The sequence below is a fragment of the Nocardia jiangxiensis NBRC 101359 genome, from assembly GCF_000308615.1.
In the GTDB taxonomy this organism is placed as follows: domain Bacteria; phylum Actinomycetota; class Actinomycetes; order Mycobacteriales; family Mycobacteriaceae; genus Nocardia; species Nocardia jiangxiensis.
The window spans coordinates 56,506-114,176 of record NZ_BAGB01000169.1; the positions used below are offsets into that span (position 1 = coordinate 56,506).

The 57,671-nt window shown below is 65.3% G+C and carries 45 protein-coding genes (2 of these 45 only partly in view); 22 read left to right on the forward strand and 23 right to left on the reverse strand.

The window, feature by feature from the left end; genetic code table 11:
* On the reverse strand, positions 1-383 hold the 5' portion of the coding sequence (locus tag ON40_RS42550) for an NAD(P)-dependent alcohol dehydrogenase (protein WP_051194473.1). Its footprint begins 760 nt before the window's first position; the window shows 383 of its 1,143 coding nt (coding positions 1-383); its start codon is at positions 381-383; the stop codon falls past the left edge of the window.
* Between the two features lie 430 nt (positions 384-813).
* Here ON40_RS42550 and ON40_RS42555 point away from each other — a divergent pair, with 430 nt between their 5' ends.
* From ON40_RS42555 to ON40_RS42575, 5 genes are all read left to right on the forward strand, one after another.
* Entirely contained in the window at positions 814-1,806 is a 993-nt protein-coding gene (locus ON40_RS42555; protein WP_040831420.1) for a DUF7064 domain-containing protein, read from the forward strand.
* 1 nt (position 1,807) lies between these two features.
* Entirely contained in the window at positions 1,808-3,052 is a 1,245-nt protein-coding gene (locus ON40_RS42560; protein ID WP_245568241.1) for a phosphotransferase family protein, read from the forward strand.
* Positions 3,049-3,591: a hypothetical protein gene (locus ON40_RS42565; RefSeq protein ID WP_040831422.1), complete on the forward strand. Its 543-nt coding sequence runs from the start codon at positions 3,049-3,051 to the stop codon at positions 3,589-3,591. Before ON40_RS42560 ends, ON40_RS42565 begins: the two co-directional genes overlap by 4 nt.
* Before the next feature lie 142 nt (positions 3,592-3,733).
* Complete coding sequence (locus ON40_RS42570; protein ID WP_040831423.1) at positions 3,734-4,771, forward strand: response regulator transcription factor; 1,038 nt, start codon at positions 3,734-3,736, stop codon at positions 4,769-4,771.
* A gap of 239 nt (positions 4,772-5,010) precedes the next feature.
* The gene (locus ON40_RS42575) at positions 5,011-5,814 is read left to right on the forward strand and encodes a response regulator transcription factor (protein ID WP_040831424.1); all 804 of its coding nucleotides are present in this window, start codon (positions 5,011-5,013) and stop codon (positions 5,812-5,814) included.
* Positions 5,815-5,854: 40 nt separating this feature from the next.
* Here the strand turns inward: ON40_RS42575 and ON40_RS42580 are convergent, their stop codons facing one another.
* The 5 genes from ON40_RS42580 to ON40_RS42600 form a co-directional block, all read right to left on the reverse strand.
* Positions 5,855-7,486 carry an AMP-binding protein gene (locus ON40_RS42580; RefSeq protein ID WP_040831425.1) on the reverse strand — a complete coding sequence of 544 codons (1,632 nt, stop codon included), beginning with the start codon at positions 7,484-7,486 and terminating at the stop codon, positions 5,855-5,857.
* 159 nt (positions 7,487-7,645) lie between these two features.
* Positions 7,646-8,446 carry an SDR family NAD(P)-dependent oxidoreductase gene (locus ON40_RS42585; protein WP_040831426.1) on the reverse strand — a complete coding sequence of 267 codons (801 nt, stop codon included), beginning with the start codon at positions 8,444-8,446 and terminating at the stop codon, positions 7,646-7,648.
* A complete protein-coding gene (locus tag ON40_RS42590; protein ID WP_040831427.1) occupies positions 8,443-9,393 on the reverse strand; it encodes an acyl-CoA dehydratase activase in 951 nt (316 codons plus the stop codon). The genes ON40_RS42585 and ON40_RS42590 overlap by 4 nt, the downstream gene beginning before the upstream one ends.
* Before the next feature lie 28 nt (positions 9,394-9,421).
* Positions 9,422-10,762 carry a 2-hydroxyacyl-CoA dehydratase subunit D gene (locus ON40_RS42595; RefSeq protein ID WP_040831428.1) on the reverse strand — a complete coding sequence of 447 codons (1,341 nt, stop codon included), beginning with the start codon at positions 10,760-10,762 and terminating at the stop codon, positions 9,422-9,424.
* Between the two features lie 26 nt (positions 10,763-10,788).
* A complete protein-coding gene (locus ON40_RS42600; protein ID WP_040831429.1) occupies positions 10,789-11,961 on the reverse strand; it encodes a 2-hydroxyacyl-CoA dehydratase subunit D in 1,173 nt (390 codons plus the stop codon).
* Between the two features lie 137 nt (positions 11,962-12,098).
* Between ON40_RS42600 and ON40_RS42605 the strand changes: the two genes are divergently transcribed.
* The 4 genes from ON40_RS42605 (at position 12,099) to ON40_RS42620 (ending at position 16,334) form a co-directional block, all read left to right on the forward strand.
* Positions 12,099-13,202 carry a CaiB/BaiF CoA transferase family protein gene (locus tag ON40_RS42605; RefSeq protein ID WP_040831431.1) on the forward strand — a complete coding sequence of 368 codons (1,104 nt, stop codon included), beginning with the start codon at positions 12,099-12,101 and terminating at the stop codon, positions 13,200-13,202.
* Between the two features lie 104 nt (positions 13,203-13,306).
* Positions 13,307-14,149 carry a PaaX family transcriptional regulator gene (locus tag ON40_RS42610; protein WP_040831432.1) on the forward strand — a complete coding sequence of 281 codons (843 nt, stop codon included), beginning with the start codon at positions 13,307-13,309 and terminating at the stop codon, positions 14,147-14,149.
* Between the two features lie 110 nt (positions 14,150-14,259).
* Positions 14,260-15,408, forward strand: coding sequence for a helix-turn-helix transcriptional regulator (locus tag ON40_RS42615; RefSeq protein ID WP_245568242.1), 1,149 nt, complete (start codon positions 14,260-14,262; stop codon positions 15,406-15,408).
* Positions 15,405-16,334: a helix-turn-helix transcriptional regulator gene (locus tag ON40_RS42620; protein ID WP_051194459.1), complete on the forward strand. Its 930-nt coding sequence runs from the start codon at positions 15,405-15,407 to the stop codon at positions 16,332-16,334. The genes ON40_RS42615 and ON40_RS42620 overlap by 4 nt, the downstream gene beginning before the upstream one ends.
* On the opposite strand, the gene ON40_RS42625 is transcribed toward ON40_RS42620, so the two are convergent.
* Positions 16,300-16,623: a 2Fe-2S iron-sulfur cluster-binding protein gene (locus tag ON40_RS42625; RefSeq protein ID WP_040831502.1), complete on the reverse strand. Its 324-nt coding sequence runs from the start codon at positions 16,621-16,623 to the stop codon at positions 16,300-16,302. The genes ON40_RS42620 and ON40_RS42625 overlap by 35 nt on opposite strands.
* Before the next feature lie 227 nt (positions 16,624-16,850).
* Between ON40_RS42625 and ON40_RS42630 the strand changes: the two genes are divergently transcribed.
* From ON40_RS42630 to ON40_RS42660, 7 genes are all read left to right on the forward strand, one after another.
* On the forward strand, positions 16,851-18,173 hold the full coding sequence (locus tag ON40_RS42630; protein WP_040831435.1) for a cytochrome P450: 1,323 nt from the start codon (positions 16,851-16,853) through the stop codon (positions 18,171-18,173).
* 14 nt (positions 18,174-18,187) lie between these two features.
* A complete protein-coding gene (locus ON40_RS42635; RefSeq protein ID WP_373282073.1) occupies positions 18,188-19,432 on the forward strand; it encodes an NAD(P)/FAD-dependent oxidoreductase in 1,245 nt (414 codons plus the stop codon).
* Positions 19,433-19,465: 33 nt separating this feature from the next.
* Entirely contained in the window at positions 19,466-20,569 is a 1,104-nt protein-coding gene (locus tag ON40_RS42640; RefSeq protein WP_040831436.1) for an NAD(P)-dependent alcohol dehydrogenase, read from the forward strand.
* Between the two features lie 25 nt (positions 20,570-20,594).
* Positions 20,595-22,034, forward strand: coding sequence for an aldehyde dehydrogenase (locus ON40_RS42645; protein WP_040831438.1), 1,440 nt, complete (start codon positions 20,595-20,597; stop codon positions 22,032-22,034).
* Positions 22,035-22,185: 151 nt separating this feature from the next.
* The gene (locus tag ON40_RS42650; protein WP_157186789.1) at positions 22,186-22,434 is read left to right on the forward strand and encodes a hypothetical protein; all 249 of its coding nucleotides are present in this window, start codon (positions 22,186-22,188) and stop codon (positions 22,432-22,434) included.
* Between the two features lie 70 nt (positions 22,435-22,504).
* A complete protein-coding gene (locus ON40_RS42655; protein WP_040831440.1) occupies positions 22,505-22,735 on the forward strand; it encodes a prolyl oligopeptidase family serine peptidase in 231 nt (76 codons plus the stop codon).
* A gap of 131 nt (positions 22,736-22,866) precedes the next feature.
* On the forward strand, positions 22,867-26,334 hold the full coding sequence (locus ON40_RS42660; protein ID WP_051194476.1) for a serine/threonine-protein kinase: 3,468 nt from the start codon (positions 22,867-22,869) through the stop codon (positions 26,332-26,334).
* Between the two features lie 212 nt (positions 26,335-26,546).
* Here the strand turns inward: ON40_RS42660 and ON40_RS42665 are convergent, their stop codons facing one another.
* The 7 genes from ON40_RS42665 to ON40_RS42695 form a co-directional block, all read right to left on the reverse strand.
* Complete coding sequence (locus tag ON40_RS42665) at positions 26,547-28,439, reverse strand: AMP-binding protein (RefSeq protein WP_040831441.1); 1,893 nt, start codon at positions 28,437-28,439, stop codon at positions 26,547-26,549.
* Positions 28,440-28,566: 127 nt separating this feature from the next.
* Positions 28,567-29,388 (reverse strand): SDR family NAD(P)-dependent oxidoreductase, encoded by an 822-nt coding sequence (locus ON40_RS42670; protein ID WP_040831442.1) that lies wholly within the window; start codon positions 29,386-29,388, stop codon positions 28,567-28,569.
* 33 nt (positions 29,389-29,421) lie between these two features.
* On the reverse strand, positions 29,422-30,585 hold the full coding sequence (locus ON40_RS42675; RefSeq protein WP_040831443.1) for an acyl-CoA dehydrogenase family protein: 1,164 nt from the start codon (positions 30,583-30,585) through the stop codon (positions 29,422-29,424).
* 245 nt (positions 30,586-30,830) lie between these two features.
* Positions 30,831-31,694 carry an acyl-CoA dehydratase activase gene (locus ON40_RS42680; protein WP_051194460.1) on the reverse strand — a complete coding sequence of 288 codons (864 nt, stop codon included), beginning with the start codon at positions 31,692-31,694 and terminating at the stop codon, positions 30,831-30,833.
* 26 nt (positions 31,695-31,720) lie between these two features.
* Positions 31,721-33,097, reverse strand: a complete 1,377-nt coding sequence (locus ON40_RS42685; protein ID WP_040831444.1) for a 2-hydroxyacyl-CoA dehydratase subunit D — start codon at positions 33,095-33,097, stop codon at positions 31,721-31,723.
* Between the two features lie 46 nt (positions 33,098-33,143).
* A complete protein-coding gene (locus ON40_RS42690) occupies positions 33,144-34,313 on the reverse strand; it encodes a 2-hydroxyacyl-CoA dehydratase subunit D (protein ID WP_040831445.1) in 1,170 nt (389 codons plus the stop codon).
* Positions 34,314-34,558: 245 nt separating this feature from the next.
* Entirely contained in the window at positions 34,559-35,389 is an 831-nt protein-coding gene (locus ON40_RS42695; protein ID WP_040831446.1) for a PaaX family transcriptional regulator, read from the reverse strand.
* A gap of 750 nt (positions 35,390-36,139) precedes the next feature.
* Here ON40_RS42695 and ON40_RS42700 point away from each other — a divergent pair.
* Positions 36,140-37,483, forward strand: coding sequence for an MFS transporter (locus ON40_RS42700; protein ID WP_040831448.1), 1,344 nt, complete (start codon positions 36,140-36,142; stop codon positions 37,481-37,483).
* A 286-nt stretch (positions 37,484-37,769) separates the two neighbouring features.
* Here the strand turns inward: ON40_RS42700 and ON40_RS52865 are convergent, their stop codons facing one another.
* Together ON40_RS52865 and ON40_RS42710 are read right to left on the reverse strand one after the other, a co-directional pair.
* Entirely contained in the window at positions 37,770-38,381 is a 612-nt protein-coding gene (locus tag ON40_RS52865; protein WP_169542010.1) for a GDSL-type esterase/lipase family protein, read from the reverse strand.
* A gap of 336 nt (positions 38,382-38,717) precedes the next feature.
* A complete protein-coding gene (locus ON40_RS42710) occupies positions 38,718-39,773 on the reverse strand; it encodes a class I SAM-dependent methyltransferase (RefSeq protein ID WP_040831451.1) in 1,056 nt (351 codons plus the stop codon).
* A 382-nt stretch (positions 39,774-40,155) separates the two neighbouring features.
* Here ON40_RS42710 and ON40_RS42715 point away from each other — a divergent pair, with 382 nt between their 5' ends.
* Complete coding sequence (locus ON40_RS42715; protein WP_040831453.1) at positions 40,156-43,461, forward strand: protein kinase domain-containing protein; 3,306 nt, start codon at positions 40,156-40,158, stop codon at positions 43,459-43,461.
* Positions 43,462-43,836: 375 nt separating this feature from the next.
* Here the strand turns inward: ON40_RS42715 and ON40_RS42720 are convergent, their stop codons facing one another.
* Complete coding sequence (locus ON40_RS42720) at positions 43,837-44,055, reverse strand: hypothetical protein (RefSeq protein ID WP_157186791.1); 219 nt, start codon at positions 44,053-44,055, stop codon at positions 43,837-43,839.
* Between the two features lie 145 nt (positions 44,056-44,200).
* On the opposite strand from ON40_RS42720, the gene ON40_RS52870 reads away from it, so the two are divergent.
* Positions 44,201-49,387 carry a midas domain-containing protein gene (locus tag ON40_RS52870; protein ID WP_040831456.1) on the forward strand — a complete coding sequence of 1,729 codons (5,187 nt, stop codon included), beginning with the start codon at positions 44,201-44,203 and terminating at the stop codon, positions 49,385-49,387.
* 487 nt (positions 49,388-49,874) lie between these two features.
* Here the strand turns inward: ON40_RS52870 and ON40_RS42730 are convergent, their stop codons facing one another.
* The 3 genes from ON40_RS42730 to ON40_RS42740 form a co-directional block, all read right to left on the reverse strand.
* Positions 49,875-50,636, reverse strand: coding sequence for an SDR family NAD(P)-dependent oxidoreductase (locus tag ON40_RS42730; protein WP_040831458.1), 762 nt, complete (start codon positions 50,634-50,636; stop codon positions 49,875-49,877).
* A gap of 65 nt (positions 50,637-50,701) precedes the next feature.
* The gene (locus ON40_RS42735) at positions 50,702-51,529 is read right to left on the reverse strand and encodes an SDR family oxidoreductase (protein WP_040831460.1); all 828 of its coding nucleotides are present in this window, start codon (positions 51,527-51,529) and stop codon (positions 50,702-50,704) included.
* Positions 51,530-51,597: 68 nt separating this feature from the next.
* Positions 51,598-52,641 carry a phosphotransferase family protein gene (locus ON40_RS42740; protein ID WP_051194478.1) on the reverse strand — a complete coding sequence of 348 codons (1,044 nt, stop codon included), beginning with the start codon at positions 52,639-52,641 and terminating at the stop codon, positions 51,598-51,600.
* 118 nt (positions 52,642-52,759) lie between these two features.
* Here ON40_RS42740 and ON40_RS42745 point away from each other — a divergent pair, with 118 nt between their 5' ends.
* Positions 52,760-53,608: a TetR-type transcription factor C-terminal domain-containing protein gene (locus ON40_RS42745; RefSeq protein WP_245568243.1), complete on the forward strand. Its 849-nt coding sequence runs from the start codon at positions 52,760-52,762 to the stop codon at positions 53,606-53,608.
* 67 nt (positions 53,609-53,675) lie between these two features.
* Positions 53,676-54,893: an acyl-CoA dehydrogenase family protein gene (locus ON40_RS42750; protein WP_040831508.1), complete on the forward strand. Its 1,218-nt coding sequence runs from the start codon at positions 53,676-53,678 to the stop codon at positions 54,891-54,893.
* A gap of 6 nt (positions 54,894-54,899) precedes the next feature.
* Here the strand turns inward: ON40_RS42750 and ON40_RS52875 are convergent, their stop codons facing one another.
* Positions 54,900-55,118 carry a hypothetical protein gene (locus ON40_RS52875; RefSeq protein ID WP_040831463.1) on the reverse strand — a complete coding sequence of 73 codons (219 nt, stop codon included), beginning with the start codon at positions 55,116-55,118 and terminating at the stop codon, positions 54,900-54,902.
* 134 nt (positions 55,119-55,252) lie between these two features.
* On the opposite strand from ON40_RS52875, the gene ON40_RS42760 reads away from it, so the two are divergent.
* A complete protein-coding gene (locus ON40_RS42760) occupies positions 55,253-55,756 on the forward strand; it encodes an Rv3169 family protein (protein WP_051194461.1) in 504 nt (167 codons plus the stop codon).
* A gap of 72 nt (positions 55,757-55,828) precedes the next feature.
* Here the strand turns inward: ON40_RS42760 and ON40_RS42765 are convergent, their stop codons facing one another.
* Complete coding sequence (locus tag ON40_RS42765) at positions 55,829-57,397, reverse strand: fatty acyl-CoA synthetase (protein WP_040831510.1); 1,569 nt, start codon at positions 57,395-57,397, stop codon at positions 55,829-55,831.
* Between the two features lie 16 nt (positions 57,398-57,413).
* Positions 57,414-57,671: the 3' portion of a flavin reductase family protein gene (locus ON40_RS42770; RefSeq protein ID WP_040831464.1), read on the reverse strand. Its footprint extends 243 nt past the window's final position; only the last 258 of its 501 coding nucleotides appear in the window; its start codon lies off the right edge, out of view — the gene reads right to left on this strand; the stop codon is at positions 57,414-57,416.

The following is a 57,671-nucleotide window of genomic DNA, read 5'->3' on the forward strand; positions in this document are numbered from 1 at the left end:
TGGGTGATCGTGCTGGTTCCGTCCGGACGCAACCCACTGCCGTAGTTGCGCGCGCCGAACTCCACGCAGTAGGCGGGTTGCCCGTCGGCACATTGATCGCAGTGCCCACAGGACGCGAAGGACAGCGCGACATGATCACCGGGCGCGACCGAGGTCACCTCCGCCCCGGTCGCGACGACGATTCCGCTGCCCTCGTGCCCGAGGACCATCGGATAACTCAACCCGAAGAATCCGTCCCGGGCGGCGATATCGGTGTGGCACAGACCGATTCCTTTGATCTCCACGAGTACTTCGTGCGCCCCGGGAGTCGCGAGCGACACTCGTTCGAGACTGAAAGCGCCGCCCGGTTCGGCGACCACCGCAGCAGTTACGGATTTTGACATGACGGAAACCCTTTCGTCGGTGCGGTAACCCGACCCGATCTGCGACTCCGGCGACGCACGCCGTGCCGAGAACCGGTGGCGCGTCATGGCCGAATATGAAAAGTTCACGAATCCGCGCACCGAAAGTACGGGTATGCGGAGTGAGAAGTGCCAGCCCACGAGGCGGCACCGACCTCAAACTAGTGACAGGTGACACATTCGTCAAGCTTCCGAATCCGCGCCCGAACAGGCCGTCCCGACAATCACCTCTGATCGAATCGGCCTATTTCACAGAAGATTTCGCTGCAGCCACCATCCGATGGGGTGAAGTCGGGGGGATTTCCGAGGGATATGGCCGTCACAGGCTGTTCACGGCCACCGTCCCCTCCCAAGATGTGCACGAGTGGCGTGTGCCACATGCCGAACTCACGATCTTCAGGAGCCGAAACCGATGATCAATGCCCACGATCTCGACTTCCACAGCCGCGACGCCGACGACTGGACTTGGACGGAAACAACCGCGCTCATCTTCAGCGTCCCGGAGGCCGGCATCCTCGGAAACGCATACGTGCTGGCCCGCCCGAATCTCGGGGTCGCACTTTCGTCGATCTGCCTGGTTCAGGGGTTCTGCCCGAACGTGGAGGATATCGATTTCATGGACTGTCAGGTTCACCTGCCGTGCCCGGAGTCCTTCACCGACTACACACTCCCGAACGGACTGACCGTCAAGACGTCGAATGCACCCCGCGACTATCACCTCCGCTATGAGCACGCGCTCGGCAATTGCTCGTTCGACCTGAAGTTCGACGCGATTCACCACCCGTTCGATATGCACGACCCGGCGGAGAACGCATTGCTCTCGGGAGCGGACTCCGAAGCCACCCTCGACGAGAAGGGGGACGGCTGGGCAACAGGGCATTTCGAGACGAAGGGGCATATCACCGGCGAACTCGAATTGCGCGGCAAGCGCTATCGGGTCGACTGCTACGAGGGAATGGATCACAGCTGGGGGCCCAGGCGCGACCTGGGTACGTGGGCGGTGTCCTGGATTTCGGTGAACTTCGGCCCGGAACTGGCCATGCACCTGGCCGTCGACATGGAAGTCGTGGGCGGGCAGGTGCGCTACGGCGACCTCCGATTCGGGTTCGTCACCGAGAACGGGGAAACGCGCAGCCTCGTCTGGGCCGAGGTCGAGGCGGCTCGCGTGCAGATGCTCACTGTCACCAATCGGATCAAGGTCCGCGACGACCGCGGCCAGGAATGGGAGTTCTTCGGCAGCGCTGTCGCCGCACACCCGTGGCAGGCGTTCAATCCGCGCGATGTCGCATATCAGAGCTTGCACCGGTACGAGCACGACGGGCGAATCGGATACGGGGAAATGGCCGACATATTCGGCCTCGACTACCTCGCCGAGCGCACGTCGAAGCACGGCCGGAGGCGCTGAAGTGACTGCTGCAGAACGGATTTCATTTCCGAGCTACGACACCGATTTCGATATGCGTGACAACCCGCCACGCGAGTTCATCGATGAGATGCGCCGCCGCTATCGAGTCGACAGCGAGATCGATCGAATGCTGGTGCGCAAACTCGAACGCCGGGCGAGCCCCCCGTTTCAGCGCATCGAGCTCGACGAGTTCGCCGCCCGTCTGGACGGGCTGCTCCGAGCACGGATCGATGGCGAATACGAAATCTCCGGCGCTCGGTGGATGTCGGGCGGGGCATCCAAAATGCAAGTGCGATTCGATCTTCGGTGGACCGACCCCGACCGCGGACCGGTCACGGATCGCTTGGTCGCACGCATGGATCCGTCGGAGTCGCTCAATGCGACGAGCCGCCGCCAAGAGGCCGAGATCCTCGAAGCCGTCCGTGACACCCTGCCGGTACCGCGCGTGCTGTGGCTGGACGAAGCCGCAACCTGGTTCCCGGAGCCGACCCTCGTGTACTCGTTCGCACCGGGCACGACCAAACCCACCGCCACCGACACCGGAGCCGTGAGCGGGCTCGGCACGATGTTCGGCCCCGACTTACGGCGGTCGCTGGGAACTCAGTTCGTCGATCATCTCGCGGCACTGCACACGACCGATATCTCCGGACTCCGGCTCGACAGCTTCGACCGGCCCAGTCCCGACACCACTGAAGCCGCCGAGTGGAAGCTCAATCAGTACGCGCGTGTCTGGGAGGAGGATCGGGGCGAGGATCATCTGCTCATCGAAGTGACCGCCAACTGGCTCAGGCGCAACCTTCCGACGACGGACCGGATCGGCATCGTCCACGGTGACTTTCGAAGCGGGAATTTCCTGTTCGACGAGAAAACCCACGAGATCACCGCGTGGCTCGACTGGGAATATTGCCACCTCGGCGATCGCCATCGCGATCTCGCCTGGGCCACCGACTCGACCTTCGGCCACGTCGACCCGAGGTCCGGCGAATACCTGGTCTGCGGCTTGTTCACCGAAGCCGAATTCCTGGATCGTTACCAGGAGGCTTCGGGGTTGTCTGTCGATCCGCAACGGCTCACCTACTACAAGATAGCGAACACTTACCAGCTGATCATTGCCACGCTGGCAACCGCCTACCGGGTGGCCAGGTTGGGCAAGACGCACCAGGATGTGCTGCTGTCCTGGGTCAAGGGGATGGTCCCCACATTGTCCGGACAGCTGGTGACCCTGCTGGAGGAAAAAGACCGATGACCGATCATTCCGAAAACTCGTTGGGCGCAGTGGTCAAATCCTTACGCGATATCGTCGGCCCCGCGGTCGACCCGGTCGACCCACTAGCACAGGAGCAGCTCGCGCTGTCGATCGGATATCTCGAATTCTTGCGTGACCGGCTCGCACACGTGCACACGCGTGCACGCTTCGAACTCGACCACCATCGACGCATCGCCCGATCGGTACTCGAAATCGTCAGCGATGCCGAGATCGCCAACGGGCTGCGCAGCTCCGTGCGAGCGGGCGAACAAGCCGCCCGCGACGCCGACGGGGAAACCCACGCCATCGAGCGGGCCACGGCCGCGATCGCCGCCGACCTGCGCACGGTCCTACGGGCAGATCTCCAGCCGCCGGTACAGGAGGAAGTCGAACGGGCGGTCATGGCAGCCATGCCCGAGCGGGTCGAGTTCGAACGATCCTGGTACCTGCCGATGGGATTCGATCCGGCCCCGGACTCGGCACAGCCGCTCGTGGAGTTCATAGCTGCTTACGAGAGCCTCCCCCCGGCGACCGACTGAGCTGGTCAGCGGTTCGCTGCAGTCCCGCGAAACCCTTGCTCGTATGGTCTGACCATTATATTCTCGGTTTAGATTTACAGCGCCTCGACGTGTGCCGATAGGCACGAGAAGCTTCGACAGGGGTGCACGGCGGGAAGGGGCAATGGTGCCGAAGCGAACCGCACACCGGCCGGATCGGATCCACACAGGTAAAACCGCGACCGGCCAGATACTCGCGCGCCTGTCCGAGGACGTGACCCGCGCCCTGGACGAGGGGCTACTCGATCCCGGTGAGATCGCCGACCTCGGTCCGAGGCTGAACCAGATGTTCGCGCCTTACCGATGCGAGCCGGATACCCGAGCAGGCCATTTCGACGACGTGGTTTCCCGTATGTGCGAACTGGTGCGGACACCGAGCCACGTCACCTCGTCGGTGACGCTTGTCGAACCGGAATTCGCTCGTGCCTGCGCCGCCCTCGGCTTTCGCCGGGCGCTTTTATCCACTGTCGACCACGGAACCTGGCAGCCCGAGTACCTCTACGTCGACGCCACGCTCAGCGACCACACCAGGCTGCGGCAATACCTGTCGAATATGATCGACCTGAGCTCCGCTCCGCTCGAAGCCGACGTAATACGCAGGCGGACACAGCATCTGGTCGTCTCACCGCATACCCACCAACTGACCTACAAACCGCTGATGCAGATCTCGGCATCGCACGGATTCGCGGTTGCTCCACTCGTTTCCGGATCCCAGGTCATCGGAATGATCCACGGCGATCAATTCGACCAGGTCACCACCGGTCAGGATCTGGAGCGAGTGGTTTTCCTGTCGGAAATGGTCGGCGTCGTGGCCGAACGCCTCGAACGCCAGAAGCGGTTGACCACACTACGAGACCGCGTGGCAAATATCGTCCGGTATTCGGAAGAGTTCATCTCCGGCCGCGTTCGCATGGATCCGTTCGTCACACGAACCGATAAGCCCGTCGCAGATCGGTACAACCTGCTCACGCCGCGCCAGCATGTCGTACTCAGCGATCTCGCGGCGGGACTGTCGAACGCGGAGATCGCCCGCGAACTGGGCGTCTCCGAAGCCACCGTCAAGTCGCACGTCAAACAGATCTTCCACAAACTCGGCGTACACAGCAGGGCGGAGGCCACGGCACGGCACCAGGCCGACCGGAATATCCATGGGCAGCGATGAACCCGCCACCACCTCGGCCTGGTAGCCACATCCGGGACTTGCGACAGCTTTTCGACGTTGCGCAGGTCGAACTGAGCACATCACGATACGACGATGCGGGCGTTCTGGCCGCGCGGTCGCGGATCGGACACATCGCTGATCGACTACACCCCGCGATCGCGACCGTTCTGGCGCAAGTATGCTCCCTGCCTGCGGAGCAGGGCCCGACAGTGGCAGCGCTTCTCGTCCGCTCAGCACGAATGCATCAGGCACTGGTTGCGAAGCTGGCCGACATCGATTCGGTGCTGTACAGGTCGCTGTCGCTGGTGGCGCGAGAATTCAAGCGCGCGAGGCGATTCGCCGACGGCGTGGACTTCGCGTGCAGTCAACTCGGAGAGGTCACGGCGGGGCCGGTGCTGTTCTCGAGCGTCGGCGACGACCACTGGCGAATCGTCGCCACCGCCGGCACTGCGGCCTCTGTGCCGAATCAGGCGATAGCTCTGGCTGTGGACTCAGCCGAGTACCGTGCGTTGGAATTCGGACAACCGGTGTCCGAAACGAAAACCCCGCACCCCATCGTGCGGAATCTGCTCGGCGCCGCGGACTACGTCGTGATACCGGTCGGGACGTCGACAGCGGCGGCCGGGCTCATCCACTGCATCGTCGCCGATCCGGTGCCCCACACCGCCGACGCCTACCTGTCCCTGCTGGCGAGCATTGTCGGCACGGCATGGGTCACCGACGGCGACGAGCGGGCGCTACATGCGATCACTACCCTTGTTCACGACGAGTTCTGTTCCAGCACAATACTTTCCGAAGGAGAAAACGCTCCACTTTCGACGAGGGCTCATCTGACCCGTCGCGAGGACGAGGTCCTGCAACTGGTGCTGAGGGGCCACTCGAACCGCGATATCGCCGAGAAACTGTTCATCTCGGTGGAAACCGTCAAATCACATCTCAAGAGTCTGCTCCGCAAGTACGGTGCCGCCAATCGCTCGGAACTCATCGCACTCGTTCCAGCTGCTTCCACCGAGACTCGACCACCGCAGCGAGCGGTTCGGTGACGTCCCGCCGACATCTCATCGACGGGACGCACGCACCGGATCAGCTCGAGGCCACCTCCGAGGAACGCACGGGAGTCAGTACTCCGGAGGCGATCTCGTCCTGCACCCGGAACTTCTGAATCTTGCCCGACGGCGTCATCGGCAACTCGGCGGTGAAGTACCACAGTGACGGCGCCTTGTGCGCGGCGATTCGCTCGCGGCACCAAGCCTTCAACACGTCGGCTTCGGGCGGGTTGCCCGGATCGTGGGCGCGGATCACGGCGCCGATCTGTTCGCCCCACTTCTCATCGGGCACACCGACCACGACCGCCTCCGCGATCTCCGGATGTTGAAAGAGCAATTCCTCGATCTCGCGCGGATAGATGTTCAGACCGCCGCGGATGATCATGTCCTTGAGCCGGCCGGTGATCCGCAGGAACCCCCGCTCGTCCATCACCGCCAGATCGCCCATGTGCAGCCAGCCATCGGCGTCGATCGTCGAGGCGGTAGCTTCCGGCATATCCGAGTAGCCGAGCATGTTCTGATAACCGCGGCAACATATTTCGCCCTGCTCGCCGATCGGGACGATCTCTCCGGTCAGCAGATCGATGATCTTCACCTCTAGTTCGGGCAATGGCTGTCCGACCGTGCACGCCTGGTCCACGGGGTCGTCGGAGATCCTCGTCTGACTTATCACGCCGTGCATCTCGCTCTGCCCGAACAGAATTGTGAATCGGCAACCGAGGCGTTCGATGACCCGCTCGACCAGCGCCTGCGGCACCGCCGACGCGCCCGACATGATGGTGTACACGCTGGACAGGTCACGAGCGCGGAAATCGGGATGTTCCAGCAGGGCGATGAGCATCGTCGGCACCATCAGCGAGTGGGTGCCCCGGTAGGTCTCGAGCATCTCGAGCATCTGCGCGGCATCGAATGCCGGTAACACCACGAAGGTTCCATGTGCCGCGAACGTACCCAGTTCAGTGACCCCGCCGCCGCCGATGTGATACATCGGCATCGCGTTGACGCACACCACCGGACCGGAGCGCCCGGCGCGTTCGAATACGAAGGTCGCCTCGTTGACGATGCCCTTGTGATGCAGAACCGCCCCCTTGGGGAATCCGGTTGTCCCGGAGGTGTATTGGATCTGCACCGGATCCCTCGGCGATACCTCCGGCAGCGGCGTCGCGGCGTCTGCCGCATCCCGGAATGTCTGCCATTCACGAGTGGGCACCGCCTTGCGCAGGTCCGGCAGATTTCCGACGATCTCACCGAGTACGTCCTCGAGGCTCACGCCGCGATAACTTTCACGAAAGAACAATCCCGCCGCACGGGACTGGCGCAGGATGTACTCCAATTCGTGCGCCCGGTATGCGGGATTGATCCCGACCACCACCATTCCCGCCATTGCGATCGCCTGCTGCAGGATCACCCAGTCCGCACTGTTGGGAGCCCAGATCGCGATGCGATCACCGGGCGCGAAATGTGCGAGCAAGGCACGGGCGACGCCTTCGACGTCAGCCAGCAGTTCGCGATAGGTCCATTCGGACCGATCAGCCGGATCGGGAGTGCCGTCGACAAGAGCCACCTGGTCGGGCACCGCTGCGGCGGCCTGCCGCAACAGTTCTCCGAGAGTGATGTCACGAACTCCCGAGGTCTGCGAGGCCGGCCATAAGGATTGGGTAAGGGTCATCGTGCGAGCGCCTTTTGCTGTGCGGGTTCGAATGCTGCTGTGAATTCATGTGCCGCCGATCACGGCCCGGCGCTGACAAATATGACGCCGATCACACTCAATGTACTACAGAATTGGATCTATCATCTACGAAACTGTCGAATGTTTCGGCCGGGTCGGCTAACCGGACGAAATGCCTCCGTTGGGACTCACCGCCTGTCCGGTGATCCGGCGAGCCTGCGGACTGCACAGGAACAGGATGAGATCAGCGACGTCCGACGGTTCCGCGACACCGAGTGATGCTGCGCGAGCTGCCTTTTCGAAGAGTTTCGCGCCGAACGGATCGGCCATCACCCGGTCGTACGCTCCGGTGTCCCGGATCAGCGAGGGCGTCACGGCATTGACCCGGATACCGTCACGCTTGGCCTCCATCGCCAAGGCCCTGCTGAACATGACGATCGCCGCCATCGCCCCGCCGATCACGCTCTCCCCCGGAGTCGGGTATTTGGCCGCATCGGAGGCGACGTTGACGATCACGCCGCCGCGCTGCGTCCGCATATCCGGCAGGACGGCCCGGCACATGTTGATCGGGCCGAGCGCCTGCTGCGTCAGGATCGCCGGAACGTCCTCGGGGGCGATCTCGTGGAACAGCCGCGGCGTGAACGCACTCACGGTGCTGTTGACCAGGATGTCCGCCGGTCCCAATCCGGCGCGCAGTTCCCCCGCCACCCGTCCCGCTTCGCCGGGGTCGTTGACGTCACCGGCGACGTACAGGCACCACACCCCAAGCGCCAGCGATCGGATGTCCTCCGCCGCCCGCTGCCCCCGTTCCGGATCACGGCCCACCAGACCGATCCGCTGTGTTCCGGCCGCCACGAATCGGTGCGCGACCTCCAGTCCGACCCCGTTCGTACCGCCCACGATGTACACCGTCGATTCCGCCGGAGCCGGAACCCGGATCTCATCGGTCTCGCTGATCATGGTGCGCTCCTTCGCAATTCGATCGGCACCGGACCGGCATCGGCGGGCTGCGCGAGCACACCGTCGCAGTCGAGGCAGTGCGGCGTGACGGCTGCCGCCGTCGCGGCCACCTGCTCACCGGCCGCGGCATCGCGCTCGGAGCGTGCGGCGGCCGTGCCGAGATACTCGTCGCGGGCGAGCAGGCCCGCACCGTAGGCACCGGCGATCTGTGGCTGCTCGAGCAGTTCGACCGGATGCCGCAACGCCTGCGACACGTAGTGCAGCGCGGCGGGATTCTTCGCGACCCCGCCGGTCATCACGGCCGGAAAAACCCTGCCCACCTGCGCGACCAGCCCCAGGGTGCGCGCGGCGACCGCCCGATGCACCGATGCCGCCACATCGGCCTTCGAACGTCCCTGAGCCAGCAGCGAAATGACTTCGGTCTCGGCGAAGGTCGCGCACATACTGCTCACCTCGAGGGTGTCCGAGCCCGCGAGCGCGAGCTCACCCACCTCCTCGATCTCGGCCTCCAGCGCCCGAGCAAGTACGTCGAAGAACCGGCCGGTACCACTGGCGCACCGATCGTTCATCGCGAACCGATCCACCAGGCCCTCGTCGTCGACGATGATCGCCTTGCTGTCCTGACCGCCGATATCGATCACCAGACGCACCCCGGGGCGCAGTGCCGCCGCACCCCTGGCGTGACAGGTGATCTCGGTGTAGCTGCGATCCGCCCCGGGCACCAGTTTCCGCCCGTAGCCGGTGCTCACGGTCCAGCGAATCTCGTCACGTGACACCGCGGCGGCGCGCAGCGCGCCGTCGATCGCACGCGCAACCGCGGCCGGGCTCACCGCGCCCATCTGCACGACATCCGCCCCGCGCAATTCGCCGTCGCGATCGACCACGGCGGCCTTCGCCGTGGTCGATCCGAGGTCCACGCCCAGGACGAACCAGTTGTCCGCGTTCACGACGACGCCCTCTTCGTATCGGCCACGGTTACACCCGCGACTTCATCCGCTGGACATCGATCGCTTCCAGCATCGCCTCGAGCCGGCTGTCGAACAGCTCGTCGTTGTAGAACGACGCGTCCGCGACATCCCCTTCGAAGAAGAACGACTTCACGCCACGCTCGCGTTCGGCGGTCCGAGCGAGCATGGCCTGCGGATTGGTCATGGCCCGGCAGGTGCGCGTGGAGTGGAAGGCGATGCCATCGATCGCGTATTCGTCCAGACGCCGCAGCAGCAATTCCTCCAGATTCTTCAACCCGTGATTGAGCGGGCACAGCAGATAGTGCTGCGCCATTCCCAGCAGCGGATTGTCGGTATCGATGAGTTGCGGTTCCTGCCAAAAGGATTCGTGGGTGTAGCGACCCGCGACGACGGCCACGTCGTACTCGGCGAACTTCCGGGTGAGGAAGCCGAGCTTGTTCCAGTTCATGATGCCGTCGAAGTACACCCGGTAACGCTCGTCCGCCAGCGCGCTGACCCCGTCGGCGACGCGCTGTTCGATCTCGGACTTCACACCGGCGAAATAGTCGACCAGGTCCTGATTTCCGGGCAGGAAGTTGATCGGCGCGATACTCGCCACCCAGTCCCAGTAGGTCGCCGGAGTAGGCGCCTGCGTGCACAGCGCCATCGCCTCGAGGCGCAGTTCCGAGGCTCGCTTGATGTAGAACATGCTCTCGCTCAGCGCATCCCAGTCGAAGGGCCGCCCGGTCTGCTGCTCGAGGAATTCGATCAGTTCACGTAGTTGCCCTTCGACGTACTGCCCGACCTCGGTCCACTCCTGCCCGCGCATATACCCGGCATCGGGCTTGTTACCCCACAACATCGGGATCGAGACGTTGAACAGCGGAAGTTTGCGGTCGAACACCCGGTACGTCATCGCGTCCCACTGCTGACCGGTGCTGCAGCCGGCGTAGCCGTTGACGAAGAAGTCCGGCGCCGGCAATTTCGCGGCGAGTTCCTGCTGGTCGACCATCCCGACGACTCCGGTCGCCTGTTCGTTGACGGTCTGGTGGGTCAGCACCGCGCACCCCAGATGGGTGCGCGCGTACGAGCACAGCTCGCCGATATATCCGTATTCGGCCCCGGCCGCTTGCGCCGGACCTTCCAGATGCTGGGCCGCCAGGCGGGCGGCGAACGCCTCCCCGTGGCACCATTCCAGCCCCGCGGCCTGGAACAGCGGGTTCAGCGCCGCGCCGTTGTACCACACGACATGTTTGCCCCGCTCTTTCGCGGTGAAAATGTTTTCCCAGTAGTCGGCCACCATTCGGCCCCCGGCCCGGGTGCTGGACAGCCGATTCGCCTTTTCGGTACTCGCTTGCTGGATCGCCATGGTGAACTCCTTCGTACGTGGTGAGATCAGGAACGGGCCGCGGCCGGTTGGCGACGGATGCGTTCGATGAACGTCTCCATGCGCGTACGCACCGTCTCGATCGGATTGCCTTCGTGCTCGGTTTCGAGCAGAAGTGCCGGAATGCCGCGCGCCTCGAGCGCCTTGCGCAGTTCGGGGTAGTAGAGCATGTGCGGCTCACAGAATTTCGCCATGAGCACGACGACCCCGTCGGCGCGGCTGGCCTCGATCGAATCGATCAGGTAGGTGTCCCAGTCGATACGGGTGGTGACCCGAGTAGGACAGGGTGCGTTCCGATTGCGGTCCAGGTACCACTCCGATAAGGCCGCGAGTGGATCGCCGGACTCGGGGACGTCGGTGGAGATGTAGCGGTATCCGGTGTACAGGTCGTCGTCGACGACCATCGCGCCGCTCTCCTCGATCAGATTCAGCAGTTCTGGGCGCGGACCGTGACAGAAGTGGCCCGACAGGTGTACGCGCACCAGATCCGCGCGCGGTTCCGCGGTCGCGTCGAGCCCGGCCAGCAGTGCGCGAAGCAGCGTCGTGTGCTCCTGGATGTCCATGACCATGCTGGACTTGATCAACGTCTGCATATCGGTGGCGGTGATCCAGGCACGGCCGGAGCGGCGCAGGTCGTACAACTCACGCAGCAACCGCCGGTTCTCGTTGAACAGACCGATGCTGCGCGCCAATCGTTCGGGCGTCAGCGTCACTCCCAGGACGGTCTCGACCTCACGTTTCGCATCCTCGATCCGGCCGGCGACCCGAGGCTGGGTCCAGGCGTCGTCCATCGCGCTGGTGAACTGCGCGAAGTGCATCGGCTTGTCCGGACGCGCCCAGCGGATCACGTCGACCGCGCCGAGCAACTGCACACAGTGGTCCGCGACGACGAAGGCGTCGAAGATATCGAGCCGACCGCGCGCCGCCTGGTCGGCCACGCTGCGCGTATAGCCGCAGTAGAACTCGGCCAGCAGACTCCGACCCTCGGTGATCGGGGTCGGATCGTCCTGCACGACAACCGGCAGCCCGCCGGCGGCATGCACGATCTCTGCGGGGAAGTTCATCGGGAACAAGGCGATGGCCTTGCCTCGGCTCCTGTCCTTCCACTCCCGCACGCACGTCATCGGATCGTCGGCCGCCAGTCGAAACACCGACATGGCCGCCGGTTCCAGTTCGCTCATATCACGCCTCTCGGGCTGCTCGGATCGTCGCTCGGCAGGTTCTCGAAACACCGCCGCGACACACAACGTAGTGATACGTTATTGGACAGATAGTAGCCTATACTGTCAAACGTTGAAACCGGTTCGAGAGGGTTCGGATGGAAAAGGCGCTGGAAGGGCTTCGCGTCGTCGAACTGGCGGGCATCGGCCCGTCACCGCACGCCGCAATGCTGCTGGCCGACCTGGGCGCCGACGTGGTGCGCGTCGAACGACCGGGCGGTGTCACGGAATTGGTTCCGCCGGATAAGGATTCGGTGCTGCGCAACCGGCGTTCGGTCAACGCCGACCTCAAGGACCCGGCCGGACTCGCACAGGCGCTGGCGCTGATCGACCGGGCCGACGTCGTGCTCGAGAGCTACCGCCCTGGTGTGGCCGAGCGTCTCGGCATCGGCCCGAACGTGTGTACCGCACGCAATCCACGACTGATCTACGCTCGCATCACCGGCTGGGGACAGTCCGGTCCGCTGGCCGCCTACGCCGGTCACGACATCAATTACCTCGCCTTGAGCGGAGCCCTGAACGCCATCGGGCGCGAAGGCGACAAACCGCTCGCACCTCTCAATCTGGTCGCCGATCTCGGCGGTGGTTCCATGCCAGCCGTGCTGGGCATCCTCGCCGCCCTGCACTCACGGACCCGAACCGGCGCCGGGCAGGTGCTCGACATCGCGATGATCGACGGTGTGAGCACGCTGATGGCCATGTACTGGACGTTGACCGAGAACGGCCAGTGGTCCACTCGCGGCACCAATGTGCTCGACGGCGGGGCCCCCTTCTATGACACCTACGAGTGCGCGGACAGCGGCTACGTCGCGGTCGGCGCCATCGAGCCGGGGTTCTACGCTCAACTGCTCGAGGGGCTCGGACTCGATCGATCCGAACTTTCCGAGCAGTACGACAGGACCGGGTGGGCGCGGATGCGCGACCGTTTCGCGGAAATCTTCCGCACCCGAACCCGCGCGGAGTGGGTCGCCGTCTACGAGACGCTGGATGCCTGTGTGACACCGGTACTTTCGCTCGCCGAGGTCCCCGAGCATCCACACATCCGCGTACGCGACACGGTGATCGAGGCATTCGGCCAACGCCAGCCCGCGGCAACACCACGTTTCTCCGACGCACCGGCGGCCACATATACCGCACCGCGGGTTCCAGGCGCCGATTCGCGATCCGTTTTCCACGACTGGGGTATCGACAGCATGCCGTGAATATCCGAATCGGCTTGTGAGCCAGGTCCGGCGGGAGGCTGCGCGCAATGGCCCGAGGACGGGTCGCAGTGACCGAGCACCGTCGGTTGCGCGACGATGGAAGGATGTCCGACGACGACGCGACGCCGCCACCCACCCGGGACACACCGACTCGAAGCGCCCGATCCGTGCTCATCACCGTGCTGGGCGAGCTGGTCGAGCCGTATGGCCAACCGGTTCGGACCGCGTCGTTGCTGTACGTCCTGGAAGGGCTGGGCTATGGCGCCCATGCCGGCCGACAAGCCATTGCCCGCACCGGATCGGCAGGTCTGATCACCGCACACCGCGAGGGCCGCGAGACCCTCTGGACGCTTACCGACAAGGCATATCTGCTCTTCACCGAAGGCGATGTGCGGGTGTTCTCCGCCGATATCGATCCAGCAGAGTGGGACGGCCGCTGGCTGGTGCTCAACGTGCCCATACCGGAGTCACACCGTTCCACTCGCAAGAAGCTCTATGCAGCCCTGCGGTGGGCAGGTTTCGGCAATCCGGCGCCGGGCGTATGGGTGAGTCCCCATGTCGTACGCGCGGGCGAGGCAGCCAAGGCGATCGACTCTCTCGGACTGACCTCGAATTCGGTCTCCTTCGTGGGAACCACTTCTATCGCAGGCATTTCCGAGGAGGAGCTGGTGCGCCGCTCCTGGGATCTCGACGCTGCCCAGCGTGCCTACGACGAGCTGCTCGAACGGTTCGATTCGCACGTCTTCGCCCCTGGCGACGAATTGTTGTTCGCCCATGTCGAACTGGCCGACGCGCTCCGGCACATGACCTATCTGGATCCTCGACTGCCGGAGGTCCTACTCCCCGACTGGCACGGGCAGCAGGCCGCCAAGCGACTACGCGACCTCCGGTCCGAGTGGACGCCTGCCGCGCACGCGCACTGGCGCCACATCGCCGGCTTCGAATAACCCAACTTTTGGACATACCATATACATGGTATGGTGTGCGGCAGGTCACATGACGTCGTCGTCGACGAACACCGCCGCGCGTCGGTGGCCGTTCGGCACGAGGAGTGGAAGTGGTTGTGCAGTCAGCAACGATGCGGACCGGCCGCGACAGCGACGTCCATGTCGCCGAGCGCGCATTCGCCCAACTGCTGGAGCTGATCGGCCCGGACCCGGACCTGCTGCGACTACAGGACTTCAACCCCAGTTTGTCGCTGATCCGGGACTACGCGAGCCGGGCGCTGCGCACAGGGCTACCTTCTCCCGAGGTCACCGCCGATGTCGCCACGATTCTCACGTCCGTCGACAGTGCGATACGCGCGGACGTCGCTCGACGAATGCGAGTGCACAGCAAGCAGTTCGGCGGCCTGACTCAGGTGGTGCAAGCCATCAACGGAGACCGCGACGCTCCCCTGTCGCAGATCCTCACTCGGGAACTGTGCACCGGTCTGGGCTACGGCAAGGCCATGTACTCACTGGTGTCGGGATCATCCTGGGCGCCCGTGTCGATCGCCCTCAATCCCGAACTGCGCGGCGACTTCGATCCTTTGGTGGCCGCGGTGAACGGCAATTCCATTCCGTTGCGCGACGCACCTCGCGAAGCAGAGCTGGTTCGCCGACGCCGCTCCTACGCCGTGGGACCTTCCGAGGTCAAGTGCCATACCTACCGGCCGCTGGTGGATCTGAGCCGGCCCGCCGGGTTTCTCGCGGTCCCCGTCGTCGTGGCGGACCGGGCGATCGCGATCGTCCACGTCGACCGACATGAGAACGACCTTACCGAGGCGGACATCCATCTGATCACCACCCTGGCGCAGGTCTGTGCACTGGCGACCGAATCGGCGCAATTGCGTGCGGTGATTTCCGAGCAGAACCGGCACACCACCGCCGAGTTGGACCGGCTGAACCGCGCTCTGCGAGAGCTCGAGCGCAGCGTGGTGACCCTCGACGACATCGAGGAGCGTCCCTCCGCGCCGCACGCAGAATGCCGAAACGATTCGCGTACAACGGATTATCCGCCGGCGCTTACCGCCCGTGAACGCGATGTGCTGGCTCTCGTCGCCGCCGGCGCCACCAATTCGACGATATCTCGCAAGCTGTGCATATCCGACGGGACCGTGAAGTCGCACGTGCAACGCATCTTCAAGAAAATCGGGGTCAATACCAGGGCCGAAGCCGCCGCCCTGTACGCGGGCCGCCGTCCAGCGGCGGAACCCCAGGCATGACCACCCCTGCCGACGAACCGACCGCCACGGATTTGATGGCAGCCATGCGCCAAGCGTCCGGGCGCGAGCTGACCGAACTCGGAAGGCAACTCGCCGACCGGCTCGATCGGGAAAAAGCACTGCGAGACAACGAGGTCAGCCAGCTTCGGAGAAACGCCGAATCTCTCAACCGGGCAATTGCCGGTCTCGCCGCCGCCGCGTCCAGTGCGGAGCTGCTGCAGCGCGCGTGTGATGCGCTGGCGAATATCTGCTCCGCGAGCTGCGTTCTCGTATCAGGTATCGACATCCGATCCGATACGGCCGCACTGCTCGCGATCCACCGGCCCGATGCCGAAAGCCCTCCCCCGCAGGCATTCTCGCTCGAGGCAGGTTCGGCGGAGTCACGAGCCGTCGACTCGGGCGTACCGGTGACCGCCAGCCCGGTCGATACGCTCGGAGAGCTGTTTCCGCACATCTGCACGATCGTGGCCGTCGCGGTCGACAATTCGCCCGCCGTGCTGATCCACATTGCGGGCGAACTCGACTCCGCACAACACGATTCGGCCGCACTGCTCACCCAGGTCCTCGGGGCATGCCTGCAGCGGCTCGGCTTGGCCACCCGGCGAACTCGTCAACTCGATCTCCTGCGCTCGAGCGGAATCACACACGACAAGCTTCCGCGTGCCACCGATGCCGCCGAACCTGCCCCAGCGGCGGCACCGTGGACAGAACCACTGACCGAGCGCGAAAGCGAAGTTCTGCGTCTGGTGCTCAAAGGAGCATCCAATACCGCCATTGCCGATGAATTGGTGATCACGGTCGACACGGTGAAGTCCCACGTCAAACGTATTCTGCGCAAGCTGGGGGCGACCAACCGCAGCGAACTGATCGCCCGTCACTCGGCTTGCGGTGTCACGAATCGTTCGACTGCGCCACCGTCACGGTAATCGTGTCCATCGTCGCGCCCAGAACCAACTGGCACGCCAGCCGGGAGCACGAACGCGCGCCCTCGAGGTACTCGAGCAGATCCTGCTCCTCCATCGACGGCTCGTCGAAGGCCTCGGCCGAGGCGCCCTCGACATAGACGTGACACGTCGCGCATGAGCAACTCCCGCCACATTCGGCGACGATCCCAGGCAGGTTGTTGCGGACGGATCCGTCCATCACTGTCTGCCCCGCGGGTACATCGACCGAACTGGCCGAGCCATCGGGCAATTGATAGACAACGGTGGGCATGGGGTCCTCCTCCAACAGGTGCGTGCTGAACGACAGCAAATCCAGTCTGCGAAGCGAATACGGCCCCTCACATCCCCACGATGGTCGATTGATGCCAGCCATCGGAGTGAGGCGGCGGCGCAATTGCACCCTTTCTGCCGACACTCTTCCGGTATCGGTGTGATGTGACTCACCCGCCTCGCTGCCACGCTGAGTAGCACTTCCCGATCGAGCGAGGAGAGAGATTCATGAGCACCACGGAGCAGGCCACCGAGTTGATCCCGGACACCGTCGCCCGGCAGATCGTCCTTCCCGAGGGCCACCGTGACAACGATGCCCTGTTCGCGGCCTACAGCTGGTTGCGCGAGAACAATCCGCTGGGCCGCGCGGTCGTCGAGGGATACGACCCGTTGTGGCTGGTCAGCAAGCACGCCGACATCATGGAGATCGAGCGGCAGCCCGAGATCTTCACCAGCGCCGGCGGCGAGGACAAGGGGTCGGTCAACCCCATCCTGGCCAACCAGGCCGGTGACGAGTTCACCAAGAGCATCAACAACGGCAGCCTGCGGATTCTGGAGACACTCACCTACCTGGATCCGCCCGAGCACACCGAGATCAAAGACATTGCGCTGGACTGGTTCCGGCCGCAGAACCTGTCCCAGTGGGAGTCGGTGATCCGCGACCTGGCCAAGGCAGCCGTGGCCCGGCTGCTCGAGACCGACGGGCGCATCGACTTCGTCAAGGACTTCGCGCTGCAGTACCCGCTGCACGTCATCATGAGCCTGTTCGGTGTGCCCGAATCCGATGAGCCCCGGATGATGTCGCTGACACAGGAGTTCTTCGGCACCGCCGACCCCGACGCCGCGCGCGAGGACGTCGAACAGCTCACCCCGGACGCCGCAGCCAAGCAGTGGGTCGCCACGATCCAGGACTTCTACGCGTATTTCGAAGCGCTGCTTCAGGATCGGCGAAAGAGCCCCCGCGACGACCTCGCCACCGTCATCTCCCTGGCCCGCGACGCGAACGGTGAGTACTACCCGAACGAAACGGCCTACGGTTACTTCATCGCCATCGCGACCGCGGGCCACGACACGACCTCGAGCACACTGGCCGGCGGCATGCTCGAACTCGGCCGCAACCCCGAGCAACTCGAGCGCGTCCGCAACGACCTGTCCCTGGTCCCGCACCTGGTCAACGAGTCGCTGCGCTGGGCATCGCCGGTAAAGCATTTCATGCGGACCGCGACCCAGGACTACACGCTGCGCGGGCGCGAGATTCACGCGGGTGATCGCTTCATGCTGCTGTACCAGTCCGGTAACCGCGACGCCGAAGCCAACCCGAACCCGGACAGTTTCGACCCCACCCGTCGCCCGAACAAGCACATCGCCTTCGGCTACGGCCCACACATGTGCATCGGGCAGCACCTGGCCAAGCTCGAACTCCGGGTCATGCTCGAAGAGTTGCTGCCGCACGTCAAGTCGATCACCCTGACCGGTGACACACGGTTCATCCAGACCAACTTCGTCGGCGGACTCAAGAACATGCCCGTCGCGATCGAGTTCGATCGGTAACCGTGGTGCACACGATGGATCCGACGCACACCGTGGTGATCGTCGGTGCGGGACAGGCCGGCGGAACGCTCGCCGGCCTGCTCCGGCAACAGAAGTTCCCCGGCCGCGTGGTTCTGGTCGGTGCCGAGTCCGACCCGCCGTATCAGCGACCGCCGCTGTCGAAGAAGTACGACGGCGAGGACTACATCCAGTGGCTGCGTCCCGAATCGTTCTACGCCGACAACGACATCGAGCTGCGCCTGGCAGATCCGGTGGTCGGCATCGACCGCACGGCCCGCACCGTGACCCTGCGGTCCGGTGCGGTCATGCCCTACGGGACGTTGGTGCTCGCCACCGGCGCCAGTCCGCGCGCGCTGCCGGTTCCGGGAGCCCATCTGCCCGGAGTGCTCACCCTGCGCACACTCACCGACGCCGCCGCGCTGCGCACCGCGGTCCTGGCCGACGCACGGCTGGCGATCGTCGGCGCGGGCTACGTCGGGCTCGAGGTCGCGGCCGCGGCACGAGCGCGCGGCTGCGAGGTCACGGTGATCGAACGCGAGGAGCGGGTCCTCGCGCGGGTGGCCAGCCCGGAGCTGTCCCGGATCCTCACCGACAGCCATCGCGCGCGCGGTACCCGGATCCTGACCGGAGCCGACGTGAGCGCGATTCTCGGCGACGACGACGGGGTGCGCGCCCTCCGGCTCGGCGATGGCACCGAAATCGGCTGTGACACAGTGATCGTCGGAATCGGCGCGGTGCCCGAGGACGGGCTCGCCCGAGCCGCGGGACTGGACTGCACGGCGGGAATCCTCGTCGACGGCGCCGCCCGGACCAGTGATCCGCACATCCTGGCCATCGGCGACGTGACCCACCGGATGCACGACGGCCTGGGCACACTCGTACGGCTGGAGAGCATTCCGAGCGCGACCGAGCAGGCCAAACAGGCCGCCGCGGTCATCACCGGCGCGGCGGTTCCCCTGCACGAGGTGCCGTGGTTCTGGTCGGACCAGTTCGACCTGAAGATGAAGATCGCGGGCATCCTCACCCCCGGCACCGAGGCCGTCCTGCGTGGCGATCCCGGCACCGGCTCGTGCGCGCTGTTCCACCTGGACTCCGAAGGAATCCCGCACAGCGTCGAAACCGTCAATGCCGCAGCCGATTTCATGGCCGGCAAGAAATTCATCGGTGGCCGGACACGTCTGAACCGGACCGCCCTGGCCGACAGCGGCACCCCCCTGCGCGAGGTCGCGCAGGGACTCGATCACACCCCGGCCGCCTAGCGCGGTCGATGTAGCAGAACGAAGGAGACGAACATGCAGGCACTCGCCGCAGTCGCACGCACACCACAGGGCGAATTCTCACTCGAGACCATCACCATCGACGGCCCGAAGGCCGGCGAGGTGCTGGTCAAGGTGGAGGCCGTCGGAATCTGTCACACGGACCTGGCCGCCCGCGACGGGGCACTCCCGGTCTCCCTGCCCGCGGTCTTCGGCCACGAGGGTTGCGGCGTCGTCGAGGCGGTCGGCGCGGGCGTCACCAAGGTCGCGCCCGGCGACCGGGTCGGGATCACGTTCGCCAGCTGCGGGAGTTGTCCCTCCTGCCTGGCCGATTCCCCTTCCTACTGCCACAACTTCATGCACCTCAACTACGACGGTGTGCGCGCGGACGGCACCGGCCCGCTGTCCGGAGGTGACGAGGCGATCACCGGCTTCTTCTTCGGGCAGTCCTCGTTCGCCACCTACAGCTTGGCGCTGGAACGCAATGTGGTGCAGGTGCCCGCGGACCTTCCGGCCGAGATCATCGCTCCGATCGGCTGCGGCATCCAGACCGGCGCCGGAGCGGTCATGCGCTCGCTCGCGTGCCGCGCGGGCTCGGCGCTGCTGGTCGCCGGCGCCGGATCGGTCGGGCTGGCCGCGGTGATGGCCGCGGCGGTGCGGGACTGCGCGACGATCATCGTCGTCGAACCGCACGCCTCGCGCCGGGCCCTGGCCCTGGAACTCGGCGCGACCCACGCCTTGGACCCCGCCGCCGGTCCGGTCGCAGAGCAGGTCCGCGCCGTCGTCCCCGGCGGTGTCGACTGCGCCATCGACACCTCGGGCATTCCGGCGGTCATCGACAGCCTGGTGAAGTCGATGACCTTCCACGGCAAACTCGGCCTGATCGGCGTGCCCGCGAATCCCGAAGCGGCACTGCCGCTCACCGTGATCGAAACGCTCGTCCTGGGAATCACCGTCATCGGCATCATCGAAGGCGACAGCGACCCCGACGAATTCATTCCCGAGTTGATCGAACTGTTCCGGGCCGGACGGTTCCCGATCGACAAGCTGGTGACCACCTTCCCCTTCACCAAGATCAACGACGCCGTCACCGCGCAGCACCACGGCGAGGTGCTCAAGCCGGTGCTCGTCCACGAGTGATCCGTTCTCCGCAGAAAGCACGACCATGACAATCGATTACACCGATCTGTATCTCGACGGACGCTGGGTCGCACCGGCCACGAATGCGGTCATTCCGGTGATCTCCCCGAGCACCGAAGCGCGCATCGGCTCGGTTCCCGAGGGCAGCGATGCCGATATCGACGCCGCGGTCGACGCCGCCCGAAGGGCATTCGACGATCCGGCCGGGTGGGCGCACTGGGACGGTAAACGCCGCGCGGACGCACTCGCGAAGTTCGCCGAAGAGTTGCAGGCGCGCGGCGAGGCGACCGCGAACCGGGTCAGCAGCCAGAACGGCATGCCGATCAGCCTCGCGCGCCAGTTCGAAAGTGGGTTTCCCGCACTGCTTCTGCAGTACTACGGCGCGATGGTCGCCGAATCCGAGGACGAGGTCCGTCCCGGGATGCTCGGCGGATCCACCGTGGTGGCGCGGTCCCCCATCGGCGTCGTCGGCGCCATCGTCCCGTGGAACGTGCCGCAGGCCATCACCTTCCTGAAGATCGCCCCGGCGCTGGCGGCCGGTTGCACCGTCGTGCTCAAACCAGCGCCCGAAACCGTCCTGGACGCCTTCCTGATGGCAGAGGCGGCAACCGCCGCGGGCATGCCACCGGGTGTTCTGAACGTGGTGCCCGGCGGTCGTGAACTCGGCGCATATCTGGTACGCCACCCGGGGGTGGACAAGGTGTCGTTCACCGGCTCCACCGGGGCCGGACGGTCGATTGCACGCGACTGCGGCGAACTACTGCGGCCGGTGACCTTGGAGCTGGGCGGCAAGTCGGCCGCCATCGTGCTGGACGACGTCGACCTCGCCGCTGATATCGAATCCTTCTTCGGCGCAACGCTGTTGAACAACGGGCAGATCTGCTGGCTGTGCACTCGCGTGCTGGCGCCGGCCGCTCGCTACGACGAGATCGTCGACATCGTGACCGATCTGGCCAGGAACACCACCGTCGGCGATCCGCTCTCGGACACCACTCAGATGGGCCCGCTGGTCTCGCAGCGCCAGCGCGATCGCGTGGAAAGCTACATCGCGACCGGACAGCGCGACGGCGGTCGCGTCACCACCGGTGGCGGGCGAGCAGGCGAGCAGGGCTGGTTCGTCGAACCGACGGTCTTCGCCGACGTCCGGCCCGAGCACACGATCGCGCGGGAGGAGATCTTCGGGCCCGTGCTGTCGGTGATTCGGTACACCGACGAGGACGACGCGGTGGCGATCGCCAACAGTTCGGAATACGGCCTCGGCGGCACGGTCTGGACCACGGACGCGGACCGGGGCGCTAGGTTCGCGCGGCGGATCGCCACGGGCACGGTGGGAATCAACGGATACGCCAACGATCCGACCGCGCCGTTCGGCGGCATCAAGAGCAGCGGCATGGGCCGGGAACTGGGTCCCGAGGGGCTTTCCTCCTACCAGAACGTCAAGAGCATCTACCTCGACGTACGTTGACGGCGACAGGCATAGCCCAGCGATAGGCAGCAGCTGGGCTATTGCCTTCATAATTGGCATGACCATATAATGGTCATGCCAATTATGAGCTTTGCGGACCCTTTCCAGCGAAGGGGTCGACCCATCGAAAGTGGCGGACACGATGCGAACCATGCCGACTCCACATTCCCGATCGCGACTCGCGCAACGCATCAGGCAGTACCAGCAAGCCCGCGATGCGCCACGCCGCACGCCGCACGCGCCACCCCCGTACGTCTACAGCGAGATCGACGAGATGATTCGCCTGGCCGAGATGTGGCTGCCGTTCGGCGGCCCGCCGGAGGAGGAGATCTTCACCCGGTTCGGACTGACCAGGCACGCATTCCAGGCAAGGCTCGAAAAGGCGCTCACCATACGCTGACTCCGATCCGGGCCGCCATGAGCGACACCGCTGGGATTCCAAGGAAACACCGAGAGCCGCGATTCAGATCGTGCACGGCTCGGATCTGCCGTTCTATCTGGCGGTGGGTGATCGCGATCCGGTCAACGCCGGCCTCGCATTGTTCGACCCGCTCGCCGAACGCCTCCGCGCCGCGGGTGTCGAACATGTGACGACCAGGGTGTATCCGGATGCACGGCACGAAATCCTCAACGAGACCAACCGGGACGAGGTCGTCGCGGACCTGATCGGATGGCTGCAGGCGCACCTGGCTCGAGGATGATCTCGGCCGCACCCCGGGCACGAGCGCAACCGATCGCCGCGATGAGGGGCCCCAGCCGGTGGACAGCGCAATATACTTGACCCACCAGCGCGACGGGGCACCGCGGAAGCATCGAGACAGAGCGCATGCCGATGGCCGACGAAGACCCCTTGGCGACACACCGCGACCAGTTCGCGGCGGTCGACAAGGAGCTGGAAGCCGCCGGTTTCGGTGAGATTCGGGTGATCGGCCGTGGCGGGTTCGGCGTCGTCTACCGCTGCCGGGAGTTCGCACTGGACCGCACCGTGGCAGTGAAGGTGCTGACCTCCATCTCCGAATACGGCGGGGAAAACCTCGATCGGTTCCTGCGCGAGCAGCGTGCGATGGCCAAACTGCCCAGCCATCCCAATATCGTGCAGATACACCAGGTCGGCAGCACTGCCGACGGCCGACCCTACCTCGTCATGCCATATCACTCCCGCGGGTCACTGCAGAATCTGATCCGCCGCGAGGGTCCACTTCCCCTCCCCGATGTGCTCCGCATAGCGGTCAAGCTCGCCGGTGCGCTGGAAACCGTGCATCGCGCGGGTATTCTGCACCGCGACATCAAACCGGGCAACGTGCTGATCACCGAATACGGCGAACCCCAGCTCACCGACTTCGGCATCGCGCGGATCGAGGGCGGATTTCAGACCACGACCGGTGTAGTGACCGGATCACCGGCATTCACCGCACCGGAGGTGCTTCGCAAAGGCACACCGTCGGTCGCCTCGGACATCTACGGGCTTGGAGCGACGCTGTTCTGCATGCTCACCGGCCACGCCGCCTACGAACGACGCACCGGTGAGAAACTTGTCGCCCAGTTCCTGCGGGTGACCGACGAGCCGCTGCCGAATCTGCGTCCGGAGGGCATACCCGACGACGTCTGCGACCTGATCGAGCAGAGCATGGCTGCGGATCCCCGAACCCGGCCGCAACCCGCCACGACCTTCGGCGAGCAAGTCCGCCGAATACAACACAGTCACGGCCTGCACGTCGACGAGATGATATTGCCGACCGGACAGCCGAGCCCGGTAGCCGGTGGACCAGCCTTGACCGAAATCACCGGACCCGAGCAGTTTGCGGCCTCGGTATCGACCGGCGCGCCGACACCTCCGACACCCGCAACCAAGTTCCGGCCCGCGATATCGCCGCGTCCGCTGGTGCGCCGTGAACGGCTGCTGGACCAATTGAACGCCGATCCCTGGCCACGACTGATCCTGATCCATGCACCGGCCGGGTTCGGCAAGAGCACCCTAGCCGCCCAATGGGGGCAGCAACTGGTCAGCGATCGCGTCGCCGCGTGCTGGCTCGGCATCGATACCGACGACAACAATTCGACGCTATTCCTGCTCCATCTGCTCGAGGCCATCCGGCATACCCGGCCCGCCGTGGAGGGCGAGCTGAGCCGGATCATCGAAGAGCACGGCACGAACGTCGAACGCTACGTTTTGACCTCCCTGATCAACGCGATCCACGAGCACGGCGAGCGGATCGTGGTGATCATCGAGGACTGGCATCGCATCACCTCCGATGCCACGGTGGCCGCCCTGCACTTTCTGCTCGAGCACGGCTGCCATCACCTGCAGATACTGGTCACCAGCCGAGAGCGCAGCGGACTCCCCCTTTCGGCGATGCGCGTGAGCAATGAATTGATCGAGATCGATTCCGCCGCATTACGTTTCGACCAGACAGAAGCAGGCGAGCTGCTGGTGGAGCTCGGCGGCATCGACATCGACGACAGCGGGGTCAGCAGGCTCCGAGAGAACACCGACGGCTGGGTCGCCGGCCTGCAGTTGGCATCTATCTCGATGCGCGGGCACATCGACCCGAGCGAACTGATCGAGCACGTGTCCGGACGACACCACGTCATCAGCGAATACCTGGCCGACAATGTGCTCCGCACACTGGATCCGACCCTGCTCCAACGTTTGCTGGAAACCTCGGTCGCCGAACAGATCTGCGGGTCACTGGCAACAGCGCTGACCGGTGAACAGCACGGCCAGGCCCTCTTGGAGGAGATCGAGCAACGCGACCTGTTCCTGCGCCGCACCGACCCCGACGGCCACTGGTTCCGCTACCACCATCTGTTCGCCGAGTTCCTCCGGCAAAGACTCGACCGCGACTGCGGTGAGCGCGTCGGCGACCTGCACCGCCGCGCGGCCGACTGGTTCGCCCGGCATCACATGCTCAGTGAGGCAATCGATCACGCGACAGCCGCACAGCTGCCGGAGCAGGCCGTCGAACTCGTGGAGGAACACGCGCAAGATCTGGTCCAGCATTCGCAACTGGCGACGTTGACCGCGCTGGCCGCCAAACTTCCCGCCGCGCACGCGGCAACACATCCGAGCCTGCAGATGGCGCTGGCGTGGGCCGCGGTGCTGATGCGGCGCGCCGACCAACTGCGCACCGCTCTGGACCGGGTCGCCGACGCGGAGCGGGCCGAAACCGAACCGGGTCGGCCGATGTCGGCCCTCATGCTCGAGGCGACACTCCTACACAGTGTCGAATCCGCCTTCGCCGACCACACCGACGACTTGGACGCCGCGGCCGAACAATGCCGATCCAGGCCCGAAGAACTCTCGGCGTGGGTGTTGTGCGCCGCCGCGAACGTCGGTGCCTTCAGCGCCCTGCACCGGTTCGACTTCGACCGGGTACGCTCGTGGCACGAGTGGGGCAGACCGTACTTCCAGGACATCGCCGGGGCGTTGGGCCCGATGTACAGCCACTGCCTGGCAGGCATGGCGGCGCGCGAGAAACTCGAGATGGACCGCGCCGAACACCACTTCCGGACCGCCGTGCATCTGGCCCGCACCGCAACCGGGGAACATTCCTTCACCGCTCGGCTCGCCGGCGCCGTGCTCGGCGACTTCCTCTACGAGCGGGACGAACTCGACGAGGCCGATCAACTGCTCGAAGACGCCGAACTCGGGTTCGAAGGCGGCCTGGTGGATCTCCTGGAAGCCACCTATGGCACGGGTGCACGAATCAAGGCTGCGCTCGGCGACCTGCCCGCGGCACAACGGCGTCTCACCGAAGGTGAAAGGCTCGCACGCGCACTCACCCTGCCACGGCTGTCCGCTCGAATCGAAAGCGAGCGAGTCCAACTCGGCCTGGAACACGCACCCGCACCACAGCTCGCCACACCCGGCCCCGCAGCAGACGACGGCATCGCAGTCCGCATTCGCGAGCTCCGGGAAGGCACGGCCATCCGCACTCTGCTCCGGGATCGTCCAGATCTGGCAGCCGTCCGCGCCGCCGAGCTGACACGATCGATCGACGCGACCCGACGACCCCGAGCCACCGTGTACGCAACGCTTTTGCAAGCGAAATGCCTTGCCGCACAGCATCTTACCGCAGAAGCGAAAGGCCTGATCGCGTCGATACTGCCACAGTGCGCCAAGGCCCGCCTGATCCGCCCCATCCTCGACGAAGGTCCCGCCCTGGCCCGACTCGCCCAGGAACTGCGCCCCGAGGCAGAACCACCGCACTGGAAATCGACACCGTCACAGGTACCACTCGCGTTCTTCGATCATCTGGCCGCGTTCAGCGCGCCTCCCGGCGATCCCCGCCAGTCGTAGACAACGCCCCCGCGGATGTTGCGGGCCGCGTGCATATCGGCGACCCCCCTGGTTGATCTCCGAGGCCGGTAGCGGGTCGCGATCATCTGCTCGCACGAGGAGACAGGAAAGGGTGTCACAGCTGCAAGGCGATGAATTTCGTCTCCATGGTTCGCCACACTTCGGCTGGGCTCTTCGGAGCCCGGCCGAAGCTTGGTGATCGATGCGGCCTCTCAGCGCGGATGTGCAACCGGCGCCACGATATCGACTTGGGAATCGAATTCGTAGGTACTCACGGCGCGCCGCAACTCTGCCGCACCAGCGGCGAGTTCGCTTGCGTCCCCGATCAACTCGACGATGACACGCAACCGACGACCGGTATTGTCCACCCGCACCTCGCTCCGGACACCATCCGGGAAGGCGGCAGCGACGCGTGCGTGTACCTCACGCTCGGTCGCCATGATCCGTAGCGCGGGCTTGGCCAGTTTGCCCACGGGGGTGAGCGGCAGCTCGTCGAGCACGATCACTTCGACGGGCGTGGCCGCGCGCTCTTGAACATGCTCGCGGCAGAATGCCGTCAGCTCCCCGGGATCCACCGATGCCCCGGCGTGCAGTTGCACGTAAGCGATCGGCAGCTCTCCCTTGGCCGCGTCCGGTTTACCAACCGCTGCAACAAGTTCCACCGCCGGGTGCCGGTCGAGCGCAAACTCGATCTCACGCGGGTCGATGTTGTGACCGCCACGGATGATCAGATCCTTGGCACGATTGGACACCCAGACGTAGCCGTCCTCATCGACGCTGCCGACATCGCCGCTGTCCACCCACCTCTGCCCATCCGGCATACCGGTCACGAAAAGACCGGCGTTGAGGTCCTCGTCGAGGTATCCCCTGCCGATACTCACGCCGCCGACCAGCAGCGCCCCTCGCTCGCTCGGTCCGCATACCCGCACCACGGCGTTGTTCTCGTCGAGTTCGACTGCGGCGACCCGACAGTACGGCAAGGGCCGCCCCGCCGATCCGATGCGGGGTTCACGGTCATCGTTCGGGTGGCCGGTCATGGTGCCGTGCACCTCGGTCATGCCCCAGTTCTCCCGAAGCCACACCCCGAAACGTTCGTGGAAGGCACGAACCAATTCCGTGGGAACTGTGCTGCCACCGACATGGAAGTCTTCGATCCGATGACCAGACGAATCGGCATCGGGCACGCTCAGCAGTGCTTGCGCGGTCGTGGGAGTGGACATCACCGACGTCACCCGAAAATGGCGCGCGATGTTCCAGAACTCCGAAACGACCTGCTTGGTGCGGAAGCCCTCGGCAGTGAGCGTGAGCAGGGTCTGGCCGTACAGCAGGCATCGCAGCCCGAGAGATACGCTGCCGCCACAATGAAAATTCGGCATGCCGTGCGCCACGACGCCGTCGGTGTCCGGGCCCATGAGGGCTCCGACGTTCCAGGTAACGGCCAGCTGACCGAACTGCGTCATCCGGACGAGTTTCGGCGTACCCGTCGTCCCCCCGGTGGGCATCAGCACCGCGTCCCGGTGCGGATCGGTGTCACGGTCGAAGGTGAAGCCCCGCCCGGCGTATCGCGCCATCGCGGTGGCGAGGTCGTCCGAACCGCCGTCGGCTCCGACATAGAAGACCGTCCGTAAGGTCGGGAGGGCTCGGCGCAGGACATCGATGTCGCCGCCACAACGGGCCTCGATCACCTCGCGCGTAGTCACCAGGGTTGTGCACTGTGTGTCGTTCATGATCCGGACCACCGCTGGAACCTCGAGGAACGGGTTGAGCGGCACCGCGACACCGGCCGTCGCCGCCCCCCAGATCGAGAAGAGGCCCTCCGGCAACATGGGCAGCAGCACCGCCACCACGCTCGGTGCGCCACCGGCAGCATGGTGGAATACATTCGAGGTTTGTTCGACCGCCTCGACGAGCTCCCGATAGGTGACGGTTCGAACCGGTTCGAGGAGATTCGGCGGCTCCAGTGCGATGATCGCGTTCTTGTCCGGGTGTTCGGCCGCGGCGGCACGGAACGCATCGTAGAAGGTGGCCCCGGCACGCAATTCGTCGGGAGAGAATTCCTGCTCGATGCGATCGATATCGGCACAGCTGGTTATCCGACGGCGCACGATACGGGTGGCTGCGGGGCTGGAGACGACCGAAATATTATCATTCGGCAGGGACGGAGTGGACGCCATTGGCCGGGGCCTTTCACTGCTGGAAAAAAAGACGGACAGCGGTATTCCGCCGATGACCTCAGGCCACCGAGATTCCGCCGTTGACACTGACTACCTGGCCGGTGATATTGGCCGCCAACGACGAGGCGAGGAACATGATGGTATTCGCGAGGTCTTCGGGCTCGGTCAGGCCCAGATGCGCCTGCGAGGTGATTTTCTCGAAGATCTTCTTGCTGAATTCGAGATTCATCGCCCGGTCGTAGGATCCGGTGTTCGCGATCAGCGACGGCGTGATCGTGTTCACCCTGACGCCGTAACGTTTCGCTTCGACCGCCAGAGTGCGGGAGAACGTCACGATTGCCGCCATCGCCGCGCCGATGATGCATTCGCCCGGGGTCGGCACCTTCGCCGCATCCGAAGCGATGTTGATGATCGCGCCGTGCCGCTGCTCTCGCATGACGCGCACCGCGGCCCGGCTGGTCAGCATCGGACCGAGCGCCTGCTGGGTGAGCATGGTGGGGATCGCGTCGATCTCCGTGTCGTGCAGCAGCGTCGGCTGATAGACCGCGACGGTCGAATTGACCAGCACGTCCAGACCGCCCATCAGCCGAGCCGCCTCCGCGACCACCTCGTCGGCACGCCTGGGCTCATTGACATCCGCCGACAGAAACTGCGGCTCGCAGGATGGATTCGCCTCGGCGACGGTCTCGACGGCCTGTTTGCCGCGTTGCTCGTTGCGGCCGACGAGTACGAGCTGCCGGGCTCCCGACCGCGCGAAACCGACCGCGGTGGCCAGCCCGACACCGGAGGTGCCGCCGATCACCATGACCTTCGACTGGGTGAAATCGAATGCGGCCGCTGCCGGGTGTCGGGGGTTGCCGCTGTTCATGTGTTCTTCCATGTTCGCTCCTGAATTCTCTTCGTTTCCGGTGTCTTATTTATTGCTGTAAGGAATGAAGTCTTTTCCGTATTTTTCTCGCATGATGATTATTTTCTGGATCTGCGCGGTTCCGTCCGCGATCTCGACCGACATGACGTCGCGCAGTCGTTGTTCGAACGGCAGCTCCTGGGAGTATCCGTAATTGCCGTGCAGGAGCAGACATTCCTTCACGGCGGCGCTGGCCACCAGCGGGCCGTACCATTTCGACATCGCTGCCTCGGCGGTGTGCGGAAGTCCGAGCGTCCGCCGTTCCAGCGCCGAGTAACAGATCAGCCGTGCCGCCTCCAGGTGCGTGAGATGTTCAGCCAGAGGAAATGAGACTCCTTCGAATTTCGCCAGCGGCGCCCCGAAGGCCGTCCGCTGCCGAACATACTCCACGGTTTCATCAATGGCCGCCTGGGCCGTGCCGATTCCCGTGAGCGCCAGTAGCGGACGGGTGAAATCGAATCCGTTCAGCACCCGGGAGAACCCGCGTCCCTCGACACCCAACAGGTTTCGCGCGGGGATGTGCACCTGATCCAGATGCAGGACGCCACGCCCGAGAATGCCCCAGCCGGTATCCGGAACGACGGACCGGGAGATCCCGGAGGCATTCAACGGCACCAGAAACACGGAGACCCCGAGATCGATCCCGTCCCGGACGGTGCGCGCGGCGACGACGAGAGCCTCGGCGTTGCCGAGCATGGTCACCGACGTCTTCTCACCGTCGAGCACGTATCCGTCCCCGATGGCCCGCGCGACCGTGCGGATGTTGGCGGCGTCCGAACCGGTCTCCGGCTCGGTCAGCGCGAAGCCCACGAACGTGTCACCGGAGACCAACCGCGGCAACCATTCCGCGAGCACCGCCGGGTCCGCGTGCTGCCGGATCAGCGTGCTCATGAGCATCACCGGGATGGCGATGTTGGCGACATTGAAATCGGCGTAGGCCAACTCCTCCACCGCGAGTCCCGCAGCGATGAAATCCTCTCGATCCAGCGGGTTGTAGCCCTCGCCCGCGAGCAGACCGTAGATGCCTAGCCCGGCGATCTCTCGATGCAGGTCCCAGGGAAAGGTCGAGGATTTGGCGCGGGCCAGATAGCCGGACGCGAGTCGCTTCGCGGCGAAATCGCGTACCGCGTCGCGGATGGCCGCGCGGTCCTGATCCAGATGTGCTGTCACACGCGCTCTCACTATCCGTTGTTTCCAGTGCTGCGCCCGGCGCGGGCGTGGATCCGCGACGACGCGGCCCTGCCGTCGGTGACGTGGTCGTGGAACCGGTTGACGGCACCACGGAAGGCGCCCGGGGAGTGCCCCGCCGCCACGATAGCCCAATGGTCATATGGATAGACCATATTTTTGGACATAGGTATGGTCAATGTTCCGTTCCCGTACGAGTGAGTCGAGTCGTCAGTGCCGCGCGGCAGTCAGTTCGGACCGGTGCAGACGCTGCAATCTGCACCGGAGCTGGTGGCCGAGATCAGCGGCAGCGGCTCGCCACGCGTACTCGGCGCGGTGGCGTCCCTGGCCAGCAGCGCGGCGCCGAACGCACCGGTGACCTGCGGGTCGCGCGGGACGATCACTGGCGTGTCCAGTGCCTGCGCCAGGAACTCGATCGCTGCGGGGTTCTTCGCGACACCGCCGGTCAGCACCACCGGTGTTCGCTTACCCACCAGTGCGACCAGCCCCAGGATGCGAGCCGTCACCGCGCGGTGCACGGATGCGGCGATATCGGCCGGATCGGCACCCTCGGCGACCAGCGAGACGATCTCCGTCTCCGCGAACGTCGCGCACATGCTGCTGACCTCCAGATCCGCGGTGCCTCTCAGCGCCAGCCCACCGATCTCGTCGACCTCGCATTCGAGGGCGCGAGCCAGGACCTCGAAGAAGCGCCCGGTGCCGCTCGCGCACCGATCGTTCATCGCGAACTCGTCCACCAGGCCGAGATCATCGATGGTGATCGCCTTGCTGTCCTGTCCACCGATATCGACGATCAGTCCGACATCGGGCTGCCATTCGACGACACCTCGTGCGTGACAGGTGATCTCGGTGAAGGTCCGATCCACGTCGGGCACCAGTCGGCGACCGTATCCGGTGCCGACGATGCGGGTGATCTCCTCGGGCCGCAGCCCGGCATGACGCAGGGCCGCGTCGATGGCACGCCGCATGCCCTGCCTGCTCACCGCGCCCATCTGGACCACACTCGATGCCACCAGTGCGGCATTCTCATCGACGATCGCCGCCTTCGCGGTGGTCGAGCCCAGGTCGACGCCCAAGAAATACGAGCTCATCAGCAAATCCTTCGTGCGCGGTGCGCTCAGGCGATCTGCGCCCTGCTGCGCCGGATATCGATCGACTCGAGCATGGCCTCGAGTCGCGACTGCAGAATCTCGTCCTTGTAGAAGGACGCATCGGCGACGTCGCCTTCGAAGAACATCGACGGGATGCCGCGCTCTTTCTGCGCGGCGTTGCCGAGCAACCGCTGCGGATTGGTGAAGGCGCGGCAGGTCCGAGACGAATGGAAGACCATGCCGTCGATACCGTAATCGTCGATATCGCGAAGCATCAGGTGCTTCAGGGTCTTCACACCGTGGTTCGTCGGGCACAGCAGGTAGTGCTGGGCCATGCCGAGCAGCGGGTTCTCGGGGTCGATCAGGTGCGGTTCCTGCCAGAAGGCGTTGTGGGTGTAGCGCCCGGCTACCACCGAGACGTCATAGGCGGCGAACTTCTTCGCCAACCAGCCCAGCTTGTTCCAGTTCATCATGCCGTCGAAATACAAGCGGTAGCGCTCCGATTCGACGCCACCGACGCCGTTGTCCAGCCGCCACTGGATCTCGTCCCGGACTGCGGTGAAGTAGTCGACCAGTTCCTGGCCGGCCGGCAGGAAGTTGATGTGGGCGATATTGGCGATCCAGTCCCAGTAGGTGGCCGGGGTCGGCGCCGCCTGGCACAACGCCATCGCCTCGCGCCGCAGTTCGGAGGCTCGCTTGATGTAGGCCATGTTCTGCCCCAACGCATCCCAGTCGAACGGCCGGCCGGTCTGTCCCTCGATGAACGTGATCAGTTCCTGCAACTGTTCCGCGACATACCCGGACGCATCGTCCCATTCCGATCCGGTCAGGTAGCCCGCGTCCTTGCTGTTGCCCCACAGGAACGGGAGCGAGACGTTGAAGATCGGCACCCGCTTCCCGAAGACTCGATAGGAGATCTCGTCCCATTGCTGCCCGGTGCTGCACCCGGCGTAGGCATTGACGAAGAAGTCCGGTGCGGGCAGTCGGCTCGCCAGTTCCTGCTGGTCGGTCATACCGACGATGCCGTTCTGTCCCTCCGCTGCCACACCGGCCTCATCAGCCTGACGCGACCGCTCGGTCAGCACCGCACAACCCAGATGAGTCCGGGCATAGGAGCACAGTTCACCGATGTAGCCGTATTCCGCACCCGCCTTCTGCGCGGGAACCTCCAGGTGCTGTGCCGCCAGCCGGGCGGAGAACGCCTCGCCGTGCGCCCATTCCAGACCTGCGGCCTGGAAGATGGGATTGACCGCGGAGCCGTTGTACCAGACCACCTGCTGACCGCGTTCCCGGGCGGTGAAGATGTTCTCCCAGTAGTCCGCGACCATCTTGCCGCCGGATTTCGTCACGGTGAGCCGGTTGGCCTTGCTGTTCTCGATCGGATTCTCGGTGATCGTGGTCATTGGTTACCTCCTGTGGACAACGAATCGACGGACCTGGCCGGCCGCGTCATACCTGAACCGGGGCGAGGCGATGCCGCCGGATACGTTCCAGCAGCGCCTCGAGTCGGGTGCGGATCGATTCGACCGGCAGCCCCTCGTGTTCGGTCTCGATCAAAAGATGCGGGATGCCGCGGCGATCGAGCGCCTTGCGCAACTCCGGGTAGAACAGCATGTGCGGTTCGCAGAACTTCGCCATGAGGACGATCACCCCCTCGGCGCCGCTGCGGTCGATCGCGTCGAGCAGGTAAGCGTCCCAATCGACATCGTGCTGCACCCGGGTCGGGCACGGTACCGATACGTTGCGCCGCAGGTACCACTGCGATAGCGCGTCGATCGGATCACCTTGTGCCCCAACATCGGTGGATATGTACCGCATCCCGTGGAACAGGTCGTCGTCGACGACGAGCGCGCCGCATTCCTCGATCAGATCGAGCAGCTCCGTTCTCGGCGCATGACAGAAATGACCGGACAGATGCAGCCGCACGCGCTCGTCCCGCTCGACGGGCACGACGTGCTCGCGCACGATCCTGTTCAGCAACTCGTTGTGCTCGGCCCGGTCCATGATCATGCTCGATTTGATGAACGCCTGCAGTTGCGAAGCGGTGAAATTGGCGTCGCCGTCGCGTCGGGCGTCGTACAACCTGCGCAGCAGCTGCCGACCGGTATCGAAGAGCCGGATACTCGCCCGCAGATCCTCGTCGGTGATCCGCTTGCCCGCGAATGTCTCCATCTTGCTGAGGAATTCGGCCATCTTCGAGTGCACCTGCTCCGGGGTCCACGGCTCTCCCATGGAGGACATGAACTGCCCGAAGTACATCGGCTTGTCCGGCTCGAACTCCCGCGTCACATCGACCGCACCGAGCAATTGGATGCAGTGATCGGCGAGGAAGAAGCCGTCGTAGACCTGCAAGCGTCCCTTGGCGGCCTGATCGGCGACACTGCGGGTGTACCCACAGTAGAACTCGGTCAGCAGGTTGCGACCGACGGTGATCGTCTCCCGGCTCTCCTGAATGATCACCGGCAGTGCACCCGCGGCGTGTGCGATCTCGGCGGGAAAGTTCATCGGGAACGCACCGACAACCGGTCGCCCGGTCCGCGCCTTCCACGCGGCAACATAGGCGTCCGGATCGGCAGCGACCTCGACCAGGGTCGAGATCGCTGATTTCGCTTCGTACATCGGCTGACACCTCGAGTTCAACGGGCCGTATGGGCGGCCGGACCGACCGGCCGACAGGGGGGCTGCCCTGCGTAGCCGGTGTGGCATGTGATTTGCCCGGTAAGGATCATGATGACCCTTGTTTATACAGAAATCAACCCATGGTGACCTTTTTTGTACAACCTTAGATCGCGAGGGTCCCCGACCAGCACATACGACATACAGCCCTGCGGGTGTCCGCTCAGATCACCCGGGTTTCCGACTCCTCAGCGTGGCGCGCAGTCCCGCACAAGTTTCCTCCAGCGAGCATGTGCGAGCCTTCCCCAGCGCTCGCGGCATGCGCGGATCAGCGCCGCACCGTCGCGACCGATCCACTCCGGCAGCAATTCCTCGGGCAGGTACGGATCGCGCCGCATGAATCGCTGCTGCACATTGAGCAACTCGAGATACGCGAACAGCGTCTCGTCGCCGCCTCGCGGCTCCGGCAAGCTGTTCAGCTGATCCAGCAGGGTCTTGTAGTGCACTTCGAGATCGGTCAGATCCCATGCCTTCCCAGCGATCTCGTCACCACCGAGACCGGCGTCGTGCACCGTGCCGACAACGGACAACGCCGAGGAACGCAGGCCCAGGCTCTCGACCAGCTCGCTGAGCTCCGCACCGCGTTCGGTGTGCGGCGTCAGCCACACCCCGGGCATCGGGTTGCCCAGCCCCAGCCAGGACAACCCGCCGTAGAGCCGCTTACGCGTCGTCCGCTGCTCGCCGGGCACGGTGACGAACAGCAGCAACCATCGACCATCCCATTCCGGCGGACCGGCCAGGTACGCATCGGAACGATGGATACCGTCGGTCACCAGGGCGCGCCCTTTCTCCGCCAGGCGCCACTTCACCGCCCGGCCGTCCCGCTCTCGCACGACCCAGCCCGCATCGGCCGCCCGCGCCAGCACCTGCCGCGCGGCATGTTCTTCGACACCCAGACCGCCGAGCACATGCAGCAGGGCGGTGGTCCACGCCGCCTCGGGCGGCGCGTACATCATTTCGCCGATCACCGTGAGAAGCAGGGACCTGGCGCTCGGCGCCGGCAGATTCAGCTCGAACACGCATGCATTGTTGCAGGATCACGCACCGTATCCGTCAACTCGGGCGTCCGAACCGCCACAAGCCACCTCCACCGGTCAACTCGTCGTCAGCGAAGGCGAGAGATGGCCGCGTCCGGCAGAGCAACCGGCTTCGGGTTCCGCTCCGACGTACCGATTCAATACTCACCGCATTCCCCAAAGCCGCTATGCCATAACATATTTCGCGCCGCTGATCACGCGGCCGGCCTCGACTCCGGCGCTGGGCCTCGGCCTTCGGCACCGGATCGCTCGTCGACATCAGCGTCGGCGACCGAATGTCGGAGCGCACCATCCGACGCACGTCACCCCCTTCCCGCCTGATGTCCCACTTTCCGATTGGGCGGGACACGTGGGCGCGGCCCGGATCCGTACCCTGCGCGAGAAGCCGGCCGAGATCCTCCAAGAGTCGACTCCGAACCGCTCCCATCAAGCTTGTACATTTCCCGGAATTAGATGTTGCTTTCTGTATAAGCTCACGCCATGATGTAGATGTTGGGCAGATCACACACTTGACTGCCGCGCCGTGGTCGCACACCCCGCCGCACGAGAGCTCGCCACCGCAGCACTCGAATGAAATTCATACCGGGACAAGACTGTTCGATCGGACGGCCGTCGCGCCACACACTTCACGCAGTGAGAGGAACGAATCTTGACCAGACTCAGGCTCGAATTTATGGTCATTCCATATGACCATTTATCGCGCAGTGCTTGCCGACCTGCCGAGGAGACGGTATGACGACGCCGACTGCCGCCCCCTTCCCCCACGACGAATCGCAACCGCCGCGAACGAATCCCCGACGCGCGGCTACCGCGGCCTTTCTCGGCACCGTCGTCGAGTTCTACGACCTGGTCATCTACGGCACGGCCGCAGCCCTCGTATTCGGCCGGGTGTTCTTCCGTGATGTGAGCCCGCACGTTGCCCTCATCATGTCCTTCACCACCTTTGCCAGCGGCTATCTGGTGCGACCGATCGGCGGACTGGTCTTCGGCTACATCGGTGACCGGTTCGGTCGTCGCCAGGCGCTCATGCTGACCATCGCCATGATGGGCGGCGCCACGGTGTTGATCGGCGTGCTACCGACCTACGCGACGGCCGGCGCACTGGCGCCGATTTTGCTGGTCGTCCTACGCCTGCTTCAAGGAATCGCGGTCGGTGGCGAACAGGGCGGAGCCGTCCTGATCGCCGTGGAGCACGCACCGGCGAACAAACGTGGCTTCTACGGAAGCTTCTCCACCGCCGGCGCGCAAGGCGGAACCGTCATCGCCACAGCCATTTTCGCACTGGTCACGCTGCTACCGGACAATGCGTTCAATACCTGGGGCTGGCGAATTCCGTTCCTGCTCAGCGCTGTCATCGTCGCGGTCGGGATAATGGTGCGATACGGACTCGAAGAAACTCCCGCCTTCAAGAAAGTGCAGCAGACCGGCGAACGAACACGCAATCCGATTCGTGCGTCCCTGATCGAGCAGCCCTTGACGATTGTCGGCATCGTGCTCGTGATGAGCGGTGTATTCGCCTGCTGGTATCTGCTGACCGTATACACCCTCAGTTACGCGGTCGAGCACGTCGAAATTCCGCGAACCAAGATGCTGTCGATGGTCACGGTTGCCACCCTGCTGGTCGTGGTGATGAACCCGGTCTGGGGAGCCGTGTCCGACCGCATCGGCCGGACGAAACTGGTCATCGCCGGACTGCTCATCGATGGAGTGCTGCTGTTCGCCTACTTCGCAGCCTTGCCCACCGGCAACCTGGCGCTCATCTTCGTGCTCATGCTGGCCACCACGGGATGTGGCCACGCGATGGTCAACGGTGTCGTTCCGGCATTCGTGGTCGAAAGCTTCCCCGCCGAAGTGCGCTACACCGCAGGCTCTCTCGGTTTCCAGCTCGCCGGAGTACTCGGCGGATTCGCCCCACTCGTCGCTGTCACGCTGCAGAACTCGAGGGCGGGACTGATGTCGATCCCTGCCCTGTGCCTGCTGTTCTGCCTGCTGGGTGCGATCAGCGCTTACACCCTGCGCCGACAGTTTCGACCGAAGCCCGACACCGACCTCGAACCCGCACCAACGTTCGGCTGAGATCTACACGGGCAAAAAAACACTGCGCAGCATAATACTCGAATTCTGCGCCACCGACACTCACGGCATTCCGGCAATGGGAAATCGACCGCGAAATCCAGCCCAGCGGTAATCAACTGAACGGCAATACTTTCGGCCGGATGGTCCATGCGGACCACCCGGCCGAAACCTGCGGACCGATTAGCTCACCGACATACACATTTCTGCCGGCGACCTTTCCGTAGCCGCCGATCACTGCCGAACGTCCAGCGCCACAATGGAAGTTCATGCCATCCTATAGACGAGCTCAGTGTGTGAGCTCGCGGAGCGGCACCGCCTGTGCCATCAGGTCATAGCGCGCCGGACCAGGGTGTATTCCACCAAGTGAACCAGTGACGGAACGTTGTTTCGGCCGGTCCGGCTCACTCAACGCCTTCTCGAAGTCGACGATCGTGACGTCGTGAAGGCAGCGAATCCACGCGTTCAGCAGTTGCCGCTGGTCATCGCTGGCAGTGTCCGGCATCGCGTCGGCGAAGACAACCCTACGAGATACTCGCAAAATATACGTTCCCACAACGACTTTCAACCCGGCGGCATGAGCGGCATCGATCAAGCGGCAAACTCCGGACTCGACATCGGTCGCAGACCGATTGCAGTAGCGCAGATCGTTCCCGCCCTCATCGATATCGATGTACGGTGTCGCCTCCGATGCCCGCGTTAACCACCGACAGCGGGATTGCGGCCGCGTGCAGACGATCTGCCAGACAATCCGGATATGTTGCATGAGTGTCCGAACCCGAGGCCGTTCCTTGCGAGTAACAGTCAATTGGCTCACGAAGACGGCGGCCAAGAGCGAGATCCCCCACTGCCGGCGCGAACGGCGGCTGTTATTTACGGTCGCGCAGGTCGTGCAGATCATTCGCCAAAGTGAGACTTCGCACCACGGAGTTACATTGCGACAGTGCGGCATCCGACACTGGCGAGCACGAAACAGTCGCGTCGCAAGCCCTTCCGGATAGAACAATTTCCGCTCCCACCAGGCATTATGACGGGCAGTCGCCAAGGCCCCGACGGTAGCCGCAACAAGGGTTGCAGTCATAACTGCGGCCATGGGCGCCGGGCTGTGAGTTCCGAACAGGCCGATGAGAAGGGAAGCTGTTGCGCCACCAAGGAACTGACCGCCGCCAAGTAACGCCGAGGTGGTCCCGGGAGGCGGACCGCCACGCCTTGTCGCGGGACCCGAATCGCGTCGGATTCAGGGGCGTACCTCGTAGACCGCGTTCAACGGAGTCTCTGCGACGCGGCGGAACCGGGTGAACCCGGCATCGGCGGTCACCTGGCGGATCGCGGCCTCACCCGCCTGGGCGCCCAGGGCGTAGCCGCCGGGCTGGGACAGCGCATTCGGCACGCACAGCTGGCTCGAGGCGTTGTAGTAGACCCGGCCGACCGGGTTGAGGTTGTCCGCGACATCGTCGGCCGCGTTGGGCTCGACGACCATCCAGGTGCCGTCCGGCTCGAGTACCTCGCGCACGTGCCGCGCCGCGGCGAGCGGGTCACCCATGTCGTGCAGGCAGTCGAACGTGGCGGCCAGGGCGTAGTCGCTGCCGGAAAAGTCGGTCGCCGAGGCCACTTCGAACCTGATCCGGTCCCCGACCCCGGCGTCCGCGGCCCGCTTACGGGCGATCTCGATCGACTGTTCGTGGTAGTCCGAACCGGTGAACCGGGAGTTCGGGAACTCCCGCGCCAGCAGGATCCCCGATGCGCCGAGCCCGCAACCGATATCGGCGACGTTCGCCCCGGCACGAAGTTTGTCCTGCACGCCGTCCAGTGCCGGGATCCAGGACGGAACCAGGTTGGCGGCGTATCCGGGACGAAAGAACTGCTCACACCCGGTGAAGACGTACTGGTCGTGCTCGTGCCAGCCCATCCCGTCACCGGTGCGGAACGCCTCGGTGATCCGCGGTTCGGCCTTCAGCGCGCCGAGCGCGAGCACGAATGCACCCGGCAGATAGACCCCGCCGTCCGGGTTGGTGAGGGTGAACACCTGTTCCTCGGTCATCGAGTAGGTGTCGCTCGCCGCGTCGTACTCCACGTATCCACCGGCCGCCTGGCCGCGCAACCACTCGGTGACGTAGCGCGGATCGGTACCCGTGCGCTCGGCGAGTTCGGCGGGGAGCGCCGGGCCCTCGGCCAGGGCTCGATACAGCCCGAGGTTGTGTCCGATCACCACGTTGCCTGCCGCGAACGTAGCCCCCAGGTCGGCGACGAACCGGCCCATGAACTCGTGCAGCTTGTCCATGTCGACGGACATGACGAGCCTCCTCTACCTGATGTGTGCGACCGTCGAATCGTGAGTTCTCGCAGCGAAACTGCTGATATCCGGCATCACGACCGAGCAGTGGAGGACAGGAACCACGCGGTGCGGGCGCGCCACGGACCGTGCGGTAGATGATCGGCTTCGCTGCCACCCCGAAGAACCGGACCAAACACATCGCGCAGTTCGGAATCTACTCGCGGCCAGACACCGCGGATGCCCCCATAAGTCCTCACTCGTCACGGGTCGATGGGCAACACGACAGGCTCTGCAGATGAGGCTTTGCGTCGATCACAGGCAGGGCGCCACTCTGCGGCGCGCGGCGGCCACGCCGGTGACCGCGAAGTACCCTTGATATGTCACGAATCAGGACCGGCATATGGGCGACAGCGACCCGTTGAAGACACAGCACACCGCGATCTACGACGTCGCGGCGGAGCTGACGGATGCCGGATTCGGCGACGCCCAGGAGATCGGCCGCGGCGGTTTCGGCGTGGTGTACCGCTGCAACCAGGTGGCCCTGGACCGTGTCGTGGCGATCAAGGTGCTCACCGGCGACCTGGACGAGCAAGATCGGGAGCGGTTCGTCCGGGAACAGCGGGCGATGGGCCGGCTGACCGGGCATCCGAACATCGTGGGCGTGCTGCAGGTGGGTACCACCACGTCCGGGTTGCCCTATCTGGTGATGCCTTTCTATCCGCAGGATTCCCTCGAGGTGTGGATCCGCCGGCACGGCCCGCTGTCGGTCGAGCAGACGCTGCAACTGGGGGTGAAGCTGGCCGGGGCTCTCGAGACCGGACACCGGCTCGGCATCCTGCACCGCGACATCAAACCCGGCAACATCCTGATGTCCGAATACGGTGAACCGGCACTGACCGATTTCGGGATCGCGCGCATCCCCGGCGGATTTCGCACCGCGACCGGCACGGTCACCGGTTCGCCGGCGTTCACCGCGCCGGAGGTACTGGCCGGCGAGGCGCCCACTCCGGCGGCCGACGTCTACGGACTCGGCGCCACCTTGTTCGCTGCGCTGACCGGGCATGCCGCGTTCGAACGGCACAGCGGCGAGCAGGTCGTGGCCCAGTTCCTGCGCATCACCAGCCAACCGGTGCCGAATCCGCGCGAGCACGGCATCGACGACGACATCGCGATGGTGGTCGAACAGGCGATGGCCCGTGATCCCGCGCAACGACCCTCCCCCGCGGCATTGGGTGCGCAGTTGCAGCGTCTGCAGGCCGGGCGCGGCGGATCCGTCGATGAGATGGCGGTACGGGCCGAAGCGGTTGCGCCGCCGCCGGAGAGCACCTCGGTTCCGCCGGTTCCGCTGACCAGTGGCCGCGCGCCGGTACGCAGGCACGTGCGGTTCGGTTCACCGGCCGGCGCCAAGGCGCTGCTGCCGATGGAGCTGACGAGTTTCGTCGGCCGGCGCACCGATCTGACCGAGGCCAAACATCTGTTGGCGAACTCCCGGCTGGTGACGTCGACCGGAATCGGCGGGGTGGGCAAGACGCGACTGGCGTTGCGGGTGGCTACCGGGGCGCAGCGGGATTTCGCCGACGGGGTGTGGCTGGTCGAACTCGCGGAGTTGCACGACGGCGCTCTCCTGCCGGGCGTGATCGCCGCGGCTGTGGGGTTGCGTCCCCAGGCACAGCCGGTGCTGGACGTGCTGGTCGAATATCTCGCGTCGCGCCGGGCGCTGCTGGTGCTGGACAACTGCGAGCAGATCGTGGATGCGACGGCGAAGGTCGCGGAGACGCTGCTGCGGGCATGTCCGACGTTGCGGATCCTCGCCACCAGCCGGGAGCCCTTGAACATCGGTGGCGAAGCGGTGCTGCACGTGCAGCCACTATCCGCTCCCGATTCGGATCGGCACCCGTCGCTGCGAGGTGCACGCCGGTATGACGCGGTCAACCTGTTCGTCGAACGGGCCACCGCCGCGGTCCCCGACTTCACACTCACCGAGGGCAATCTCGCCGCCGTGACCGAGATCTGTCAGCGCCTCGACGGCTTGCCGTTGGCGATCGAGTTGGCCGCGGCCCGGCTGCGGACGCTGTCGCCCGAACAGGTCCGGGCGCGGCTCACCGACAGATATGCACTGCTGACCCGCGGCAGCCGAAGCGCGCCGAGCCGCCAGCAGACGCTGCAATGGTGCATCGACTGGAGTTTTTCACTGTGTACTCCGGCCGAACAGCAAGTGTGGGCTCACCTTTCGGTATTCGCCGGCGGTTTCGAGCTCGACGCCGCCGAACAGGTGTGCTCGTGCGGCCTCGCGGCGGAGAATCTGTTCGACGTACTGGCCGCGCTGGTCGACAAGTCGGTCGTGATCCGGGAGGAGTCCGATGCGGTCGTGCGCTTCCGGATGCTCGAGACGGTGCGCGAATACGGGCGCGGCAAACTCCAGGAGGCCGGCGAATATCCGGAACTGCTTCGCCGCCACCGGGATTGGTACCGCGAGTTCGCCGAGCGCGTGGAAGCCGACTGGTTCAGCCCGCGCCAGCGCGACTGGATCGCCCGCATCGAACGCGAACAAACGAACCTCCGAGAAGCATTGCGATCGTGCCTGACGGTCACCGACCTGGAACCCGACGCCGCGTTGTCGTTCGCGGCGACCATCCAGCTGTTCTGGTTCTCCCGAGGCCAACTCGGCGAGGCTCGGCACTGGCTGGACCACGCTCTCGCCCTCGAGCCCGCTACCGCCACGGCGGCGCGGGCCAGAGCACTCTGGCGCGCCTGCCTGGTGACCGAGTCCCAGGACGATCTCGCGGTTGCGTCCGCCATAGCGCAGCAAGCACGGGATCTGATCGCAGGCAGCGACAACCCGATCGTGCAGGCGTTCGCGAATCTCACCCTGGGCCTGCACGCGGTCCGCATCGGCGACTCGCCCAGCGCGGACGCTCCCCTGCAGGCCGCCTTCGCGGTCTTCACCGAACAGGACGACATCTACGGGCGGATCTGGTGTCTGCTCGGGCTCGGTTGGGTGCACGCATTACGGGACGAGAGCACACAGGCTCTGCGGTGCTACGAGACGGCCCTCGAGATCATCGAATCCTACGGCGGTTCGGTACATCTGGTGTATGCCCTGTGGGGAGCGGCGGTGGCCGCCTGGCGCCAGGGCGACCGCGATCGAGCGCTGGGGTTGCTGCGCAAACAGCTGCAGCAGGCCCGGAAGCAGCAAGATCTGCTCATGGCCGCGATAGCGCTGGAAACATTGGCATGGGTCGTGGGTACCCACGGCAGTGCGCGCCGCACCGCCGTACTGCTGGGCGCCGCACAGGCACTGGCCCGGGAGATCGGCGCGTCCCCCGTGCTGTTCCCGGAAACCGCAGTCCACCACGAAGACTGCGAACGATCGGCCCGTCGCACGCTCGGTCCGCAAGCGTTCGAGACCGCGTACCGCAAGGGCATGTCACTGGATCTGCTGTCCGCGACCGGCTATGCCCTGGACGAGCAACCGCAGGCCGCACCGCCCGGCGCAGGTCCGTCGGTGGAGCTGACCAAACGGGAGCGGGAGGTGGCCGGCCTCGTCGCCGAGGGCCTGACCAACAAGGCCGTCGCCAGTCGTCTGCACATCTCCCAACGCACTGCCGCCGGACACGTCGAACACATCCTGACCAAACTCGGTTTCACCTCACGCACCCGGATCGCGGCGTGGGTCGCCGAGCAGAGCGGCTCCGCGGAGAGTTGATCGGTTCGTTTGGACGGGGTATGTGCCCGGCGGCAGTTTGGCCGCTGTCGCAGCAGCCCCGCGGACTCCGTAGATGATCTCGGGCTCGATGTATGGAGCAGTCGAAGCGCTGCCGGACCGACGCTGCGGGCCGGTTGCGATGACGGCGGTCGGATGCCGGGGCGTGCAGCACTGTTGCGCTCTCAGCGAAACAGGTGAGCATCGTTCGGCCCCACCGGCGGCCGGGTCGGTCTCGCCGCTGACCGCGCGGGCGGCCTGGGCGAATAATCCTTGCGACACCAAGACGATGCAGATATGTGACCGGTTCGAAACCCATTGGAGCAGGGTCAATTTCACAGAATAGCTTGCCAGCCGGACTGGACGGACAGTTACGCCTCACGCAAAGCCGTTCGACTCCAACACATTTCGCTCATTGCCGATTCGCAACCGAGGGGCAGCGATGTTGCCCGCAGCCAAGGCCGCATCGAACACCCCCTCCCACGCGAGCAACCTTCTGGTTAAATCGATCTCGGCGTGTGGACCGCGCGTGGTCGCGCTATCGGCCGAAGTTCGCTCGAGGCCAGCGAGCGCAGCGTCATCGGCATTTTCGATCACAGAATGATATCCCTCGGGCGCGAACGCCCAATTGCGTACCAGCGCGGACGGATTCGCGCGCAGCAACCTCGATCTCGTGCGACCCTGTAGGCCCCGGGCGCTCATACCGGGATTCAGCACACGCCTTCGAGAGGGTGGACGGACTATGACAACTCCCGACGACCGGACGATGACCGACGACGACACGGCCGACGCCGCGGAGACCACTACAGCTAACGGTGCCACCGCAGTGAACGGAACGGCACCCGCTGAGGGTGAACCGAAAGTCGAGGGTCAGCCTTCGGTTGCCGAAAATGAAGGGACACAGGAGGTTACGGAAGGATTGACGGAAAGTGACGAGGCGGGGATCGAGGACGAGCCCGCCACGAATGTGACGGCAGAGGTGACCGCCGCCGATGAATCAACGGCCGACGCGAGCGAGTCGACCGGACAGGATGAAGCGACCGCCGAAGATGAGACGGCGGCCGAGGACAGCGACACCGAGACCGATGGATCGGCCGAGGCATCGACATTGGAGACGGCCGCCGACTCGGAGTCGGTAACCGAAGATGAAGCGCCGCAGGAGGATCCGCAGCAAGAAACCGGATCCGACATCGCGGACCCGCCCCTGGAGCCGGAACCGATAACTACCGACGGCGACGCCACAACTGAGGACGGCGCCACCGCCGAGTCGACCGCAGCAACCGCGACCGAGCCCACTTCAGTCTCCGAAGACGAAGCGCCACAAGCCGACCCGGAGCCCGCAGCCGGATCCGAGATCGCGGAGACGACAGACGAGACAGAGCCGGTAGCTACCGACAGCGAAGCGGAAGCCCAAGGTACCGAGGAGTCTCCGGCAGAGGAGGTCGCCGAGAACGCGACCGAGCCGGAGTCGATCAACGAAGAGGAAGCGCAGCAAATCACCCCGCAGGCCGAGGCTGGATCCGAGCCCTCGAACACGACCGATGAGACAGAGCCGGTAGCCGCCGACAGCGACACCGCAACCGAAGACGCCGCCGCGGCGACCGAGTCGGAGCCGACCGCCGGAGAGGAAGCGGCAACCGCTACCCCGGAGCCCGAGGTCGCCGATACAACCGACGAGACGAACCCGGTCCCTGCGGACAGCGACACCGCAACCGAAGACGGGACTGTCGAGGAGGCCGCGGCAGAATCGACCGAGTCGACGTTGGTCGTCGAAGACGAAGCGCCGCAGCACAACCCGGAGACCGAGATCGCGGACGAGACGGAGTCGATAGCTACCGACAGCGAGGCCGCAACCGAAGCTACCGAGGAGACTCCCACAGAGGAGGTCGCCGAGAGCGCGACCGAGCCGGAGGCAATCAAGGAGGAAGCGTCGCAGGCCGCCCCGGAAGCCGCGGCCGGATCCGAGGTCGCCGATACGACCGACGAGACAAAGCCGGTCGCTGCCGACAGCGCCGCCGAGACCGAGGACGAGGCTACTGAGGAGGCCGCCGTTGCGGTTGCCGAATCCGAGGAGATCACCGAAGGCGAAGCGCCACAGGCTGACGCGGAGGCTGGATCCGACACAGCCGAGGAGATAGCGCCGGTAACTGCCGACAGCAACCCCGCGACCGAGGACGAGGCCGCCCAGGAGGGGACCGCCGCTGCGGACACGATCGACGAGGCTGAGACGGTAGATAGCGACAGCGCCCCAGAGGGTACGGCCGATACTCCGGCAGAGGAGGCCACCGCTGCGGAGTCCGAACCGGAGACGATCACCGAAGATACGGCGTCGCAAGCTGCCCCGGAGGCCGAATCGGAAATCGCGGACGAATCCGACGAGACGGAGCCGGTCGCTATTGACGGCGACGCCGCGACCGATGACGAGGCCACAGCAGAGGGGACCGCTGCGGCAACCGAGTCGGAGGAAATCACCGAAGACGCAGCGACACAAGCCGACCCGGAGCCCGGAGCCGGGCTCGAGATCGCAGACACGACCGACGCGACGGAGCCGGTCGCTACCGACAGCGAGGAAGCAGCTCCGGCCGAAACCTCCGCAGACGAGATTGCCACCGACGCATCCGAATCGGAGGAGTTCACCGAGGACACGGCATCGCAGGCCGACCCGGAGACGGAGACCGAATCCGACATCGCGGACACGACCGACGAGGAAGACACGGTCACTACCGACACCGAAGAAGCGGCTGCGGCCGAAACCTCCGCAGATGAGGTTGCACCTGAGGAGTCCGAATCGGACGAGATCACCGAGGACACCGCACCGCAGGCCGACCCGGAGGCCGAGACCGAATCCGACATCGCGGACACGACCGACGAGGAAGACACGGTCGCCACCGACACCGAAGAAGCAGCTCCGGCCGAAACTCCCGCAGACGAGGTTGCCGCTGAGGAGTCCCAACCGGAGACGACAACCGAAGACGCAGTGGTGCAAGCTGACTCTGAGACCACGGCCGGACCCGATGTCGCGGAGACGACCGACGAGACGGAGCCGGTGGGTGCCGACAGCGAAGCCGTAGCCGAGGGCGGGGACGCTGCTGAGACTCCGGCGGACGAGATTGCCGGGGCCGAGGCAGAAGAGATCTCCGAAGACGCAGTGGCGCAGGCTGATACGGAGGCCGAGGCTGTGGATACCGCTGCGGAATCGGAACCGGTGTCTGTCGAAGACGAGGCTGTCGCGGGTACGGAGTCCGCCGACGGTGAGTCCGGTGCCGAGTTGCAGCCAGCTACCGAGGACGAGCGGGCCGCCGAGGGTGTGGAGTCGGCACCGGATGTCGCCGAGTCGGACACCGAGCCTGCCGCCGATGACGCAGCGGCGCAGGCTGATTCGGCTGAAGATCCCACGCAGGGCGCTGACGCCGGGGAGCCCATGGCTGAGGTCGGGGCCGGTGCGGGCGATGCCGTGGACGTGGTCGCTGAATCAGCGGAGGAAGTCGTGGCCGAAGCATCGGATTCGGTCGAGGCCGACACGGAAGACGGCGAAGCGCCAGCCGCCGACGCAGCCGCTGTTGCGGACGAGGCACAGGGCGAGCAGGCCGATGTCGCGGAGACATCCGCGGACAGTGAGACACCGGCAGAGGGCGATGCACCTGCCGACAGCGAGACACCCGCCGAGAGTGAAACACCTACCGACACTGAGGAAGTAGCTCGGACCGAGGCGGAGGAAGTGGAGGCAACCCGACAGGAGGGTGAGACCGTCACTCCCGATGCGGACGTGTCCGGGGAGGCGGAGGCCGTGGCCAATTCCGCAGAGTCGCTTGCCGTCACGGGTGAAGAGGTCGTCGCAGACGAGTCGACGGTTGACGCGGAGCAGGCCCTGGTCGAGACGGCCGCGGAGGATGAGGGTGTGACCGCCGCCGAGGGTGAGGCTGCGCCTGAGGGGCAGACTGCGGCTGAAGGCGAGAGTGCGTCAGAGGGCGAGGCTGCGGCTGAAGGCGAGGCTGTGACTGAGGCGGCCGAGTTGGTCGCGGATGCGGGTGCGGAGGATGCCGCCGAGGCGGACGAGTCCGCTGAAACCACGGCGGTGGCCGAGGACGAATCCGGCGCGGAGTCGGTGGCGGCGGATGCTGCCGAGGAGGACGCAGCAGCAGACAGCGACACGGATGCCGAGGCGGTCGCGGAAGTGGTAGCTGTCGAGGATCAGGCCGTCGCTCAGGATGAGACCGAGGCCGAGGTGGAAGCACCGATCGAGGCTGAGGCGGATACGCCGGTTGCGGCAAGCGACGAGGTCGAGGAAGCGATCGACCCGTCGGGGAGCCAGGTCACTGAGGAGACTGCGGAATCCGAGGTCGAGGTGACCGCGGACGCCGAAGCGCAACCGGAGGTCGACGCCGAGGCTGAGCCTACGGTAGAGCCCGAGCCGAGTTCCGACGCTCAGGCCGAACCCGAACTGGAAGCCGAGCCTGAGCCGAACTCCGACACCGAGGCACAATCCGAACTGCAAGCTGAAGCCGAGCCCGCGGAGGAGCCCGAGCCAAGTTCGGATGCTCAGGCGCAACCCGAGCCGGAAACCGCGGAGGAGCCCGAGCCAAGTTCCGACGCTCAGGCGCAACCCGAACCGGAAACCGAAACCGAGCCCGCGGCAGAGTCCGAGGCAAGTTCAGATGCTCAGGCGGAGCCGGAGCTGGTCACGGAAGCTGAGGCCGAGCCTGCGGTGCAAGAGGATTCGGCCGAGCCGGAAACGGTGGTTGCAGAAGGTGGGATAGCGGTCGACACCGAGACCGTCGGTGCCATCGACGAAACCGTTGCGGACGAGGGTGATTCGGCCGAGCAGACCGCGGAGACCGTGGCCGTTGCCGAAGACGAGCCGGAATCGGGTATCGAAGCGGAAGCCGAACTGGTGACAGATGCTGAAGCCGAAGCAGGGCAGGATTCCGAAGCAGAAGCAGAGCCGGAAGCCGCAGCCGCGCCAGAGGCAGAGGCAGAGGCAGAGGCAGAGGCAGAGGCAGAGGCAGAGGCAGAGGCAGAGGCAGAGGCAGAGGACGATTCGGAGCAAGCGACAGAGCCGGTAGCCGAGACCGAGGCGGAACAAGCCACCGAGACCGATCCGGAACAGGAAACCGAGCCGGTAGCCGAGACCGAGCCTGTGGCGGAAACCGAACCGGAACAAGCAACCGATCCAGCAGCCGACAGCGATCCGGAGCAAGCAACCGAGCCTGTTGCGGAGACCGAGCTGGAACACGCAATCCAGGCGGTGGCTGAATCCGAATCGGAGCAAACGGCCGAGCCAGCTGCCGAAACCGAGCCGGAGCACGCGACCCAGGCGGTAACCGAAGCCGAGGTGGAGCCTGAGCTGGATCCGGAAGACTCCCCCGAGCTCCTCGTCGAGGAGCTGACCGACGACGAGCCTGCCGGTCCGGTCGAGGAAGCTGTTGACGGCGAGAGTGTTTCGCTCGAAGAGGGCGTGCTCGACGAGGTCGCGGAGGCCGAACCGTTCGTGGACGCCGAGCCGGAGGCGGACGCCGAAGCGGAGCTGGAAGGGGAAGCTGCGGACGCGGAGACCGAAGAACCGCAGGCGGAACCGAGCGAGCCTGCCGAGGATGCGGCAACCGACGACACCGATGCCGAAGGTGTGGTGGATGCCGAGCACGCGGCGGAAGCCGCACCGGTCGGGACGCGGGATCTCGTGGCGTACTCGAGTTCGGTTGTGCTGGCGGAGAAGCCGGCCGCATCGGGTGACAGCGCCGGGGCGATCATCAACGAGCAGGCGGCGACGATCAACGATCAGGCGCGGATCATCGCGAAACTGGAACGCCGGGTGCTGGCCCTGGAGACCATCATCAAAGCACAGGAGGCACAATCCAATTCACTGGTCGGGCTGGTTGCGACCTACAAGAATGAATTGACCAGTCTCACTGCGGATCTCATGGACCTCTGACCGCGAGAACGCTGGGAGGCGTCGCAGACTCGCGGCGCCTCCCATCCTCACCCGCTCTATCTGCGACCGTGCAGGAAGGGCGGGTGATTTCGTCCAACCACATCGATGCAAGCCGCAGCCGGATGCCCGGTAACGTGCGATTCCGCCATCGTGCCACTCATGGCGTCGGCATCACGGCACAGCGGCCCTCACGGGCGTGCGCACCGCAATGTTCTTCTGCGCGGTGCTGTTACTGGTGCGCGGGGCAGTCGTCATCCTGTTCCGACAGCGCCCGCACCAGTCCGCGCCCGAATCGGTCGTCGCCGAACGCGGGTGATCCGCAGCCGACATCACCGTGCACCATCGCGGCGTTCGAGTATCACGTCGAACGCCGCACCCGGCACCGGCTCGGACCACACTCCCGATCTGCAGAACCACTGTCGATCGCGACAATGCATGCGCTGCTACGGAATTCAGCTTCACCACGCAACCGCCGAGCGAACGAGCCTTATTTCGGCGCCATCCGAATCGCGCCGTCGAGACGAATCGTCTCCCCGTTCAACATGGCATTCTCAACGATGTGAGTCGCCAGGGCGGCGTATTCATCGGCCCTGCCCAGGCGGGACGGGTGCGGAACCTGCTCGCCGAGAGACTTCTGCGCCTCCGCGGGCAGCCCCGCCATCATCGGAGTCTCGAAGATGCCGGGAGCGATCGTCACCACGCGGATCAGGTGACGCGCCAACTCCCGGGCGATCGGCAATGTCATGGCCGCGACACCACCCTTGGACGCGGCGTACGCGGGCTGACCGACCTGACCGTCGAAGGCGGCGACCGAGGCGGTATCGATGATGACGCCGCGTTCCCCGTCGACCGGTGTGGTGGTGGCCATCCGCTCGGCAGCGAGCCGGATGACGTTGAAGGTGCCGACGAGATTGATGCGCACCACGCGCTCGAAAACGTCCAGGGGCAGAGGTCCGCTCCTGCCGAGCACCTTTCCGGGTGTGGCGACACCGGCGCAGTTCACGACTATGCGCAGATCCCCGAGATCGGCGGCGCGATCGATCGCGGCCGCCACTTCGGTAGCGGATGTGACGTCAGCGGCCGCGAAGACCGCATCGGCGCCGAGTCCGGCTGTCGCCGCTTCCCGATCGGCCATCGGCAGATCGATCAGCACCACCTTGGCTCCCCGAGCGTGCAGTGCGCGAGCCGTGGCGTTGCCGAGCCCGGACGCGCCACCGGTCACCACCGCGACTGTTCCGTCGATATTCATTGGTCTCCTGAATCTGGTTCCGACGCATCGATCGAACGATGCGGATCAAGCGAATTCCGTTGCTGTCAGCGCGGATCCACGAAGATGTCGTATTCGAGGGGAGGCTGTCCCCCGTACTCGTCGAGGTCGGTGATTCCGGCTTCGGCCAGTACGTCCACGTCCAGCACGCACCGGTTGGCGTATCCGGATGGGTCGCCGAAGATCCGCATCGCCGCGTCCGCCATGATTTTCGGATTGCGCGCGTGGGCAGCAGCTTCGGCCCCGCCCAGCAGGTTCACCACGGCGGCAGTGGCAATGGTGGTTTCCGGCCACAAGCAGGTGCTGACCACCGAGGTGTCGGCATACTCCGCGCCGAATCCCATGGCCAGCAACGTCATTCCGTATTTGGCCAACATGTACCCGGGGTGCTTGCCCAGCCACTCCTGCGACATGTTCAGCGGCGGCGACAACGTCAGGATCTGCCCCTGTGACGACTTGCGCAGATACGGAAGGCATCCGCGGGTCAGGGCGAAGGTTCCGCGCACGTTCACCTGCTGCATGAGGTCGAAGCGCTTCATCGGCAGATCCTCGGTGCCGGACAGGGTGAGCACACTCGCGTTGTTGACACAGATGTCGATGCCGCCGAATCGTTCGACAGCCGTCTGCACGACGCGCTCGACGTCGGCGTCCTTGCGAACATCGCCGACCACACCGACCGCATTGCCGCCCGCCGATTCGATTTCGGCCACGGCGGAACGAAGGGTCCCGGGCAGCCGAGGGTCGGGCACATCGGTTTTTGCCAACAGCACGACGTTGCCGCCCCGCGCCGCGAACTCCGCGGCGATCGTGTACCCGATACCTCGGCTGCCGCCGGACATGACCAGCGTGCGGCCATGGAAACTGTTGTCCTTCAACGCATTCCCTCTCATCGACCGAGCCCGCCGACGCCCGGTGCAGGTCGTCGGCGAGGCCGGGAGTGTTGTCAGTGCGCCGGGCGCGGGCCGACGTATTCGGCGAACGCCGTGTGACCGCGTTCGATCAACGCGGGCACCATCGCACCGAGCCGTTCGAACCCGTCCCCGACGGTCAAGCCCTGCTGTGTGCGGTAGTGAATGCCTTCGAAGATCGCGGCGATCTTGTAGTAGGCGAATCCCAGGTACCACCCGAATTCGGACAGATCGCAGCCGGTCAGCTCCGCGTACTGCGCGACCAGCGTGTCGGCGGTGGGGAATCCGGGCACGTCGCCGGGCACCGCGGCGACCGGACTGTCCAATCCGCGGAAACCGTCCCACCAGATCACCATCGAGGCCAGATCGGTCAGCGGGTCGCCGAGGGTGGCCATTTCCCAGTCGAGCACGCCCACGACACGGGCGTTCTGCGGATCGACCACCACGTTGTCGAGACGATAATCACCGTGCACCAGCGCGGCCGCGCGGCCGAACGGCAGCGCAGCGGCCAGCCGCTCCCCCAGGTCCACCAGATCCGGCAGGTCCCGGCTGTGCGACGCGGCCACCTGAGCATCCCAACGACGCAGTTGCCGTTCGAGATATCCCTGCGGACGCCCGAGATCGCCCAGACCCACCGCTTCGGGATCGAGCCGATGCAGACGAGCGAGCGTGTCGACGAGCCCGGCGGCGAGATCGTTCGACTTCGCGCTGATCCGGTCGAGCTGCTCTCGCTCGCGCAGCACCGCACCGCGCGCGAACTCCATGATGTAGAACGGCGCGCCGATGATCTCCGGGCCCGCGATCACCAGCGGTGCGGGCACGGGGACATCGGTGGGATGCAGCGCGCGCAGCATCCGATATTCACGATCCATGTCGTGCGCGGTAGCGAGCACGTGCCCCAGCGGTGGGCGGCGCAGCACCCACTCGGTCGTGCCGTCCGTCAGCCGATAGGTCAGATTCGACCGACCGCCGGAGAGCAGTTCGACCCGCAACGGGCCGTTGAGCAGATCGGGGATCTCGGCACGAATGAACTCTTCGAGCTGAGGTACAGATATTCCGGGAATAGCCGGAGCCGACATGAACACCATCCTGAGACCGAGCGATCGTCCGGTAGAATTGAACAGAATCGAAAGCTAGCCGACACCTCCGGCGATGTCAACGGCGACTAGGCTCGTCCTGCTGCGAAAGGAGCCTGGATTGACCGCACGAGAGCTGCAGGAACGAAATGCCGACGAGGAGCGCGAACTGCTCGGGCGGCGGTTGCGCGCGGCCCGGCAGGCGAAGGGGCTCACCATCCGGGACGTCGCTCCGGAGATCGGCGTGAGCGTCGGCACCTGGAGTGCGATCGAGAACGGACTCGCGCGAATCTCCGAGGACCGGCTCACCGGCGCGGCGCGCCTGTTCGACACCGACCCCGCCGAACTGCGCGGAGCGCCGCTGCCGAACGAGAGCGATCGCAGGTGGCGGGATTTCCCGCCGCTGCAGCTTCCCGCCCCCATCACCGGCGCGCTGAACGCCTTCGTCGAACTCGGCTACCACGGCGCGACGATCCGCGAAATCGCCAACCGGGCAGAGCTTTCGGTCGCCGGGGTGTATCACCACTGGCCGACCAAACAGCATCTGCTCGTCGCACTGCTGGACCTGACGATGGACGATCTGCGCGAACGTTGCCGCGCGGCGCGCGCGGAGGGCGACGGTCCGGTCGAGCGGCTCGAGCGACTGGTCGAATGCCTCGCCCTGTTCCACACCCATCGACGCGAACTCGGCTTCATCGGCGCCAGCGAGATGCGCAGCCTGGACGAGCCGCATCGCACCCGCATCGCGGCGGCGCGGCGGGACGTGCAGCAGATGGTCGAGGACGAGGTCGCCGAGGGTTGCCGCCGGGGCGCGATGCTCACCCCGCTGCCGCGCGAAGCAGCCCGCGCGGTGGTGACCCTGTGCACCGCACTGCCGCAGTGGTGGTCGCCCGCGGGCGAACTCACTCCCGACGCGGTCGCCCGGCAGTACATCGAGTTCGCTCGCGATATCGTCCGCGCTCCTCGTTGACGCCCTGCCCCGAGCCACCCTATAGTTCAGTACCGATCATTTGATCGGTCTTGTTCAGGAGGTGTTCATGACCGGATACGAACTCCCCGCGCCCTCGCCGCGGGCATCGGAGCTGCACGAGCGCATGGCGCGATTCATGCGTGAGCGCGTGCTGCCGGCCGAAGCCGACTACCTGACGTGGCGTCGCGAGGCCGGACCGGACGACCACGTCGTGCCGCCGATCGTCGAAGAGTTGAAGCAGTACGCCAAGACCGAGGGTCTGTGGAACCTGTTCCTGCCCGCGGCTTCCGGGCTGACCCAGCTCGAGTACGCACCGATCGCCGAACTGTCCGGGTGGAGCCTGGAAATCGCGCCGGAAGCGATCAACGGACAGGCCCCCGACACCGGCAATATGGAACTGCTGCATCTGCTGGGTAGCGAACAGCAGAAACAAGATTGGCTCGAGCCGCTGCTCGCGGGCGATATCCGATCGGCGTTCGCCATGACCGAACCCGATGTCGCCAGCAGCGACGCGACGAATATCGCGACTCGGATCGAACGCGACGGCGACGAGTACGTGATCAACGGACGCAAATGGTGGACCAGTGGCGCGATGGATCCGCGCTGCGCCTTCTTCATCCTGATGGGCAAGACCGACCCCACCGCACCGGTTCACCGGCAGCAGACGATGGTGCTGATACCGCGAGACACCAAGGGCGTGCAGGTGATTCGCGACTACCCCGTGATGGGGCACCACGACCAGCACGGCCACGCGGAAGTCCTGTTCACCGATGTGCGCGTTCCGGTCGAGAACGTCATCGGCGAGGAGGGTGGCGGTTTCGCCGCCGCGCAGGCGCGGCTCGGGCCGGGCCGCATCCACCATTGCATGCGCGCCCTCGGCGCGGCAGAACGTGCGCTCTCGTTGCTCGTGGCACGTGCGAAAGAGCGTGTCGCCTTCGGTAAGTCGCTTGCGGAGCAAGGCGTCGTGCGCGAGCAGATCGCCGAATCGCGCATCGAGATCGACCAGGCGAGGCTGCTGTGCCACCACACGGCCCACGTCATCGACACCAGCGGCAACAAGGCGGCCAAGGATCTGGTCGCCATGGCGAAGGTCGCGGTTCCGCGCACCGCTCTGCGGGTCATCGATCGTGCCATCCAGGTACACGGCGGAGCCGGAGTCACCGATACGACTCCGCTCGCCGCCATGTACGCCTGGCATCGCGCGATGCGCCTGTTCGACGGCCCGGACGAGGTGCACATCCAGGCGATCGCGAAGAGCGAACTCCGGCGCGATCCGCAGTTCTGAGACGGATCAGACCCGGATCAGCACCTTCGTGCCCGCACCCTCGTGCAACCGATGGAACGTAGCCACCACATCGGCCATGGTGGCTTCCTCGACCCAGCCCGCCGGGTCGTAGGAGCCCGCCGCCATGGCCGCGATCACCGCATCGAAATCGGCGGGCAGGTAGGCCAGCGAACCGGTGATCGACCGTTCGGAGAACACCAGCCGGACCTTCGCCACGGTCTCCACGCGGACATCTCCTGGACCGAGAAGGTGTGGTGCTCGCTGTTCGCGCGGGACGGCTCACTCCAGATCGATTTCGGTCTCGGTAAGTACCACAACCGCAACGTCATCGACGGCTTCGTCGGAATATCGCGCGGAGGATGTACTTCCAGCCCAAGGACGGCAGCGACCCCTACGAGATCCACCACTACCTCCAGTGGGTGAACGGGGAGGTGCACTACTTCTCCGGGTTCGTCGATTACGCCGACGGACACCAGGAGCCGTTGCACGGCGCGGTCGACGACCTGAAATACGACCCCGCGACCAGGCGCCTGCTCGGCGGCACCATGACCTTCGACGCGGGCTGGGGCAAGACCCGCACCGTGGAGATCGCCCCGGTGTCCGATACCGGTTTCCACCTCGGCACCGCGCACTATTTCGGGTTCAAGGGCGAGCGGCACGGACAGGGGCACGGGGTCGACCACACCTCGGGCGAGCGGTACGCGGATAAGACCGGTCGCGACACGATCATGGAAGCACATCAGTTGCGCGACTGCGTCATTCGCACTCAGGAGGGCGATGCGACGGGCTTCGGCATCTTCGAGTCGGTCGTCCTGGGCGATCACCCGCGCTATGGCCTGAGCGGCTCGGACTCCTTCTTGTGAGTCCGCTGAACTGTCGGGGCCCGGCGGCGAGATCCATCGCCGCCGGGCCCCGGGTTCGCCCGCCCCATCGCATCACTCGGCCGAATGATCCTCCCGCAGAATACGTTTGAGCACCTTCCCGCTGGGGTTCTTCGGGAGTTCCTCGACGAACCTGATCGACTTGGGCACCTTGTACGGAGCGAGACGGCTCCGGCAGTGCTCGGTGATGTCCTGCGTCGTCAGCGCGACGTTGTCGGCGAGCACGACCGTCGCGGCCACCGCCTCGATCCACCGGCTGTCGGGAATTCCGTAGACGGCCGCTTCGGAGATCTGGGGGATTTCGTAGAGGACTTCCTCCACTTCGCGGCCGGCCACGTTCTCGCCGCCGGATTTGACCATGTCCTTCTTGCGGTCGACCACCCACAGGTAGCCGTCGCGGTCGAAATATCCGAGGTCACCCGAATGGAACCAGCCGTCGGCGAATGCCTCGCGCGTCTTCTCCGGCAGGTTGAAGTAACCGAGTGTCACCTGCGGGCTCCGGTGCACGATCTCCCCCACTTCGCCGACGCCCGCTGGTCTTCCCGCATCGTCGAGGATCAGCGTCGAGACGTTCAACGCGGCACGTCCGGCCGAACCGCCGCGCGAATCCTGGTCGGCAGGCGGAAGTACCGTCGCGAGCGACCCCATCTCGGTCTGGCCGTAGAAGTTCCACAGCTGTAGGCCCGGAAGGGCTTCTCGCAGTTCGTTCAGGACTTCCCTGGGCAAGGCGGAAGCGCCGTAGTAGCCCTTGCGCAACGTCATCGGAGCCCGGTTGCCCGAAACCAGTTCGCGCAGAATCGATATCCACACCGTGGGCGGGCAGAAGAGATTCGTGACACCATGCTGTTCGATCGCGCCGAGCATGGCGACCGGATCCGGACGATCGAGGATGATGCTGGTCGCGCCGAGATACAGATCCGGGATCAGGAAGTTGTCGAGCTGCGCGCAGTGATAGAACGGCAGCGCGTGGACCTCGATATCACTGTCCTGTTTCCCGCCGGAGACGATGCAGCTCAGGTACTGCCACATCAGCGTCCGACTGGAGTGCATGACACCTTTCGGGCGGGATTCGGTGCCCGAGGTGTACATGATTCTGATCAGTGCGTCGTCGTCGACCTGGATGTCCGGTGCGGGGGAAGCGACGTTCGCCAACGCCGCGTCCAGGTCCGGCCAGTCCGCGGCACGAGATTCGCCCACCGATATGCCGAATCGGACCGGAATACCGACGACGGCTTTCTCGATCGCCTCGTCGACGACCGGGCACAGTGCGTCCTCGGCGACGAAACCCGAGGGGCGGCAGTCGTCGATGAGATAGGCGACCTCCCCGGCGGTCAGCATGAAGTTGATCGGAACGGCCACGACGCCGATGCGCGCCGCGCCGAAGATGACGACCGGGAACTGCCAGCAATTGTGCGACATGATCGCGAGACGGTCACCGGGACGCAGCCCGTGCTCCCACAGACAGGCCGCGGCGGAATCCACCAGACGATCGAACTCCGCGAACGTAATTCGCGTATCCCGATGCACGAGGGCGGTCTTGTCCGGTGAACGCAGTGCGCTGCGCCGCGGTATGTCGCCCAGTACCTGAGAGCGGGCCTGCGAGATCATCGAGTTGTCTGTCATCGAAAGTTCCACGGACTCACGCGATATCACTGGGCACGTGAGTGCCGAACTGGCGACGATGATAGGTCAGCGGGGCAGCCCCCGGTGAGGTGTCCACTTCGAGCACCTGCCCGACGATAATCTCGTGGTCTCCGCCGTCGACGAATTCGAGTGCCGTACAAGCGACCCAGATCGCGGTACCGGCCAAGCGCGGCAGGCCCGCCGATTCCTGCCAGTCGATGCCGTCGAATTTCGCAGCGCCCTTACCGGCCAACTGTCGCGCCATCGCATGCTG

Bases quoted from the DNA above. Each gene is read 5' to 3' on its own strand.
- ON40_RS42580 (WP_040831425.1), bottom strand. From the start codon at position 7,486: ATGACCCTTACCCAATCCTTATGGCCGGCCTCGCAGACCTCGGGAGTT.
- ON40_RS42645 (WP_040831438.1), top strand. From the start codon at position 20,595: ATGACAATCGATTACACCGATCTGTATCTCGACGGACGCTGGGTCGCA.
- ON40_RS42620 (WP_051194459.1), top strand. From the start codon at position 15,405: ATGACCACCCCTGCCGACGAACCGACCGCCACGGATTTGATGGCAGCC.
- ON40_RS42585 (WP_040831426.1), bottom strand. From the start codon at position 8,446: ATGATCAGCGAGACCGATGAGATCCGGGTTCCGGCTCCGGCGGAATCG.
- ON40_RS42715 (WP_040831453.1), top strand. From the start codon at position 40,156: ATGGGCGACAGCGACCCGTTGAAGACACAGCACACCGCGATCTACGAC.
- ON40_RS42740 (WP_051194478.1), bottom strand. From the start codon at position 52,641: ATGTCGGCTCCGGCTATTCCCGGAATATCTGTACCTCAGCTCGAAGAG.
- ON40_RS42685 (WP_040831444.1), bottom strand. From the start codon at position 33,097: ATGACCACGATCACCGAGAATCCGATCGAGAACAGCAAGGCCAACCGG.
- ON40_RS42765 (WP_040831510.1), bottom strand. From the start codon at position 57,397: ATGACAGACAACTCGATGATCTCGCAGGCCCGCTCTCAGGTACTGGGC.
- ON40_RS42680 (WP_051194460.1), bottom strand. From the start codon at position 31,694: ATGAGCTCGTATTTCTTGGGCGTCGACCTGGGCTCGACCACCGCGAAG.
- ON40_RS42640 (WP_040831436.1), top strand. From the start codon at position 19,466: ATGCAGGCACTCGCCGCAGTCGCACGCACACCACAGGGCGAATTCTCA.
- ON40_RS42605 (WP_040831431.1), top strand. From the start codon at position 12,099: ATGGAAAAGGCGCTGGAAGGGCTTCGCGTCGTCGAACTGGCGGGCATC.
- ON40_RS42570 (WP_040831423.1), top strand. From the start codon at position 3,734: ATGGTGCCGAAGCGAACCGCACACCGGCCGGATCGGATCCACACAGGT.
- ON40_RS42650 (WP_157186789.1), top strand. From the start codon at position 22,186: ATGCCGACTCCACATTCCCGATCGCGACTCGCGCAACGCATCAGGCAG.
- ON40_RS42610 (WP_040831432.1), top strand. From the start codon at position 13,307: ATGTCCGACGACGACGCGACGCCGCCACCCACCCGGGACACACCGACT.
- ON40_RS42625 (WP_040831502.1), bottom strand. From the start codon at position 16,623: ATGCCCACCGTTGTCTATCAATTGCCCGATGGCTCGGCCAGTTCGGTC.
- ON40_RS42555 (WP_040831420.1), top strand. From the start codon at position 814: ATGATCAATGCCCACGATCTCGACTTCCACAGCCGCGACGCCGACGAC.
- ON40_RS42575 (WP_040831424.1), top strand. From the start codon at position 5,011: ATGCATCAGGCACTGGTTGCGAAGCTGGCCGACATCGATTCGGTGCTG.
- ON40_RS42670 (WP_040831442.1), bottom strand. From the start codon at position 29,388: ATGGAAGAACACATGAACAGCGGCAACCCCCGACACCCGGCAGCGGCC.
- ON40_RS52865 (WP_169542010.1), bottom strand. From the start codon at position 38,381: ATGATCTGCACGACCTGCGCGACCGTAAATAACAGCCGCCGTTCGCGC.
- ON40_RS42635 (WP_373282073.1), top strand. From the start codon at position 18,188: ATGGATCCGACGCACACCGTGGTGATCGTCGGTGCGGGACAGGCCGGC.
- ON40_RS42690 (WP_040831445.1), bottom strand. From the start codon at position 34,313: ATGTACGAAGCGAAATCAGCGATCTCGACCCTGGTCGAGGTCGCTGCC.
- ON40_RS42565 (WP_040831422.1), top strand. From the start codon at position 3,049: ATGACCGATCATTCCGAAAACTCGTTGGGCGCAGTGGTCAAATCCTTA.
- ON40_RS42730 (WP_040831458.1), bottom strand. From the start codon at position 50,636: ATGAATATCGACGGAACAGTCGCGGTGGTGACCGGTGGCGCGTCCGGG.
- ON40_RS42710 (WP_040831451.1), bottom strand. From the start codon at position 39,773: ATGTCCGTCGACATGGACAAGCTGCACGAGTTCATGGGCCGGTTCGTC.
- ON40_RS52870 (WP_040831456.1), top strand. From the start codon at position 44,201: ATGACAACTCCCGACGACCGGACGATGACCGACGACGACACGGCCGAC.
- ON40_RS42700 (WP_040831448.1), top strand. From the start codon at position 36,140: ATGACGACGCCGACTGCCGCCCCCTTCCCCCACGACGAATCGCAACCG.
- ON40_RS42630 (WP_040831435.1), top strand. From the start codon at position 16,851: ATGAGCACCACGGAGCAGGCCACCGAGTTGATCCCGGACACCGTCGCC.
- ON40_RS42750 (WP_040831508.1), top strand. From the start codon at position 53,676: ATGACCGGATACGAACTCCCCGCGCCCTCGCCGCGGGCATCGGAGCTG.
- ON40_RS42760 (WP_051194461.1), top strand. From the start codon at position 55,253: ATGTACTTCCAGCCCAAGGACGGCAGCGACCCCTACGAGATCCACCAC.
- ON40_RS42595 (WP_040831428.1), bottom strand. From the start codon at position 10,762: ATGGCGATCCAGCAAGCGAGTACCGAAAAGGCGAATCGGCTGTCCAGC.
- ON40_RS42600 (WP_040831429.1), bottom strand. From the start codon at position 11,961: ATGAGCGAACTGGAACCGGCGGCCATGTCGGTGTTTCGACTGGCGGCC.
- ON40_RS42660 (WP_051194476.1), top strand. From the start codon at position 22,867: ATGGCCGACGAAGACCCCTTGGCGACACACCGCGACCAGTTCGCGGCG.